Origin of the sequence: Sphaerisporangium melleum (assembly GCF_014646695.1) — a bacterium.
Classification (GTDB): domain Bacteria; phylum Actinomycetota; class Actinomycetes; order Streptosporangiales; family Streptosporangiaceae; genus Sphaerisporangium; species Sphaerisporangium melleum.
In genome coordinates, this window is sequence record NZ_BMNT01000037.1 from 42,324 (window position 1) to 98,513 (window position 56,190).

At 73.1% G+C, this 56,190-nt stretch carries 52 protein-coding genes (1 of these 52 cut by a window edge); 35 read left to right on the forward strand and 17 right to left on the reverse strand.

All coding sequences use genetic code 11. From position 1 onward, the window contains the following. Positions 1 to 105 precede the first annotated feature (105 nt). The gene (locus IEY93_RS28440; protein ID WP_189166209.1) at positions 106 to 861 is read left to right on the forward strand and encodes an SRPBCC family protein; all 756 of its coding nucleotides are present in this window, start codon (positions 106 to 108) and stop codon (positions 859 to 861) included. Positions 862 to 891: 30 nt separating this feature from the next. After that, complete coding sequence (locus IEY93_RS28445; protein WP_189166210.1) at positions 892 to 1,254, forward strand: YciI family protein; 363 nt, start codon at positions 892 to 894, stop codon at positions 1,252 to 1,254. 129 nt (positions 1,255 to 1,383) lie between these two features. On the opposite strand, the gene IEY93_RS28450 is transcribed toward IEY93_RS28445, so the two are convergent. Beyond that, positions 1,384 to 2,580, reverse strand: coding sequence for a carotenoid oxygenase family protein (locus IEY93_RS28450; protein WP_189166211.1), 1,197 nt, complete (start codon positions 2,578 to 2,580; stop codon positions 1,384 to 1,386). Positions 2,581 to 2,646: 66 nt separating this feature from the next. On the opposite strand from IEY93_RS28450, the gene IEY93_RS28455 reads away from it, so the two are divergent. Continuing rightward, positions 2,647 to 3,318 (forward strand): TetR/AcrR family transcriptional regulator, encoded by a 672-nt coding sequence (locus tag IEY93_RS28455; RefSeq protein WP_189166212.1) that lies wholly within the window; start codon positions 2,647 to 2,649, stop codon positions 3,316 to 3,318. Positions 3,319 to 3,474: 156 nt separating this feature from the next. Here IEY93_RS28455 and IEY93_RS28460 read toward each other — a convergent pair whose 3' ends face one another. After that, the gene (locus tag IEY93_RS28460; RefSeq protein WP_229691553.1) at positions 3,475 to 4,851 is read right to left on the reverse strand and encodes a sensor histidine kinase; all 1,377 of its coding nucleotides are present in this window, start codon (positions 4,849 to 4,851) and stop codon (positions 3,475 to 3,477) included. A 233-nt stretch (positions 4,852 to 5,084) separates the two neighbouring features. On the opposite strand from IEY93_RS28460, the gene IEY93_RS28465 reads away from it, so the two are divergent. From IEY93_RS28465 to IEY93_RS28500, 8 genes are all read left to right on the forward strand, one after another. Next, positions 5,085 to 5,633, forward strand: a complete 549-nt coding sequence (locus tag IEY93_RS28465; protein ID WP_189166213.1) for an NAD(P)H-dependent oxidoreductase — start codon at positions 5,085 to 5,087, stop codon at positions 5,631 to 5,633. Between the two features lie 121 nt (positions 5,634 to 5,754). Beyond that, positions 5,755 to 6,240 carry a CBS domain-containing protein gene (locus tag IEY93_RS28470; protein ID WP_189166214.1) on the forward strand — a complete coding sequence of 162 codons (486 nt, stop codon included), beginning with the start codon at positions 5,755 to 5,757 and terminating at the stop codon, positions 6,238 to 6,240. Positions 6,241 to 6,247: 7 nt separating this feature from the next. Beyond that, complete coding sequence (locus tag IEY93_RS28475; RefSeq protein WP_189166215.1) at positions 6,248 to 8,905, forward strand: bifunctional acetate--CoA ligase family protein/GNAT family N-acetyltransferase; 2,658 nt, start codon at positions 6,248 to 6,250, stop codon at positions 8,903 to 8,905. A gap of 27 nt (positions 8,906 to 8,932) precedes the next feature. Then, the gene (locus tag IEY93_RS28480) at positions 8,933 to 9,367 is read left to right on the forward strand and encodes a pyridoxamine 5'-phosphate oxidase family protein (RefSeq protein ID WP_189166216.1); all 435 of its coding nucleotides are present in this window, start codon (positions 8,933 to 8,935) and stop codon (positions 9,365 to 9,367) included. Positions 9,368 to 9,687: 320 nt separating this feature from the next. Beyond that, positions 9,688 to 11,949, forward strand: a complete 2,262-nt coding sequence (gene pflB, locus IEY93_RS28485) for a formate C-acetyltransferase (RefSeq protein WP_372444530.1) — start codon at positions 9,688 to 9,690, stop codon at positions 11,947 to 11,949. Then, complete coding sequence (gene pflA, locus IEY93_RS28490; RefSeq protein WP_189166217.1) at positions 11,915 to 12,673, forward strand: pyruvate formate-lyase-activating protein; 759 nt, start codon at positions 11,915 to 11,917, stop codon at positions 12,671 to 12,673. The genes pflB and pflA overlap by 35 nt, the downstream gene beginning before the upstream one ends. Positions 12,674 to 12,773: 100 nt before the next feature. Then, a complete protein-coding gene (locus tag IEY93_RS28495) occupies positions 12,774 to 13,430 on the forward strand; it encodes a response regulator (protein WP_189166218.1) in 657 nt (218 codons plus the stop codon). 107 nt (positions 13,431 to 13,537) lie between these two features. Further along, complete coding sequence (locus IEY93_RS28500; RefSeq protein WP_189166219.1) at positions 13,538 to 14,359, forward strand: universal stress protein; 822 nt, start codon at positions 13,538 to 13,540, stop codon at positions 14,357 to 14,359. A gap of 22 nt (positions 14,360 to 14,381) precedes the next feature. Here the strand turns inward: IEY93_RS28500 and IEY93_RS28505 are convergent, their stop codons facing one another. Continuing rightward, entirely contained in the window at positions 14,382 to 14,912 is a 531-nt protein-coding gene (locus IEY93_RS28505) for a universal stress protein (RefSeq protein ID WP_189166220.1), read from the reverse strand. A 228-nt stretch (positions 14,913 to 15,140) separates the two neighbouring features. Between IEY93_RS28505 and IEY93_RS28510 the strand changes: the two genes are divergently transcribed. Beyond that, complete coding sequence (locus IEY93_RS28510) at positions 15,141 to 16,850, forward strand: sensor histidine kinase (RefSeq protein WP_189166221.1); 1,710 nt, start codon at positions 15,141 to 15,143, stop codon at positions 16,848 to 16,850. An 87-nt stretch (positions 16,851 to 16,937) separates the two neighbouring features. On the opposite strand, the gene IEY93_RS28515 is transcribed toward IEY93_RS28510, so the two are convergent. The 3 genes from IEY93_RS28515 to IEY93_RS28525 form a co-directional block, all read right to left on the reverse strand. Then, positions 16,938 to 17,345: a pyridoxamine 5'-phosphate oxidase family protein gene (locus tag IEY93_RS28515; RefSeq protein WP_189166222.1), complete on the reverse strand. Its 408-nt coding sequence runs from the start codon at positions 17,343 to 17,345 to the stop codon at positions 16,938 to 16,940. Between the two features lie 178 nt (positions 17,346 to 17,523). Beyond that, complete coding sequence (locus IEY93_RS28520) at positions 17,524 to 18,132, reverse strand: hypothetical protein (protein ID WP_189166223.1); 609 nt, start codon at positions 18,130 to 18,132, stop codon at positions 17,524 to 17,526. Positions 18,133 to 18,144: 12 nt separating this feature from the next. Beyond that, positions 18,145 to 18,837, reverse strand: coding sequence for an NAD(P)-dependent oxidoreductase (locus IEY93_RS28525; protein WP_189166224.1), 693 nt, complete (start codon positions 18,835 to 18,837; stop codon positions 18,145 to 18,147). 92 nt (positions 18,838 to 18,929) lie between these two features. Here IEY93_RS28525 and IEY93_RS28530 point away from each other — a divergent pair, with 92 nt between their 5' ends. Together IEY93_RS28530 and IEY93_RS28535 are read left to right on the forward strand one after the other, a co-directional pair. After that, on the forward strand, positions 18,930 to 19,325 hold the full coding sequence (locus IEY93_RS28530; protein ID WP_189166225.1) for a winged helix-turn-helix transcriptional regulator: 396 nt from the start codon (positions 18,930 to 18,932) through the stop codon (positions 19,323 to 19,325). Positions 19,326 to 19,427: 102 nt separating this feature from the next. After that, positions 19,428 to 19,838, forward strand: a complete 411-nt coding sequence (locus tag IEY93_RS28535; protein ID WP_189166226.1) for a VOC family protein — start codon at positions 19,428 to 19,430, stop codon at positions 19,836 to 19,838. Positions 19,839 to 19,889: 51 nt separating this feature from the next. On the opposite strand, the gene IEY93_RS28540 is transcribed toward IEY93_RS28535, so the two are convergent. From IEY93_RS28540 to IEY93_RS28555, 4 genes are all read right to left on the reverse strand, one after another. Then, a complete protein-coding gene (locus tag IEY93_RS28540) occupies positions 19,890 to 21,098 on the reverse strand; it encodes an MFS transporter (protein ID WP_189166227.1) in 1,209 nt (402 codons plus the stop codon). 77 nt (positions 21,099 to 21,175) lie between these two features. Beyond that, positions 21,176 to 21,844 (reverse strand): CGNR zinc finger domain-containing protein, encoded by a 669-nt coding sequence (locus IEY93_RS28545; protein ID WP_189166228.1) that lies wholly within the window; start codon positions 21,842 to 21,844, stop codon positions 21,176 to 21,178. Between the two features lie 165 nt (positions 21,845 to 22,009). Further along, complete coding sequence (locus tag IEY93_RS28550; RefSeq protein WP_189166229.1) at positions 22,010 to 23,404, reverse strand: chitinase; 1,395 nt, start codon at positions 23,402 to 23,404, stop codon at positions 22,010 to 22,012. Between the two features lie 225 nt (positions 23,405 to 23,629). Beyond that, complete coding sequence (locus IEY93_RS28555) at positions 23,630 to 25,564, reverse strand: ricin-type beta-trefoil lectin domain protein (RefSeq protein ID WP_189166230.1); 1,935 nt, start codon at positions 25,562 to 25,564, stop codon at positions 23,630 to 23,632. A 222-nt stretch (positions 25,565 to 25,786) separates the two neighbouring features. Here IEY93_RS28555 and IEY93_RS28560 point away from each other — a divergent pair, with 222 nt between their 5' ends. Next, a complete protein-coding gene (locus IEY93_RS28560; RefSeq protein ID WP_189166231.1) occupies positions 25,787 to 26,524 on the forward strand; it encodes a lytic polysaccharide monooxygenase in 738 nt (245 codons plus the stop codon). Positions 26,525 to 26,587: 63 nt separating this feature from the next. On the opposite strand, the gene IEY93_RS28565 is transcribed toward IEY93_RS28560, so the two are convergent. Then, complete coding sequence (locus IEY93_RS28565) at positions 26,588 to 27,436, reverse strand: class I SAM-dependent methyltransferase (RefSeq protein WP_189166232.1); 849 nt, start codon at positions 27,434 to 27,436, stop codon at positions 26,588 to 26,590. Between the two features lie 70 nt (positions 27,437 to 27,506). On the opposite strand from IEY93_RS28565, the gene IEY93_RS28570 reads away from it, so the two are divergent. The 5 genes from IEY93_RS28570 to IEY93_RS28590 all read left to right on the forward strand — a co-directional run bounded on the left by IEY93_RS28570 (position 27,507) and on the right by IEY93_RS28590 (position 33,745). Further along, complete coding sequence (locus tag IEY93_RS28570) at positions 27,507 to 28,106, forward strand: TetR/AcrR family transcriptional regulator (RefSeq protein ID WP_189166233.1); 600 nt, start codon at positions 27,507 to 27,509, stop codon at positions 28,104 to 28,106. Positions 28,107 to 28,182: 76 nt separating this feature from the next. Next, positions 28,183 to 28,980 (forward strand): maleylpyruvate isomerase family mycothiol-dependent enzyme, encoded by a 798-nt coding sequence (locus IEY93_RS28575; protein WP_189166234.1) that lies wholly within the window; start codon positions 28,183 to 28,185, stop codon positions 28,978 to 28,980. 499 nt (positions 28,981 to 29,479) lie between these two features. Then, positions 29,480 to 31,021: a serine/threonine-protein kinase gene (locus IEY93_RS38710; protein ID WP_203968937.1), complete on the forward strand. Its 1,542-nt coding sequence runs from the start codon at positions 29,480 to 29,482 to the stop codon at positions 31,019 to 31,021. A gap of 382 nt (positions 31,022 to 31,403) precedes the next feature. After that, entirely contained in the window at positions 31,404 to 32,360 is a 957-nt protein-coding gene (locus tag IEY93_RS28585) for a D-alanine--D-alanine ligase family protein (protein ID WP_189166235.1), read from the forward strand. Positions 32,361 to 32,365: 5 nt separating this feature from the next. Then, positions 32,366 to 33,745, forward strand: coding sequence for a UDP-N-acetylmuramoyl-tripeptide--D-alanyl-D-alanine ligase (locus tag IEY93_RS28590; RefSeq protein ID WP_229691556.1), 1,380 nt, complete (start codon positions 32,366 to 32,368; stop codon positions 33,743 to 33,745). A 137-nt stretch (positions 33,746 to 33,882) separates the two neighbouring features. On the opposite strand, the gene IEY93_RS28595 is transcribed toward IEY93_RS28590, so the two are convergent. Further along, positions 33,883 to 35,445, reverse strand: coding sequence for an FAD-dependent monooxygenase (locus IEY93_RS28595; protein WP_189166237.1), 1,563 nt, complete (start codon positions 35,443 to 35,445; stop codon positions 33,883 to 33,885). Positions 35,446 to 35,584: 139 nt separating this feature from the next. Here IEY93_RS28595 and IEY93_RS28600 point away from each other — a divergent pair, with 139 nt between their 5' ends. Then, on the forward strand, positions 35,585 to 36,214 hold the full coding sequence (locus IEY93_RS28600; RefSeq protein ID WP_229691554.1) for a TetR/AcrR family transcriptional regulator: 630 nt from the start codon (positions 35,585 to 35,587) through the stop codon (positions 36,212 to 36,214). Between the two features lie 127 nt (positions 36,215 to 36,341). Further along, the gene (locus IEY93_RS28605; RefSeq protein ID WP_189166238.1) at positions 36,342 to 37,034 is read left to right on the forward strand and encodes an aspartate/glutamate racemase family protein; all 693 of its coding nucleotides are present in this window, start codon (positions 36,342 to 36,344) and stop codon (positions 37,032 to 37,034) included. Positions 37,035 to 37,092: 58 nt separating this feature from the next. Here IEY93_RS28605 and IEY93_RS28610 read toward each other — a convergent pair whose 3' ends face one another. Further along, entirely contained in the window at positions 37,093 to 39,111 is a 2,019-nt protein-coding gene (locus tag IEY93_RS28610) for a P-loop NTPase family protein (RefSeq protein ID WP_189166239.1), read from the reverse strand. 109 nt (positions 39,112 to 39,220) lie between these two features. After that, on the reverse strand, positions 39,221 to 39,793 hold the full coding sequence (gene vanY-N / locus IEY93_RS28615) for a D,D-peptidase/D,D-carboxypeptidase VanY-N (RefSeq protein WP_189166240.1): 573 nt from the start codon (positions 39,791 to 39,793) through the stop codon (positions 39,221 to 39,223). Positions 39,794 to 39,984: 191 nt separating this feature from the next. On the opposite strand from vanY-N, the gene IEY93_RS28620 reads away from it, so the two are divergent. From IEY93_RS28620 to IEY93_RS28630, 3 genes are read left to right on the forward strand one after another with little or no spacing between them, the layout of a single operon-like run. Next, entirely contained in the window at positions 39,985 to 40,659 is a 675-nt protein-coding gene (locus IEY93_RS28620) for a response regulator (protein WP_189166241.1), read from the forward strand. 8 nt (positions 40,660 to 40,667) lie between these two features. Next, complete coding sequence (locus tag IEY93_RS28625) at positions 40,668 to 42,149, forward strand: ATP-binding protein (RefSeq protein ID WP_189166242.1); 1,482 nt, start codon at positions 40,668 to 40,670, stop codon at positions 42,147 to 42,149. A gap of 20 nt (positions 42,150 to 42,169) precedes the next feature. Further along, a complete protein-coding gene (locus IEY93_RS28630) occupies positions 42,170 to 42,628 on the forward strand; it encodes a GerMN domain-containing protein (protein ID WP_203968939.1) in 459 nt (152 codons plus the stop codon). Between the two features lie 113 nt (positions 42,629 to 42,741). On the opposite strand, the gene IEY93_RS28635 is transcribed toward IEY93_RS28630, so the two are convergent. After that, complete coding sequence (locus tag IEY93_RS28635; RefSeq protein WP_189166244.1) at positions 42,742 to 43,500, reverse strand: DeoR/GlpR family DNA-binding transcription regulator; 759 nt, start codon at positions 43,498 to 43,500, stop codon at positions 42,742 to 42,744. Between the two features lie 72 nt (positions 43,501 to 43,572). Here IEY93_RS28635 and IEY93_RS28640 point away from each other — a divergent pair, with 72 nt between their 5' ends. From IEY93_RS28640 to IEY93_RS28670, 7 genes are all read left to right on the forward strand, one after another. Beyond that, on the forward strand, positions 43,573 to 44,784 hold the full coding sequence (locus IEY93_RS28640) for an MFS transporter (RefSeq protein WP_189166245.1): 1,212 nt from the start codon (positions 43,573 to 43,575) through the stop codon (positions 44,782 to 44,784). A 153-nt stretch (positions 44,785 to 44,937) separates the two neighbouring features. Further along, positions 44,938 to 45,396: an STAS domain-containing protein gene (locus tag IEY93_RS28645; protein ID WP_189166246.1), complete on the forward strand. Its 459-nt coding sequence runs from the start codon at positions 44,938 to 44,940 to the stop codon at positions 45,394 to 45,396. A 29-nt stretch (positions 45,397 to 45,425) separates the two neighbouring features. Further along, entirely contained in the window at positions 45,426 to 45,929 is a 504-nt protein-coding gene (locus IEY93_RS28650; RefSeq protein WP_203968941.1) for a cupin domain-containing protein, read from the forward strand. 202 nt (positions 45,930 to 46,131) lie between these two features. Then, positions 46,132 to 47,037 (forward strand): pentapeptide repeat-containing protein, encoded by a 906-nt coding sequence (locus IEY93_RS28655; RefSeq protein WP_189166248.1) that lies wholly within the window; start codon positions 46,132 to 46,134, stop codon positions 47,035 to 47,037. 81 nt (positions 47,038 to 47,118) lie between these two features. Beyond that, on the forward strand, positions 47,119 to 47,355 hold the full coding sequence (locus IEY93_RS28660) for a hypothetical protein (RefSeq protein WP_203968943.1): 237 nt from the start codon (positions 47,119 to 47,121) through the stop codon (positions 47,353 to 47,355). Between the two features lie 4 nt (positions 47,356 to 47,359). Then, positions 47,360 to 47,878 carry a GNAT family N-acetyltransferase gene (locus tag IEY93_RS28665; protein ID WP_189166249.1) on the forward strand — a complete coding sequence of 173 codons (519 nt, stop codon included), beginning with the start codon at positions 47,360 to 47,362 and terminating at the stop codon, positions 47,876 to 47,878. Between the two features lie 168 nt (positions 47,879 to 48,046). Continuing rightward, positions 48,047 to 48,970 (forward strand): helix-turn-helix domain-containing protein, encoded by a 924-nt coding sequence (locus tag IEY93_RS28670; RefSeq protein ID WP_189166250.1) that lies wholly within the window; start codon positions 48,047 to 48,049, stop codon positions 48,968 to 48,970. A 240-nt stretch (positions 48,971 to 49,210) separates the two neighbouring features. On the opposite strand, the gene IEY93_RS28675 is transcribed toward IEY93_RS28670, so the two are convergent. Further along, a complete protein-coding gene (locus tag IEY93_RS28675) occupies positions 49,211 to 50,089 on the reverse strand; it encodes an alpha/beta fold hydrolase (protein WP_189166251.1) in 879 nt (292 codons plus the stop codon). Positions 50,090 to 50,200: 111 nt separating this feature from the next. Here IEY93_RS28675 and IEY93_RS28680 point away from each other — a divergent pair, with 111 nt between their 5' ends. Next, entirely contained in the window at positions 50,201 to 52,138 is a 1,938-nt protein-coding gene (locus IEY93_RS28680; RefSeq protein WP_189166252.1) for an AfsR/SARP family transcriptional regulator, read from the forward strand. Positions 52,139 to 52,260: 122 nt separating this feature from the next. Here the strand turns inward: IEY93_RS28680 and IEY93_RS28685 are convergent, their stop codons facing one another. Continuing rightward, positions 52,261 to 54,132, reverse strand: coding sequence for a WD40 repeat domain-containing protein (locus IEY93_RS28685; protein WP_189166253.1), 1,872 nt, complete (start codon positions 54,130 to 54,132; stop codon positions 52,261 to 52,263). Positions 54,133 to 54,269: 137 nt separating this feature from the next. Here IEY93_RS28685 and IEY93_RS28690 point away from each other — a divergent pair, with 137 nt between their 5' ends. Both IEY93_RS28690 and IEY93_RS28695 read left to right on the forward strand, forming a co-directional pair. Then, a complete protein-coding gene (locus IEY93_RS28690; protein WP_189166254.1) occupies positions 54,270 to 54,839 on the forward strand; it encodes a TetR/AcrR family transcriptional regulator in 570 nt (189 codons plus the stop codon). Between the two features lie 133 nt (positions 54,840 to 54,972). Then, positions 54,973 to 56,190, forward strand: partial view of a GDSL-type esterase/lipase family protein gene (locus IEY93_RS28695; RefSeq protein WP_189166255.1) — the 5' portion only. The gene runs 6 nt beyond the window's last position; the window shows 1,218 of its 1,224 coding nt (coding positions 1-1,218); it begins with the start codon at positions 54,973 to 54,975; its stop codon lies off the right edge, out of view.

Genomic DNA, 56,190 nt, shown 5'->3' on the forward strand with positions numbered 1-56,190 from the left:
GGGCGGGCGGGCGCACCGCATCGTCGTCGCCGTCCACCCGAGCATCACCCGTGGCCCCGGCGAGACCGGCGCCACCCCGAAAGCGACCAAGGAGCAGTGAGCGGCATGCCACGCGAATTCGAGGTGCGCGAGGAGATCGCGCTCGACGCCACGCCCGAGGAGGTGTGGGAGGCGATCGCCACCGGGCCCGGCATCGACTCGTGGTTCATGGGACGCAACGAGGTCGAGCCCCGCGGGGGCGGCGCCCTGCGCCACACCCTGATGGGCCGCACGGAGACCGCGACGGTCACCGACTGGGAGCCCGGCAAGCGGTTCGGCTACGAGACCGGCAAGAACCCCGACGGCACGTTCATGGCCTTCGACTACCTCATCGAGGGCCGCGGGCAGGGCAGCACGGTGCTGCGCCTGGTGCACAGCGGCTTCCTCGGCGATGACTGGGAGGCGCAGTACGACGCCCTGAAGAAGGGCGACGGCATGTACCTGCACAAGCTGGCCGCCTACCTGAAGCACTTCCCCGGGCGTACCTCGGTGTTCAACACGCTGGTCCCCGGCCCGCAGGTGCCCGACCACGAGCGCGTGTGGCGCACGTTCAAGTCCGCGCTCGGGCTGAGCGCCGAGGCCGAGATCGCCAAGGGCACCCGGGTGCGGCTGAACGTCCCGGGCCTGCCGGCCGCCGAGGGGGTCGTGGAGCGCACCGACTACCCGAGCATCCCGAGCGTGTGCACCGCGGACGCGCTCTACATGTTCATGCACGGCTACCGCGACACCGTCGTGGTCGAGCAGCACGGTTTCGGCGGTGGCGTCGACCTGGCGACCGCCGAGGACGCGTGGAAGACCTGGCTGGCACAGGCGTTCGCCTGATCGCCCCGCGCGGGGTGCCAGGATGTCCGCATGAAGTACATGTTGATGATCTACAACAATCCCGCCGTCATCGCCTCCCTGCCGCAGGACGAGCAGGACGCGATGATGGGCGAGGTGGGCACGCTGATGGCCGAGCTGGTCAAGTCGGGTGAGTGCGTGGGCGGCGCGGCGCTGGCGGACGCCTCGCGGGCCACGACGGTGCGGGTCCGCGACGGCGTCCCGGTGACCACCGACGGCCCGTTCGCCGAGGCCAAGGAGCAGCTCGCCGGGTACCTCATCGTCGAGTGCGCGAGCGACGAGCGGGCGGCGGAGATCGCGGCGAGCTGGCCGGACGCCCGGCGCTGGGCCATGGAGGTACGCCCGATCGTCCACTCGGTGGACGCGCAGGTGTGACGGCCGCGGCTCGCGTCCCGGCCCGGGCGGCCCCTGAGCCGCCCCGCCGGTCGCCGCGGGCGAGGCCCGCCCACGTGGTGGCGTACGCCTGCCGGTCGGGCCACCGTCGTGCCGAGAGGATCGGCCGGCTCAGGCGTCCAGCCAGGCGGTGTGCGGCGTGTCGGGCGGAGCGTCGGGCAGGTGGACCACCGCCTGCGGCGCGCCGGCCAGGTTGAGCGCGTCGAGCACCAGCAGCTCGCCGCGCCTGCGGGCGCGGTCCCCGGTGAAGACCATGATCCAGCCGTCGCCCTCGAGGTCGCCGGGGCGCGGAACGAAGACGGGCCGGCCCGCCCGCACGCCCGGGCCGAAATCGCGCACCTGGGTGGTGCCGGCGGCCAGGTCCAGGCCGTTGATCGACCGGCCGTCCTCGCTCCGGCAGAAGACCAGGTGGTGCCGGCGGCCGGCGTGCCGCGGGTCGGCGCAGGCCTGCGAGACTCCGCCGGCCAGCCGCCGCCCGGTCGCCGTGCCGCTCCACGGGTCGAGGCTCCAGCGGTGCACACCCGCCGGGCCGGTGTCGCGCGCGCCCTCCCGCCACGGGCCCTCGAACGCCCGGTCGTGCCGCACCGCGTCCACGACCACCCGGCCGCGGTCCTCGTAGGCGTTCACCACCTCCGGCACGAAGCACGGGTCGACGGCGAACCACTGCGGGCCCGCCGGGTCCCAGGCGTTCCTGTTCAGCAGGCCGATGCGCGCCGTGCGACCGGGCCGCCACCGGTAGGGGGCCGCCGAGCCCATCATGGCCGCGGCCCGGTGATGGGTCACCGGCAGGTCGAAGACCACCAGGAACCGCTCGGTGAGCCCGAGGGCCCGCACCAGCGGCGCGCCGGGCAGCGCGAACGGGCGCACGTCGCAGGCGGAGCCGTCCGGGCCGAGGACCAGGTGCTCGGCGATGCCGGACCCGGGCCGCACCGCCACCGTGTGCCACCCGCCCCGGGGGTCGCGCACCGGCGGGGTGAGGCACGCGCCGGCGAACGAGCCCTCGCCGGGGAAGCCGGACAGGCCGGGCGCGCCGCCGGGACCCACGGAGAACACGGCGCCGGGGAGGCCGGGCGCCCCGTCCTGCGTGTCCCCGGTCCAGGAGGGCCGGGCGCCGGAGCGGGCGGTGAGGGTGAGCCGTCGCGCGGTGCCGCCGCAGAAGCGCACCCCGGACACGCCGGCCGGGTGGGCGCCCATGCGCACCAGGGCGCCGTCCAGACCGGCCGGGACGGCGCCGTCGACGGGGAGCGGCGCGTCGAGCGGCCCGCGACCGGGCGCCGTGCGAGGGGCGGCGGGGTCGGTGACGGTCATGGGGGGCACCTCCGGTGACATAACAGCGTTATGAAAAAAATAACGGCGTTATGCCATACTGTCAAGATGAGTCCACGCCGAACCGACCCCCGGACCCGCTCCACCCTCGTCGACATCGCGGCGGGCCTGCTCGCCGGCGAAGGGCCCCAGGCCCTGTCCGCCCGGCGCGTCGCCGCCGAGGCGGGCAGCTCGACGATGGCCGTCTACACCAACTTCGGCGGCATGAGCGGTCTGGTCCGTGAGATGGTGCACGAGGGCTTCGCCCGCCTGGAGGCGTACTTCTCCCAGGTGGCGGCCACCGGCGACCCGGTCGCGGACATGGCGTTGCTCGGGCGGGCCTACCGGCGCAACGCCCTGACCAACCCCCATCTGTACGCGGTGATGTTCGGTGGCGCGAACCCCGCGGGCTTCTCGCTCAACGCCGAGGACCGCCAGTACGGCCGCTACACGCTGGGCACCGTGGTGGAGTGCGCCACCCGCTGCATCGAGGCGGGCCGGTTCGACTCGGGCGACGCCGAGCTGGTCGCCCACCAGTTGTGGACCGCCGTCCATGGGCTGGTCACGCTGGAGCTCGGGGAGTACCTCATCGAGCCCTGTAACGCCGGGGTGGTGTTCGAGGCGCAGCTCATCGGCCTGATGGTCGGCGCCGGCGACGACGTGGAGTCCGCCGTCCGCTCCGTCCGCTCCTCCCGCACCCGTCTCGCGACCGAACTGGGCGACCCCGACCCGGACGAGTGAACCCCGGCCGGACCGTGTCACCCCGGTGCCCCTGCCGGGCCAGGGGGCATGGCGGGCGCGACGGGGCCCGCGTGCCGCCGCACGCCGGGTCCGCCCGGGCGGGGCACGGTGGCCCGCGCCCTCGTGCGGCGGCCCCGGCGAGGGGACGCGCCGTGGTCAGGAGGCGGGGGCGCGGGACGTCCCCTCGGGTGGCGCCTGAGGGAGGCACAGGACGAAACGGGCACCGTGCGGGCTGTCCTTGATGGCCAGCGTGCCGCCGGCCATCTCGGCGATCTGGCGGGCGATGGGCAGGCCGAGCCCGGTGCCCCCGGTGTCCCGGTTGCGCGCGGCGTCCAGCCGGGTGAAGCGCTGGAAGACCACCTCGCGCTTGTCGGGCGCGATGCCCGCCCCGTCGTCCAGGACCTCCAGTACGGCGGCGCCCTCCGGGTGGGCGTCGCGGCCGTCCGCCACGCGGTACACCTTGATGGTGATCGTGCTCTCGGCGTGCCGCTCGGCGTTGTCGACCAGGTTGGTGACCAGCCGGGCGAGCCGCACCCGGTCGGCCACCACCTCGGCGCCCGGGTCCAGGAGCAGCACGACCCGTTTGGCGCGGGCGCGCTGGTCCATCTCCGTCTTGACCAGCTCGGCCAGGTCCACCCGGTCGCTGGCGCCCGGCGTCCCCGCGTCCAGGCGGGCCAGGGTCAGCAGGTCGCTCACGATCGCCTGCAACCGGTCCAGGCCGCTGAGGATCGCCTGGCCGGTCGCCTTCCAGTCGTGCTCGCCGGGGTCCATGAGCGCGTCCTCCACCTCGGCGCGGATCGCCGCGATGGGGCTGCGCAGGTCGTGCGAGGCGTCGGAGGCGAGCCGGCGCTGCTGCTCCATCGCCGCCTGCAGCCGCCCGAGGGTGAGGTTGACGCTCTCGGCCAGGTCATGGATCTCGTCATCGGTGTCCGGGGTCGGCACCCGCCGCCCCGGGCAGCACGCGTTGATCTCGTCCAGCTCGGTCCTGATGGCCTCCACCGAGGCCAGCGACGCGGACACCGCGCGGTGGGTGCCATAGGTGATGCACCCGGTCAGCAGCAGCGCGCCGCCGATCACCGCGATGGCGAGGATGGGGTGGACCAGCGGCGGGACGACCGGCGCGGCGGCGTAGACCGTCCAGACGCGCCCGCCGAGGAAGACCTGCTGGCCCGCGACGATGGAACAGCGCCCGGCGGGGAAGGCCGGGCCGCCGCAGACGGTCGAGGTGCTCGTGCTGCGCCCGTCGGCGAGATGCAGGTCGGCCATCGGTGGCCGGTCCTTGATCTCGGACGACGCCGCCACGATCTTCCCGTACGGGTCGATCACCTGGATGTCGTAGATCAGACCGTGCGGGATGGGATCCAGGATGTTGCCGCGATCCACCTCGGTGGCGACCCGCCCGGCCGTTCCCATGATCTCCTTGGTGAGGTAGGCGGTCGCCGTCCGCTGCGTCGCGAAGAGCACGACACCGGCCACCAGGGCGCACAGGACCGCCGCCACCACGCCGGCGTACAGCGTCAGGCGGCGTTTCACCGGCCAGCGATACCCCGAAGCTACCCGCAAAGCGCACAAAACCCCCGAAACCCCCAAACAGAAGTGGACCACATGGCATGAGCGGTCCCGACGCGGGGGGCGGCATCACGCGTACACGATGTTCGGCGCCCGATTTCCCGGGCAGCGGCCCCGCTGTGGACAGTGGGGCGTCCCTGCGGTGGCGATGCCCCTCCCTTGCGAGCGTCGCGGCGTCGCGGCAGAGATGGGAGAGCATGAGAATCGTCGGCATCGCGGGAAGCCTCCTGCCCAACGCCTACGTCGGCAGGCTGCTGCGGGCGGCCACGCACGAGCTTCCCGCGCCGGTGGATCTTTCGGTCTTCGACGGGCTGGCACAGGTGCCGCGAGCGCAGGACGGGCCACCGCCCGCCCCGGTCGCGGCACTGTACGACGAGCTGGCCCGCTCGGCCGGCCTGCTGGTCGTCGCGCCCGCGCACAGCGTCCTGCCCTCGCAACTGGTGCACGCCCTCGACTGGGCGGCGTCCCGGCACGGCGGCACCGTCCTGGTCGGCAAGCCGGCCGTCGTGATCACCGCCTGCCTGCCCGGGCACGAGGCGATGTGGACGCAGGTCCGGCTGCAGCGCGCCCTGGCCGCGGCCGGGGCGGAGGTCCACGGGGCCGACCTGGGCGTCGCCTCCACCTTCCGGCACTTCGACGCGCAGGGCCGTGCCGGCGATCCGGCCGTCCGGACGCGGCTGCGCGCCGCCATGCGGCACCTGCACCGGCCCGCGGCCGTCCTGGCCTCCGGCGGCGCGGCCGCCTGAGCCGGAGGTCCTGCCCGGCCGGGACGTTCGGCCCCTGCGCCGGTCCGGCGCCGCGTTGTTCGATGAGATGACGAGGCGGGCGGCCCCCTCCGCGCCGCCGATCTTCCCGGGAGGAGGCGCCATGGACATCCAGACCCTGACCGCGGCCGACGTGATGAGCCGGGTGGTGGTCACGGTGCGGCCCGACGAGTCGCCCCTGATGGCCTGGGAGCTGATGCGGCGCGGCGGCGTCCACCACCTGCCCGTGGTGGACGGCCGCTCCCACGTTCTCGGCGTGCTCAGGCGCGAGGACATCGCCGCTCACTGGTCCGGCGGGCCCGCGGAGCAGTCCAGCGAGCACGTGCGCCAGTTGCTCGGCGGACGCAGGTGCCCGCAGGCCGCCCCGGAGACGCTCCTGTCCGCGATCGCGGCGACCATGGTGGACTCCTGCGTGGACGTGGTCCCCGTGGTCGGGACCGCCGGCACGCTGGAGGGCATCGTGACCGCCACCGACGTGCTGCGGGCGGTCGCCGGCCGGGAGTCCGCGGCGACCGGCCCCAGCGAGGTGGTCGCCGGGCTGTTCCGCCTGGAGCCGGTGCTGCCGCCCGGCCACCCGCGCGGCGCGTGACATCGGCATGATCCCGGCCCTGCCCGAGGAGTGCGACGTCCTGCTGCGCGACGGCGGCATCGCCCACCTGCGCCCGCTGCGTCCCACCGACGCCGCCGCGCTGCACGCGCTGGTCGACCGGGCCTCCGAACGTTCGACGTACCTGCGCTTCTGTACCGGTGGCACCGGCACGGCCCACGCCTACATGGACCGGATGACCGGCCCCGGATACCAGGGACTGGCGCTGGTCGCGCTGCTGCGCGGCCGGCTGGCCGGCGTCGCCGAATGCGTCGGCGGCGGGCCCGGCGGACGCGGCGACCTCGGCATCCTGCTCGACGACCAGTGCCACGGTCTCGGCCTCGGCACCGTGATGCTGGAGCATCTGGCCCAGGAGGCCGCCGAGAACGGGGTCAAGGAGATCGCCGCCGACGTGCTCCCGGAGAACCGGACGATGCTGCGGGTGCTCGCCGACAGCGGCCTGCCGTCCACCAGCACCCATGCGGACGGGATGGTGCGGGTGCTGCTGTCCACCGGCCCGTCGGAGGAGCTGCTGGCCCGCATCGAGGCACGCGAACACGAGGCCGACCGCAACTCGCTCGCCGCCGTGTTCGCCGCGCGGTCCGTCGCGGTCATCGGCGCCGGCCGCGCGCCGGGCGGTGCCGGCCACCGGGTGCTGGCCAACCTGGTCGAGGGCGGCTTCGCCGGCGCCGTCCACCCGGTCAACCCGCACGCGGCCGAGGTGTGCGGACTGCCCGCGCTCCCCGCCATCGGCGCCGTGCCCGGCGGGGCCGAACTGGCCGTGATCGCCACCCCGGCCGCCGCGGTGCTCGACGTCGCCCGTGACTGCGCCCGCCACGGCGTGCGCGGCCTGGTCGTGCTCAGCGCCGGCTTCGCCGAGGCCGGCGACATCGCGGCGGAGACCGAGCTGCTGAGGATCTGCCGCGCGGCGGGCATGCGGCTCATCGGCCCGAACTGCCTGGGGATCGTCAACACCGCCACCGGGCTCAACGCGAGCTTCCTGCCGCGCCGCCCCCGCGCGGGCGGCCTCGGCCTGATGTCCCAGTCGGGAGCGGTGGCCGCGGCGCTGGTCGAACGCGCCGCCGCGGTCGGGCTGGGCATCTCCTCCTTCGCCTCGGTCGGCAACAAGGCCGACGTGAGCGGCAACGACCTGCTGGAGTACTGGGAGGACGACCCGGCCACCGAGGTCATCGCGCTCTATCTGGAGTCGTTCGGCAATCCGCGCCGCTTCGGGCGGATCGCCCGCCGGGTCGGCGCGGTCAAGCCGATCATCGTGGTGAAGAGCGGCCGCGGCGCGGCGGGCGGGCGGGCGGTGCGCTCGCACACGGCCGCGGCCGCCACCCCGGACGCCGCCGTCGACGCGCTGCTGCGCGCCGCGGGCGTGATCCGCGAGGACGGCGTGCGGGACATGCTCGACACCGCCCGGCTGCTCGCCCTCCAGCCCCTCCCAGCCGGCGGGCGGGTGGCGATCATCGGCAACTCCGGCGGCCCGCAGGCCATGACGGCCGACGCCTGCGAGCGGCTCGGCCTGACCGTGCCCGAGCCGTCCCCGCCGACCCGCGAGGCGCTGCGTGCCCGGCTGCGCCCGGCGGCGGCGATCGGCAACCCGGTCGACGTGACCGCCGACGGCACCGCCGGCGAGCTGGCGGACGCCGTCCGGGCCGCGCTGGCCGACCCCGGCTTCGACGCCGTACTGGTCGTCTACACCCCGCCGTTCGGCTCGGGCCTTGCACCGACGTGCGAGGCCGTCGCGGCCGCGGCCCACGGCTCGGCCAAGACCGTGCTGGCCTGTGTCGCGGGGTACGACGGGCTGATCGGCGACAGGACGCCGAGCTACGCCTTCCCCGAACAGGCGGTGCACGCGCTGGCCAGAGCGGCCGGGTACGCCGCCTGGCGGTCGCGCCCGGCGGACCCGCCCGTGGAGGTCCCGCCGGTCGACGGCGCCGCCGCGCGCCGCATGGTGGAGCAGGACCTGGCCGCCCACCCCGGCGGGCGATGGCTGGATCACGCGGCCGCGGCCCGGCTGGTCGCCTGCTATGGCGTGCGGGTGACCGAGACCGTGGTGGCAGGCGACGAGGAGGAGGCCGCGGCGGCGGCCACCCGGCTCGGCCCGCCCGTCGTGCTGAAGGCCACCGGCCCCGGCCTGGTGCACAAGAGCGACGTCGGCGGGGTCGAGGTCGGCCTGCGCGACGCGGGCGAGGTCCGCGCCTCCTACCGGAAGATGGCCGGGCGTATCGGCCCGGCGATGACCGGCGCGCTGGTGCAGCGCGTGGCCGCGCACGGGGTGGAGATGATCGTCGGCGGTGTCGCGTACGAGGCGTTCGGGCCGCTGGTCATGGCCGGGCCGGGCGGGGTCACCGCGGAGCTGCTGGCCGACCACGCCTTCCGTGCCCCGCCGATCAGCCACGCCGAGGCGGCCCGTATGCTCGGCGAGCTGCGGTGCGCTCCTCTCCTGCACGGATACCGCGGTCGTCCCGCGGTGGACGTGGAAGAGTTGGAGGCGCACATCATCGGGGTAGGGCGGCTGATGGATGACATTCCCGAGATCGCCGAGCTCGACCTGAATCCGGTGATCGTCACGCCCTCCGGGGCGGTCGCCGTGGACGTACGGGTGCGGCTGGCTCCCGCCCCGCCGCGTCCTTCCCCGTACCGCCGCCGTCTGCGCTGAGTGCCACCACCTAGGAAAGAGGAACAGATGAACGACCGCGTCGCCCCTCCGTCGCTGGAAGAACTCGACCTCGGGGAGTGCCTGCGGCTCATCGCGCCCGGCGGCATCGGCCGGGTCGGCTTCACCACCGCGTCCGGCCCGGTGATCCTGCCGGTCACCTACACCATGTACGACAAGTCGGTGCTGTTTCGCACGGCCCTCGGCGGACCGCTGGACGAGGACCTGAGCACCGGAGTGCAGGGTGTCGAGCTGAAGGTCGCGTTCGAGGTGGACGACTTCGACAGCGAGCGCCGCACCGGGTGGAGCGTGCTGATCCAGGGGGCCGCCCACCGCGTGAGCTCCGAGGAGGAGCTGGCGGCCGTGCAGGCGTCCGGGGTCGAGCCATGGGCGGGCGGCGAGCGCCGGCTCTACGTCCGGATCACTCCGGTGCAGGTCACCGGCCGCCGCGTCACCCGCTCCTAGCGGCACCGCCCGGCCCGTCTCTTCGCCGCGGGCCGGCCGCGCGGGCCGATGGCCGAGACCCCGGCCGGCCCGCGGCGTGACAATGCAAAACGCACCTGGACCTGGCACGGGGACCGGCGCGAGCGGATCCGTACTCCGCCCGCACCGGTCCCCGTCGCCGATCTTCGCCATGCCCTGAACGGCTCACCGGAGCGTCCTCGGCACCGGGGGAGCGACGGCCGGACCAAGGTCACTCCGCCCTAGGACGTTCGCCCGTACGCGCCCCGCGCCGGTGCCGACACAGTGGAGGCGACGGAAACTCTGCCAAGGACGGTGCGATCGTGAGCGTGACAGCGGGGAACGGACGGACGGCCACTGACAACGCGTGGCGCGGCTTCTCCGGGAGCGCATGGCGTCCGGCCATCGACGTGCGCGACTTCATCCAGGCCAACTACACCCCCTACGAGGGCGACGAGCGGTTCCTGGCAGGCGCGACCGAGCGGACGCGGCGCGTCTGGGAAGAGATCGCCGCGATGTTCCCCGAGGAGCGGCGGCGGGGCGTCTACGACGTGGACGCCGCCACGCCTTCGAGCATCACCTCGCACGCCCCCGGCTACATCGACCGGGACCACGAGCTGATCGTCGGCCTGCAGACCGACGCCCCGCTGAAGAGGGCGATCATGCCGAACGGCGGGCTGCGCATGGTGGAGTCCGGCCTGGCGGCGTACGGGTACAAGCTGGACCCGGCGATCAAGGAGATCTTCACCAAGTACCGCAAGACACACAACGCCGGCGTGTTCGACGCCTACACCCCCGCGATCCGCCGGGCGCGGCGCTCGCACATCATCACCGGGCTGCCCGACGCCTACGGCCGCGGCCGGATCATCGGCGACTACCGCCGGGTCGCGCTGTACGGGGTGGACCGGCTGGTGGCGGCCAAGACCGCCGAGCTGCGGAGCCTGGACGACCGGCCCTCCCTGGAGGAGGTCATCCGCGACCGCGAGGAGCTGGCCGAGCAGATCAGGGCGCTGGGCGAGCTGAAGGAGATGGCCGCCTCCTACGGCCACGACATCTCCGGACCGGCCCGCACCGCCCGTGAGGCCGTGCAGTGGCTCTACTTCGCCTACCTGGCGGCGGTCAAGGAGCAGAACGGCGCCGCCATGTCCCTCGGCCGCGTCTCGACCTTCCTCGACGTCTACCTCCAGCGCGACCTCGACGAGGGGACGATCACCGAGACCGGGGCGCAGGAACTCGTCGACGACCTGGTGATCAAGCTGCGGATCGTCCGCTTCCTGCGCACCCCCGAGTACGACCAGCTGTTCTCCGGCGACCCGACCTGGGTCACCGAGTCGCTCGGCGGCATCGGCGACGACGGACGCCCACTGGTCACCAGGACGAGCTACCGCTTCCTGCAGACCCTGCGCAACCTCGGCCCGGCCCCCGAGCCCAACCTGACCGTGCTGTGGTCGCCCGCCCTGCCCGAGACGTTCAAGCGGTTCTGCGCGCGCATCTCGGTGGAGACCAGCTCCATCCAGTACGAGAGCGACGAGCTGCTGCGCCCGCGCTTCGGCGACGACACCGCCATCGCCTGCTGCGTGTCCGCCATGGAGGTGGGCAGGAAGATGCAGTTCTTCGGCGCCCGGGTGAACCTCGCCAAGACGCTGCTGTACGCCGTCAACGGCGGACGCGACGAGATGACCGGCGAGCAGGTCGGCCCGGCCAACCCGCCGGTCACCGGGGAGTACCTCGACTACGACGAGGTGCGCGCCGCGCTGGACGCCATGATGGACTGGCTCGCCGAGACCTACGTCGACGCGCTCAACGTCATCCACTACATGCACGACAAGTACGCTTACGAGCGCGTCGAGATGGCGCTGCACGACCACCCCGTGCGGCGCACCCTGGCCTGCGGCATCGCCGGCCTGTCGGTCGCCGCCGACAGCCTGTCGGCCATCAAGCACGCCCGCGTGCGGACGATCAGGGACGAGACCGGCCTGGTGGTGGACTACGAGATCGAGGGCGACTACCCGGCCTTCGGCAACAACGACGACCGGGCCGACGCCCTGGCGGTCGAGCTGGTCGGCGCGTTCATGGACAAGATCAGGCGCCGCCCGTCCTACCGGGGCGCCGAGCACACCCAGTCGGTGCTCACCATCACCTCCAACGTCGTGTACGGCAAGCACACCGGCAACACCCCCGACGGCCGCCGTGCCGGCGAGCCGTTCGCGCCGGGCGCCAACCCGATGAACGGCCGCGACCGGCACGGCATGGTCGCCGCCGCTCTCTCGGTGGCCAAGCTGCCCTACGAGCAGGCCCAGGACGGCATCTCGCTCACCAACACCGTCACCCCCGGCGGCCTGGGGCACACGGCCGATGAGCGGGCCGCCAATCTGGCCGGGGTGCTGGACGGCTACTTCGACGCCGGCGGCTTCCACATGAACGTCAACGTCCTGGACCGGGCCACACTGCTCGACGCGATGGAGCACCCGGAGCGCTACCCGCAGCTCACCGTCCGGGTCTCCGGGTACGCCGTGAACTTCGTCCGACTGACTCCGGAGCAGCAGCGCGATGTCGTCGACCGCACCTTCCACGGCGCCCTGTGACCGGGGGTCCGTCCACTCCTTCGACATCTCGACAGGAGTGGACGGACCGGGCACCCGGTTCGTGCTCTTCACCGCCGGGTGCCCGCTCCGGTGCCTGTACTGCCACAATCCCGACACCTGGCGGATGCGCGACGGCCACCGCGAGAGCGTCGAGGCGGTCATGGCCGAGATCGGCAAGTACCGCAGGTTCATCCAGGTCGCCGGCGGCGGGGTCACCATCAGCGGGGGAGAGCCGCTGCTGCAGCCCGCCTTCACCGGCGAGCTGCTGCGCCGCTGCCACGAAAGCGGCCTGCACACCGCCCTGGACACCTCCGGCTACCTGGGCGAGCGCGCCACCGACGCCATGCTCGCCGACACCGACCTGGTGCTGCTGGACGTCAAGTCGTGGGACCCGCCGGTCTACCGGCGGCTGACCGGCGCGCCGCTCGCCCCTACGCTGCGCTTCGCCCGACGCCTGGCCGATCTCGGCCGGCCCACCTGGATCCGCTACGTGCTCGTCCCCGGCCTGACCGACGTGGAGGAGCACATCGACGGGCTGGCGGCGTTCGTGGCCACCCTGCCCAACGTCGAGCACGTCGACGTGCTGCCCTTCCACCGCATGGCCGCCCACAAGTACGCCGAACTCGGCCTGCGCTTCCCTCTGGCCGAGGTGGAGCCGCCGTCGGCGGGTCTGCTGGAGCGCGTCCACGACCTGTTCCGCGCCCACGGTGTCCGCAGCCGCTGACCCCGCGCCGCCCATCTGCGGCACACCGGGACGCGGCGCGCCGGAGGATCATGAGCGCCGTCGCTACCGCCGGGGCGTCCGAGGGGTTAGCGTCCCCCGTATGATTCGGGTGTTCCTAGTAGATGATCATGAAGTGGTCCGGCGCGGCGTCGCGGCCCTGCTGGAGGCCGAGGACGACATCGAGGTCGTCGGCGAGGCGGGCACCGCCGAGTCCGCGGTGGCGCGCATTCCCGCGCTCAAGCCCGACGTCGCCGTCCTCGACGTCCGTCTCCCCGACGGAAGCGGCGTCGACGTCTGCCGTGAGGTCCGTTCCCGCATGCCCGAGCTGGCGTGCCTGATGCTGACCTCCTACGCCGACGAGGAGGCGCTGTTCAACGCGGTCATGGCGGGCGCGGCCGGCTACGTGCTCAAGCAGATCCACGGCTCCGACCTGGTCGGGGCGGTGCGCACGGTCGCGGCCGGCCAGTCGCTGCTCGACCCGCGCACCACCGCCACCATGCTCCAGCGGCTGCGGGACCAGGCCGCCCACAAGGACCCGCTGGCCGCGCTCACCGACCAGGAGCGGCACATCCTGGAGCTGATCGGCGAGGGCATGACCAACCGGCAGATCGGCGAGCGGCTGTTCCTGGCCGAGAAGACCGTCAAGAACTACGTCTCCAACCTGCTGGCCAAGCTGAACATGCAGCGCCGCACCCAGGTGGCGGCCCTGGCGGCGCGCCTGAAGGCCGACCAGCCCGGCGGCCGCGACGCGGGGTAGCCGGTCGGGGGAAGGCGGTGGCGGGCGGCCGGGGTAGGAGCCTTCTGGGGCGGTGGTCCCGCCGGGCGGCAAGGCCCGTCGCGGGACGCCGCGGGGGGAGGAACATCGTGATCGTGGCAGGAGTCGACGGGTCCCCGGCCGGCCTGGTCGCGGTGCGCTGGGCCGCCCGGGAAGCGGCACTGCGCGAGGTCTCGCTGCGGCTGGTCAACGCCATGCCGGCCTGGGCCTGCGAGCCGGGTCCCGGACCGTACGCCGAGGTCGCCCGCTGGATGCGCGACGGCGCGGACGCGGCCCTGCGCGAGGCGGCGGAGCAGGCCCGTGAGGAGGTCCCCCGGGCCGAGGTCGCCCTGGCGCGTCTGGCCGGTGACCCCCGGCCGGCGCTCATCGAGGCGGCGCGGGAGGCCGAGCTGCTCGTCGTGGGCAACCACGGCATCGGCGGCTTCCGCGGCCTGCTGGTCGGCTCGGTCGCGCTGGGGGTCGCCGGGCGGGCCCGCTGCCCGGTGGCCGTCGTGCGCGCCCTGCCCCGGCAGGCGCGGCCGCTCGTCGTGGCCGGCGTCGACGGCGGCGGCCGCGACGCCGAGACCGTGCGGTTCGCCTTCGCCGAGGCCTGGCTGCGCCGGGCCGAGCTGCTCGTCGTACGGGCCAGCGGCGGTCCACCCGGACCGGACGACGAGCAGGAGGGTGAGGGACCGCTTGTGGCGCTGCGCGAGTCGCGTGAACGCCACCCGGAGGTCAAGGTGGGCGCCATCACCCGCGAGGGTCACCCGGTGGAGGTGCTGTCGCGCGAGTCCGCCCGGGCCGAGGTGCTGGTGGTCGGCTCGCGCGGGCGGGGCGGCTTCGCCGGGCTGGTGCTCGGCTCGGTCGGTCACGCGCTGCTGCACCACGCCCCGTGCCCGGTGATCGTGCTGCCCAGGCCGTCAGAGGACTGACCGCGCCGGACGCACGCGTCTCTCACACGGTCACGCGGTGGTTCTCCCCGTCGCCGGCGGGCGCCGCGGGCCGCTGCGCCGGCCCGGTGAGCGGCGCGGGCCCGGCCGGTCGGCGCGTCTGCAGGTCGGGGATGACGACGACCGGGCAGCGGGCGTGCCGCAGGCAGGCCAGCAGCACCGGGCCGAGCGTCCCTTCGCCGGTGCCGGCCGTCGCCGACCCGAGCACCAGCAGATCGGCGCCCTCGCTGTGCCGCAGCAGCTCCTTGACGGCGCCGCCCGGGCTCGGGCAGCGCCGGACCGTGATCTCCGGGTGGTGGGAGGCGACCGCCGCGATGACCCGCTCGGCCGCGGTCTCCTCGGAGAGGCGCCGCAGCTCGGCCTCCACCCGGCGCAGGGCGGGCGCGTACGGCGCGGGCCGCGCGAGCGGTGCCTCTTCGGCGTGCACGGCGACCAGTTCGGCGCCGCGCCGGGACGCCTCGGCCGCCGCCCACCACAGTGCCCGCCGCGACGCCGGTGTGTGATCCACCCCGGCCACGATCCGTCCCTCGCTCATGGCAACCACCTCCACCGGCCAGCGTGCCGCCCCACGACCGGCCGTCGTAGAGCCACAGGGCCGCGGCTCGGGGTGACCAAGGTCCCACCAGCGGCCCCGATCTCGCGTGGCGGGCGCGCGCACCGAGCGATCACCTAGCGGCGGAGATCACGCGAAAACGCGGGCGCGACGCGGCACAGGACACGCCCGGCTGGGACACGGCGACTGATCGGTGCGAGACTTCGTCGTATGACGGAGAACGAGCCGCGTTCGGTCATCCCGAACATGCGGTTGGACGACCTGCTGTCCGAGCTGCAGGTGCGCCTGGAGGCCGTGCTGGCCACCCGTGACCGCGTGCACGCTCTGCTGGACGCGGTGGTCTCTGTGGGCAGCGACCTGGCGCTGGAGACGGTGCTGCACCGCATCGTCGAGACCGCCACCCACCTGGTCGACGCCACCTACGGCGCCATGGGAGTGATCGGCGAGGAGAACACGCTGGTGCAGTTCGTGCCGGTGGGGCTGAGCGAGGAGGAGATCGCCCGCATCGAGCACTGGCCGCACGGGCTGGGCCTGCTCGGTCTGCTGATCAAGGAGCCGCAGACCCTGCGCCTGTCGCACATCTCCCGGCATCCCGAGTCCTACGGCTTTCCGCCCGGCCATCCGCCCATGGGCAGCTTCCTCGGCGTGCCGATCAGGGTGCGCGAGGAGGTCTTCGGCAACCTCTACCTCACCGAGAAGCGCGGGGGAGGGGAGTTCGACGAGGACGACGAGGCCATCGTCGTCGCCCTGGCCACGGCGGCCGGCGTGGCCATCGAGAACGCCCGCCTGTACGAGGACACCCGCCGCCGCGAGAGCTGGCTCGAGGCCTCCTCGGAGATCACCACCCGCCTGCTGTCGGGAGCCGAGCCGCAGGAGGTGCTGACGCTGATGGCGCGCCGGGCCCGCGAGATGGCGGGCGCCGACACCGCGGCGATCCTGCTGCCCGGCCGGGACGGCGACGCCGGCAGGACGCTGCGCGTGGTCATCCAGGACGGCGAGCGGTACGGCACCTGGCGGCCCGGTGACGAGATCGCCGTCGGCGACTCCCCGGAGGGCAGGGCGTTCGTCCGGGGCGAGCCGCTGATGCTGAACACCCCCGGCGAGAACGACGCCGCCGGCGCGACCGGCCATCCGATGCCCGGCCCGGTCGTGGCGGTGCCGCTCGGCGCGGCGGGCGCCGTGCGCGGGGTGCTGTCACTGGGCAAGCGGCACGGGCGCATCCCGTTCAGCCACTCCGAGCTGCGCACTCTGTACGCCTTCGCCGGCCAGGCCGCCGTCGCGCTGGAGCTGGCCGAGACCCGCAAGGACGCCGAGCGGCTCGGCCTGCTGGAGGACCGCGACCGCATCGCCAAGGACCTGCACGACGTGGTCATCCAGCGGCTGTTCGCGGTGGCCATGACGCTGATGAGCGCGGTGCGCCTGGTGGAGCGGCCCGAGGCGTCCTCCCGGCTGCAGAGCGCCATCGACGAGCTGGACAACACCATCCGGCAGATCCGCTCCACCATCTTCGCCCTGCAGACCCCCCGTGAGAGCAACGCGCCCGGCCTGCGCGCCCAGATCGTGGAAGTGGTGGAGAACGCGCGCGGCCACCTGGGCTTCATGCCGGCGCTCAGCATGGAGGGGCAGCTGGACAACCAGGTGTCGCCGGACCTCGCCGAGCAGTTGCTGGCGGTGCTCAGCGAGTCGCTGTCCAACCTGGTGCGGCACGCCAAGGCCTCGCGCGCGGAGGTGGTCGCCCGCGCCGGGGACGGCCTGCTCACCATGGTCGTGACGGACAACGGGGTGGGCATCCCCGAAGGTGGACGGCGTAGCGGCCTGCGCAACCTGGAGGAGCGCGCAGCCCGGCTCGGCGGCACGTTCGAGATGAGCAGGCCCGAGGGCGGGGGCACCCGCCTGTGCTGGAGCGTCCCGCTCGGCTGACACCGCCGGGACGACGCCGGCGGAGGAGGGCCGGCGGCCGAACGGGATGCATGCGGCCACGGGCGGACGACGGTGGCCGGCCGGCGGTCAGTGGTGGAGGCGGCGGCCGGAGATCTGCTCGGTGGACACGACGATGAAGTGCTCCCGCCCGCCCGGCGCCCACGGCCGCAGCGGCAGCGCGGACAGGCGGGCGATCTCCCCCGGGTCGTCCACGGCGCGCGCGTGCCCCACGGCGGTCACCGACCACCCGGTACGGGTCTCGGCGTCGAACTCGTCGGCCTCGAAGGCGACGATCGCGTTGCCGGCCGCCGCGGAGAGCTTGGAGCCGACCCCTGTGCGGATCACGATGCTCGTGCCGTCCAGGTGGAAGTTGACGGGCTGGACGGCCGGGAGAGCTCGGTCGGTGTACACGATCCGCCCGATCGGGGTCGAGCCGAGCAGTTCCATGCACTCCTCCCGGGAGAGCACCTGCAGGCCGGCAGCATCGATCTTCACGCGTCACAGCCTGCCGGAACGGCGGTCTGCGGGTTAGGGGCTAAGGTCCCGTCTTCGGACGGCCGGTCGCGCGGCCCAAGGTCCCTCCGGGGGCCGTCACGCACCTTACTTTGTAAAGGGCATGGCGAGGTGTACCTATCCCGCCACGCACAAGAATAAGAACCGAAGCGGCAAGACCTCAGACACGTTGCCAGTCGTGGCGCGCGAGGAACGAACGGTCACCGGCGGCGTACTCGGCGAACGCCTCCCGGACGTCCTCGATGCCGGCGGCATGGCTGCGCAGGAGCAGGTTCTCGGCGCTGTCCTTGTACTCCAGCTCGTAGCCTCCCGGCTCGGGGGAGACCTGGACGAAGTGCCGGCCGAAGACGACCAGCGCCGCGAAGGAGTTACCCGGGGACAGCGTGTCCAGGACGTCCACCACCAGGCCGAGATCGGGATCCTCGATGATCATGCCGTCGCCGGTGTGGAGTTGCATCTCGCGGTAGGCGCCGGTCGGTGCCAGGTTGTGCACCAGGTCGCGCTGCGGGTCGTAGCAGACCAGCCCGCACTCCCTGGCCAGGGCGAAGGCGGTCCGCGCGACCTCGTCGGAGGAGTCGAGATCGACGGTGACGAGGGCATGGGCGGGAGAGAGCGCCTCGGCCTCGGGCAGCCGTGCGGCGAACGCCGCGACGCCCGGATGCGGGTGCGGGCCGCCGCTCTCGCCGCGGGCGAGCGCGGCGTAGACCTCGTGGGCGCGTTCTCTGCTGATCGGCTCGGGCTCGTGCCAGGCGGCCAGGACGAAGTTCACCCGCCCATCGTCCTACACCTCGGCGGGCGCGCCGGCCGGGCCACCGGTGATCGAGACGCGGGTGCGGTGGTGCCGCGGAGTCTCGATCTCGTCGAGCACGGCGACCGCCAGGTCGGCGTAGGAGAGGCGAGCGGCCACCGGTGCCCGCTCGCCGCCGGTCATGTAGCGGCCGGTGCGAGCGGTGTCCAGGGTGAGCATGGCGGGGGGAGTGAGCATGACCCAGTCGACCGCCGTGTGGCCCGCCGCACGCAGCCGGTCGAGTCCGGCGGTGTGCGCGAGGGCGAACGGACGGATCTCCGGCGGGAAGGCGGCGGGGTCGTCCATGATGGGCCGGCCGTGGTCGTCGAGGAGGTTGGCGAACAGCCCGATCGCCACCAGGCGGGGTACGCCGGCGGTGGCGAGGCCGGTGAGCAGGGCGTCGGCCGCTTTGGTGAAGAACTCCGGGTCAAGGTCGGCGAAGCCCTGGGCAGGGCCGCTGAAAGGGCTGACCACGTGGACGGCGGCGGCGTGGCCGGGGGCGAGGGTGCTGATCGCGTGCACGTCGGTGACGTCGCCCCGCGTGAGGGTCAGGCCGTCGGTGGTGAGGCCGGGGTGCCGGGCGGGGTCGCGTACGACGGCGGTGACCTGGTGTCCCCGCGCCCGTGCCTCGGCGGTGACGGCGCGCCCGGCCCTGCCACCCGCGCCGAAGATGATGATGCCGCTCATGTCCGTCCCATCTGCCGGTGAATCATTGCCGGTACGGGACGGTATCTGCGAGATACTGGTTACCTCAACGATACCGGCGGTAGCCTCATGGCATGTCAGAGCCGCTGGATCCGGAGATGTTCGATCCGGTCTGCCCGTCCAGTGCGATGCCGATCCAGATCGGTGACAAGTGGACGGCGATGGTGGTGCTGTGCCTCGCGGGCGGGCCGCGGCGCTTCACCGAGATCAGGGTTCCGCTGCGCGGGGTCACGCCGAAGGTCCTGACCCAGACGCTGCGGGCGATGGAGCGCGACGGTCTGGTGACGCGGACGGCGTACGCGGAGAACCCGCCCCGGGTGGAGTACGAGCTGACGCCGCTGGGCCGCAGCCTGCTGGATCTGGTCGCCGCCGCGCGGGCGTGGAGCAGGGAGCACCTGCCCGCCCTGCTGGCCGCTCGCGCCGCGCATGAGGACGGTGCGCCGGTCGGCGCCGGCCGCCCGGAGGCGTGAAGCGGCCGGCCCTGTTCCGGGTCGGCCGGCGCGACGGTGCAGGGGGGCTGATGTGGGCGGACCGGAGCCCGGGGAACACGGGTCGCGGCTAGCCTGACGTGCATGGACATCAGTATTCATACGACTTTCCTGCCGCACGATGACCCGGAGGCCTCGCTGGCCTTCTACCGGGACGTCCTCGGTTTCGAGGTCCGCGGTGACGTGGGCGGCGGCAGGATGCGCTGGATCACGGTCGGTCCCGCCGGGCAGCCGGGTACGTCGATCCTGCTGGCGCCGCCGGCCGCCGACCCCGGCGTCACCGACGCCGAGCGCCGTACCATCGCCGAGATGATGGCCAAGGGCACCTATGGCTGGATCATGCTGGCCACTGCCGACCTCGACGCCACCTTCGACAAGGTGCGCGCCGGCGGTGCCGAGGTCGTCCAGGAGCCGACCGAGCAGCCGTACGGAGTGCGTGACTGCGCGTTCCGTGATCCCGCGGGCAACATGGTCCGCATTCAGCAGGTGCGCTGAGCCTGCCCGGCCACCGGCCTGGGCTTTCTTCTACGAAAGGAAGGGCGGGCGTCAGACCCGCGCCTGCGTGACGGGTTCGGGGAGCGGGGCGGAGGCCGGTTCGGGGGCCGGGGGCCGGGCGGGGTTTCTGATCACCAGGATGAGGGCGGCCAGGCTCAGCAGCCCGCCCACGAGCAGGGTGCTCCGGATGCCTGAGGTGCCGAGCAGGATCCCGCCGATGAAGGCGCCGGCGGTGATGCCGATGTTCACCGTGGTGGACGCGCCCGCCGCGGCGAGGTCGACGCTGCGCGGGGCGATCTGCAGCACTCGGGTGGACAGGGCGGTGGTCAGGGCGGAGAACGCCAGCCCGGACAGCGCGATCAGGCCGGCGGCGGCGACGGGTGTGTCGCCGGCGGCGTACAGGCCGAGCAGACAGGCCGCTTGCACCGCGACCGGGACGACCAGAGCCGCACGCGGGGTGCGGTCGGCGAGTTCGCCGCCGATGGCGACCCCGGCGATGCCGGCGATGCCGCGGATCAGTAGCAGTGGTCCGATGGCCGCGGCGGTGAATCCGCCGACCTCGGTGAGGAACGGGGTGACGTAGGTGAAGGCGGTGAAGGTCCCGGTGGTCGCCAGGGTCGTCATCGCCATCAGCAGCCAGTACTGGCGGGCGTCGGGGGTGGCGCCGCGGGCGGCGGCGCCCTGGGCGGGCCTGATGGCCGGCACCAGCGAGGCGACGACGATCAGTGTGAGCAGGCCGACCGCGCTGAGCGCCAGGAACGAGGACCGCCAGCCGGCCTGCTGGCCGAGCCAGATTCCGGCCGGGACGCCGAGCACCGCGGCGAGTGAGCTTCCCGCGAACACCACGGAGATCACCCGGCCGTGCACGCGCGGGGGGAACATGCTGGTGGCGGTGGGGACGACCACGGCCCAGAACAGAGCCTGGCTCAGCGCGGTGGCGATCCGGGCACAGAGGAGCACCGTGTAGTCGGTGGCGGCCGCCGACAGCAGGCCGGCCAGGACGAACACGGCGAGCAGGCCCGACATCAGCAGGCGGCGGGGCACGCGGCGGGTGAGCTGGGTCAGGGGGATGGTGGCGAGGACGACCATCAGGCCGTAGCCGGTGACGAGCATGCCGACGGCCGACGGTGAGGCGGACAGGTCGTCCGAGATCAGCGTGAGCAGGCCGATGGGTAACATCTCGGTGGTGACGTACAGGAAGGTCGACGCCGACAGCGCTATCAGCGCGGCGACCGCCCTCGCGGTGCTCCGTCCGTCCATGTCGCTTCTCCCATAGCGGTTGACACTGGTAGCAGTTCGTTTCGGCCTGGCTTTGCCGGACGTCCAGGCCGCGGGCTCTAGTCGTCGGCCGGCTCCTGGGGTGGCCCTGCCCGTACGGCGCGGCGGCGTTCGGTGAGGCGGCGTGACTTGACCTGCGTCCCGCAGTCGGCCATGCGGCACCATCGGCGCGAGCCGTTGCGGCTGCGGTCCAGGAAGACCCAGCCGCAGCCGCCGGTCTCGGTGGGGCAGCGCCGCACGCGGGTGATGTCGGCGGCGCGCAGCAGGTCGAGGGCGGCGTCCACGGCGCGGTCGGGCACCAGGGAAGCGGGCGCGATGCCGACGACGAGCCGGACGGCGTGGGCGCCATCGGGGTCCGGGACCAGGGTGGATCGGCCGGCCGCGGCGACCCAGCGGCTGTGCAGCCGGTCGAGCGCGGCGCCGCGGGCCGCGGTGTCGTCCGGCCCCGGGGTGATGGCGCGGAGTGCGGTGTACAGGGCCTCGCGTACTTCGCGGGTCGCCTCCAGGGCCGCCGCGGCCGCGCCGGGGTCGCGTTCCCAGGCCTCGGCGACCGTGCGGGCCTCCGCCTCGCCGGTCAGCCCCGCGCGGCCCGCCCACAGCAGCAGGGACGGCGGGTCGGACAGATAGTCGCGCGGCTGGGTGCCGGGGAGGGGTGTTCCCCGTTCCAGGGTGTTCACCAGGTCGAGGGCCGGATGGCCGCCCACCAACGGCAACTCGGACACGTCCATGCATTCATGCTACCCACGAAAAAGCTTTTGATGGTAGCTATTTGTGGGCATGGAAACGCCCCGTGGCCGCCGGGTGGTGCCGGTGGGCAGCGGGGCGCGGATGTCGCCGGGGTGGGGCGGCCGCCGCCATCGCTGTCGTGACGGCGGCCGCGGCAGAGGGCCGGGTCAGAAACCCGCGGTGATGCGGGTGAAGTCCCAGTTGTTCTGCGAGACGCCGCTGCAGGTCTCCTGTACGCCGCCGCCGGGGCACGGGCGGTCGCGGTTGACCGACCAGAAGGCCAGCCGGGTGAGGCCCTTGGAGTTGGCCCAGTCGCGGATCTGGGTCCAGGTGCCGGTCGAGGTGACCTCCTGCTGGTCGGACAGGCCGTTCATGCCCGAGATGCCCATGTGGGCGTAGGCCTGGGCGTCGGTCCAGCCCCAGGCGTTCTTCAGCGCGGTCTTCAGCCCCTCGGCGGCGTTGACCGTGCTCTGGTACATGTTGGCGCCGCCGCCGAAGTCGAACGGCATGATGGTGTAGTTGTCGATCGGCACGCCCAGCGCCTTGGACTGGTTGATCAGCCGCAGGCCGTCACCCGTCGGACCGGTGGTGCTGGTGCCGAAGGTGACGACGGCCTTGACGTTCGGGTTGTTCTGCTTGACGATCTTGATGCCGGACAGGATGCGGTCCTGCACGGTGTAGTTGGAGAACTCGTCGGTGTTCTCGATGTCGAAGTCGACCACCGCCGGGCCGACGGCGTTGATGACCTGCTGGACGGCGCCGGCGAAGGCGCTGGCCGAGGAGCAGTTCGGGCCGAGCTTGTTGCCCGACCAGCCGCCGAAGGAGACCTGGACGCTGCCGCCGGCGGCCTTGATCGCCGAGATGGTCTGGGCGTCGACGCCGCCGGAGAGCTGCCGCTGGCCGTCCCACATCGGCGTGCAGCCGCCACCGGAGAGGATGAAGGCCATGGTGAAGGACTTCACCCCGGTGGCGCTCATGACCGAGGTGGCGCTGGGCGGGCTGCCCCAGCCCATGTACAGGTAGGGCGCGCCGGCCATCTTGCCGGTGGGGGGCGGCGGGGTGGTGCCGCCGGGCAGGGTCCACTTCTGGTTGGCGCCGCCGGTGCAGTCCCAGATCTGCAGCGGTGTGCCGTCCGCGGAACTCGGCCCGGTGGCGTCCAGGCACTTGCCGAGGGCGCGCAGGCTGCCGTCGGAGGCGGCCGTCCACTGCTGGGCCGTGGTGCCGTTGCAGTCGTAGATCTGCACCTTGGTCCCGTTGGCGCTGCTGGCGGCGGCCACGTCCAGGCATTTGCCGAGAGCCCGGATGGTCCCGTCGGTGCCGGTGGTCCACTGCTGGGCGGCGGTGCCGTTGCAGGTGTAGAGCTGCACCTGGGTGCCGTTGGCGCTGCTGGCGGCGGCCACGTCCACGCACTTGCCGCCGTAGCCGGTGATCTGCCCGGTGGCGGCCCAGGCGGGGGACAGGCCGCTCGCCAGCAGGGGCAGGGCGCCGGCGAGGGCGACGGCGGCCAGCCTGATGCCGAGCCGGGGATGGGTGCGGTCAGGGCCGGAGCTTTCCCGATTCATGGGGGGTGTCGCTTTCTTGGTACGAGGTGGGGGGTGAGGTGCGCGTACTGCCGGGGGGTGGGCGGGACGGACCCGCTCCTGGCGGTCGCCTTCCGCCGAGCCGGGTGGGCAGCCCCATAACTCTTAGGAAGGTTTCTTGTTAAATAGGGATTCAACGCCTTGCGGCCACCACTAGTCAATAGCGGCGTGATGGTCGAAGGAGCCGGGGGAGCGGCCGTGGCCGGCCTACAGGGTCCACTTCTGGTTGGCGCCGCCGGTGCAGTCCCAGATCTGCAGCGGTGTGCCGTCCGCGGAGCTCGGCCCGGTGGCGTCCAGGCACTTGCCGAGGGCGCGCAGGCTGCCGTCGGAGGCGGCCGTCCACTGCTGGGCTGCGGTGCCGTTGCAGTCGTAGATCTGCACCTTGGTCCCGTTGGCACTGCTCGCGCCCGCCACGTCCAGGCACTTGCCCAGCGACCGCAGGCTGCCTGCCGCACCGGTGGTCCACTGCTGGGCGGCGGTGCCGTTGCAGGTGTACAGCTGCACCTGGGTGCCGTTGGCACTGCTCGCGGCGGCCACGTCCACGCACTTGCCGCCATAGCCGGTGATGGCCCGCCCGGGAGCGGGAGCGGCACCGGACCAGGTGAAGGTGGCCGAGGTGCGCGTAGGGAGGGTGTAGGTGAACGACTGGCCGCCCCAGACGACCTTGACCGACTGGGAGGAGCCGGTGGTGTTGTAGGCGATCAGCGCCTTGGAGCCGTCCGGGTTACGCCAGGCGACGTTCTTCACCGCCGAGCCCGCCGTGGAGGCGATGCGGTAGGCGCCCGGCTTCACGAACTTGGTCAGGTGTCCCATCGTGTAGTACTCGACCGTGTAGTCGACCTGCCCGTGCCGGGCGTCGCCGTTGTGCACCGTGATCAGGCCGGTGCAGACGTCGCAGCCGCCGTTGTGCGGGTTGTGCGCCTGGTCGGTGGCCAGGCTCCACTTGATCCAGCTGCGGTCCCAGTTGCGGGTGTAGTCGATCAGGTTGTTCATGTCCTCGCGATGTTGGTCGGCGATCCAGGTGCCGCCCGAGTGCTCGGTCATGTACGCGTTGACGCCCGGGTACTGGTCGTGCACCGCGCTCTGGGTGGAGACGTCGCCGCCGTAGCCGTGCCAGGCGATGCCGCCGAACAGCAGGTCGTCGCGGATGGCGGAGTCGGCGAGCAGCGGGGCGCCCCAGGTGTTCCAGCCGTCCCAGTTCCAGTCGTGCACGAGGGTCTTGGTGGTGATTCCCGCGTTGCGGAAGGCCGGCCACAGGGCGTTCTTGACGAAGTACTGCAGACCGGAGGCGTTCCAGTTCATGGAGGGGTAGCCGGCGCAGCAGGTCGGCTCGTTCTGCGGCGTGACGTAGTCGATGCGCAGGCCCTGGGCCTGGTAGGCCTGGATGTACCTGGCGAAGTACTCGCCGTACATCCCGTAGTACTGCGACTCCAGCCAGCCCTGGCTCCAGGAGTCGTTGTCCTTCATCCACGCGGGCGCGCTCCACGGCGAAGCCATGATCTTCAGTGCGGGGTTGAGCGCCTTGGCCTGCTTGGTGAGCGGCACGACATCGGCCAGGTCGTGGGCGATGGAGAACCCGGACAGATCGCAGCAGGTGTCGTCGTAGGAGTAGCTGAAGCGGGCCAGGTCGCTGGAGCCCATGGGGTTGCGCAGGAAGCTCAGCCCGATGCCCTCGGTGGGATCGAACAGTTTGCGCATGACCGTGTCGCGCGTGCTCTGGCCGAGGATGCCGCTGCTGTTCATCAGCCAGGCGGCCGAGTCGGTGAACGACGCACCGGCGCCTTCGAACTGCTGGTAGGTCGTGTTCTCGTCCACCGTGATCGTGGTGGCCGCCGCGGGGCTGGTCGCGGCGAAGGTCACCGGCGTCTGCCGCTGCAGGCCGCGGGTGACCGTGCGCCCGGCGGCGTCGGAGGTGGTGGTCAGCCAGATGTCGACGGTCTCGCCGGCCGCCTGAGCCGGCGCGGCGGCGGCGACGTCGATCCCGGCGCAGGCCAGCAGGAGCAGCGCGGCCGGCAGTGCGAGCCGCGCCCGGGCCGGGCGTGATCGGCGGGCGCGCCGCTCTGGCGTGGGCGCGCGCCTCAGAAGGGAGCGCAGAAGGGTGGCGGGTCTGGACGCGAGGCGCCCGAGTCGCAGGCAGGACATGAGCCGTTCTCTCTCGTCGCAGGAGCGAGGGAAGCCGCCCGTACGGCCCTGCCCGGCGGCACATGGCGTGGTCAGCCAGAGGTAGCACGCGGGAAACCGGAAATCAACGGGCCCGCCGCCGCGCGGGGGGCTTGACAGAGGGCGTTACGGGCTCCGGCCAGGGGCTTTACTCTTAAGAAAGTTTCTTTTATGTTTGCCGCACCCCCAGCGAAGGAGTCCGGCATGCGAAAAACGATCATGGTGGTGAGCACGGCGTTGCTGACGGCGGCGGTCACGGTGCTCGCGGCCTCGCCCGCCCTGGCCCACGGGTACGTGAACTCGCCGCCGAGCCGCCAGGCGATGTGCGCCCAGGGCCGGGTCAGCGGCTGCGGCGACATCGTCTACGAGCCGCAGAGCGTGGAAGGACCCAAGGGCCAGCGCAACTGCCACGGTGGCGTCGCGCGCTTCGCCCAGCTCAGCGATGAGAGCAAGCCCTGGCCCGCCACCTCGGTCGGCACCAGCGTCACCTTCAACTGGGTGCTCACCGCGCGGCACGCCACGAGCACCTGGGAGTACTACATCGGCACCACCCGGGTGGCGGTGTTCGACGACGGCGGGCGCCAGCCCGGCGCGACGGTGTCGCACACGGTCAACCTGTCGGGGTGGAGCGGCCGGCAGAAGGTGCTGGCCGTCTGGAACATCGCCGACACGGTCAACGCGTTCTACTCCTGCGTGGACCTGCAGATCGGCGGGGGAGGGGGCACCCCCTCGCCCGGCCCGTCCCCGAGCCCGACGCCCACCCGGACCCCCACGCCGACTCCCACCCCCACGGTGCCGGGCGGCACCTGGTCCGCGGGCACCTACTACGCCGTGGGCGCCCAGGTGACCTACAACGGCGTCCGTTACCGCTGCGTCCAGGCGCACACGGCCCTGGTGGGCTGGGAGCCCCCGAAGGTGCCGGCGCTCTGGCAGGCGATCTGACCCCGATCCGATGCCGTCCGCCCTCGCTCGCGACACCCGGCGGCCGAGGGCGGACGGGACGGATCAGGGGGCGTGCGTCCGCGCCGCGATGCACACCAGCGTGGCGCATTTCATGGTGAAGCCGCCTCCCGCCGCGTCGATGGCGGCCCCGATGCCCTCCAGCAATCGCGCCAGGGTGTCGGGCGGGAGCCTGGTGTGCAGGCCGGTGGTGGGCACCTGGTCCAGCCACTCGTCGCGGGTGTAGGACCACTCCCAGTCGAACCGCCACTGCTCGGGGTCGCCGAAGGCGTCCCCTGCCTGCCGCATGCCCTCGGCCGCCTTGGCGCACATCGCCGAGTACCCTTCCGCCGCGGACCCGGCGGCGGTGACGGCGGCGATCATGCGCTGATAGACGGGCGAGTCGGGCATCACCTGGCGGTAGACGGCGGCGAAGGCCTCGCCGAGTGCGGGGGGTGGATCCATGGCGTTCCAGAACACCGCCAGCCGGCCTCCTGGCCGCAGCACGCGTGCGGCCTTGGCCGCTCCGGCGATCGGATCGACCCAGTGCCACGCCTGCCCGGCGATCACCTGATCGAACGTCCGGCCCGCGGGGTCCCAGGCCTCGAAGGTCGCCACCTCGACGTCGAGCCCGTCGCGGCGGGCGAAGCCGGCCATCCGGGCGTCCGGTTCGACACCCAGCACCGTGCAGCCGGCCGCGCGGAACTGCCGGGCCGCGATCCCGGTGCCGATGCCGACGTCGAGGACCTCGGGCCCGGGGCCGGCCGCGAGGATCGCGTCCACCATGGCGGCGGGGTAGCGTGGCCGGGCCCGGTCGTAGCGTTCGGCGTCGGAGCCGAACGATTCGGCCACCTGCCGGTGCCGATGCGGCTCCGGCACCGAAGCGGGAGAGCGTTCCGAAGGTAGAGTGGGCATGCGCCCACTATGAATGGGCGCGTGCCCACTCGTCAACCGGGTAGACCCCGGAAAGGAAGAGGAGGCGCCGGTGCCGACAGGAGTGGCCATCCGAGACGTGCGCGAGCAGTTGTTCGACGCCGCCGAGCGCGTCCTGTTGCGGGACGGGCCGAGCGCGCTGACCAGCCGGGCGGTCACCGCCGAGGCGGGCTGCGCCAAGGGGGTCCTGCACCGGCACTTCGCCGACTTCGACGACTTCCTCGCCGAGTTCGTGCTCGACCGCGTCGACCGGCTCGACCCGCAGGCCGCCGCGCTGCGCGAGCGCGCCGGCGCCGGCACGGTGACCGGCAACCTCGCCGACGCGCTGACGGCCCTTTTCGGGTCGGTCGCCGTGGCGATCGTTCCCTTGGTGACCTTCCGCGACGAGCTTCGCGCCCGGCTGCGACGGACCTGGCCGGCCGGTGTTCCGGTGCTCACGGAGGCCTGCACCATGATCGCCTCATATCTCGAGGCGGAGCGCGCTCTCGGCCGTATCAAGCCGGAGGCCGACATCGACGCGCTCGCTCCCACGCTGATCGGGGCCGCGCACCTGCTCTTCGCCGATCGCGACAGCACCCCGCCGCAGGACGGAGCCGTCCGCAGGACGGTGGACACCGTGGTCGCCGGTGTCGTACGGGAACCTCCGCGCTGAGCCGCCCGCCGGGGCCGCCTGCGGCGGCGGTGAAAACCGCTGTCCGATTGCCGGGAGGCGGTGATAGAGAAGCCGAGTGACATCGACTCTTGAGTTCCCCGCTCTGCTGCGACTGATCGACGAACGGTCGACCGCCTTCCGCGCCGCGGTCGCCTCCGCGCCCAGCCTCGACGTGCAGGTGCCGACCTGCCCCGAGTGGACGCTGTTCGATCTGGCGCAGCACATCGGCGAGGGGCGCCGCGACTGGGCAGCCACCGTCGCCGCCGGTCCTGCTCCGGCCAAGTCCACAGCGGACGGCGCTCCGGCTGTGCCTCGGGAGCGCGAGGCCCTGCTGGCCTGGCTGGCGGAGTCGACGGAGCAACTGGTGGACGCCTTGCGGAAGGCCGGCCCGGATCGCGGTTGCTGGACGTGGTGGGAGACGTCGCAGTCGCCGCAGACCTCTGGTGCCGTGGCCCGGCACCAGCTCCAGCAGATGGCGGTGCACACCTACGACGCCCAGATCACCGTGGGTGCACCGCAGCCGCTGCCGGCCGAGGTGGCACTCGACGGTGTCGACGAGTTCCTGTCCACCTGCGTCGCAACGACGAGTGCCTGGCCGCACAAGCCCGCTGTCATCGACTTCCACGCCTCCGAGGGCCGCTCCTGGCGCCTCTCGCTCTCCGCCGACGGCGCACGGACCGCCCGTCTTCCCGGGCCCGGCGCCATGTCGGCCACCGCTACCGGCCAGGACCCGGACGCGGCCAACGCCTCCGTCTGGGGCACGGCCGACGAGCTGGTCCTCATCCTGCACGACCGTATCCCGATCGACTCCCTGAAGCTCGACGGCGACCGACGTCTCTTCGACCAGCTCAGCGCCTGGGACCCGGATGAGTAGGACGTGACGCTGCGCCCCTTTGCGGCCGAGGAGGGCCGCAAAGGGGCGGAGTACCGCGGACCGGGCCATCTCGGCGGGTGGGTCGATGTGTGCGCCGGGCGGTGTTCCCGGTGCCGACCCCGCAGATGATCCGGCCGGGGGCCAGGGCGTTGAGGCCGGCGAACCCGAGCGCAGCGCGGTGAGGTCACCCATTATTGATCTACATTGTAAAGGCCGCCGGTTTCGGCAAAACCCCAGCAAAACAACAATCCCAAAAACCTCACCCAGCAGAACATCCCACCACTGATTCGCCGAAGACCCCCTTTCCGCTCCGCCCGCAGGACGGGAAAGTGAAGTATCTGCAGGTCCTATGGCTCCAGAGGCGGGCGCCGGCGCGGAAGTCGGGAGAGGCGCTCTGGCATGGAGGGGAGACGGCCTCACCCGGTTGATCGCTAGTGTTGCGAGGCTGTTGTGACGAATGTGTTGAATGCTGGAGGCCGCTCGGGGTAGCGATGGAGCCATGGCGGATTCAGGCACCCCCGGACTTATCGTCGCCGGACGCTATCGACTGGTGGAGCCGCTCGGACAGGGCGGCATGGGAGTCGTATGGCGGGCCGTGGACGAGTTGCTCCGGCGGGAGGTGGCCGTCAAGGAGCTGCTCGGCGCGGCGGAGCTGACCCGGCCCCAGCGGGAGTTGTTCACCACGCGTATCTTCCGCGAGGCCAGGGCGGCCGGACGGCTGAGCCATCCGGGGGTCGCCACCGTCTACGACGTCTTCGAAGAGGGCGGGTGTCCGTGGATCGTCATGCGGCTGGTGCCCTCGCGGACGCTGGGCGCGATCGTGCGCGAGGACGGTCCGCTGCCGCCGCGCCGGGTGGCCGAGATCGGCCTGCAGATTCTGGCGGCGCTGGAGGCGGCGCACGGGGCGGGAGTGCTCCATCGGGACGTCAAGCCGGACAACGTGCTGATCGGCGCGGACGGCAACGCGGTGCTGACGGATTTCGGGATCGCGACCTTGGAGGAGGACGCGCCGGTGACGCGGACCGGCGCGCTGGTGGGGACGCCGGCGTTCGTCGCTCCTGAGCGGGCGCTGGGCGGGCGTGCGGAGCGGGCGTCCGATCTGTGGTCGCTGGGGGTGACGCTGTACTTCGCGGTGCAGGGGGAGTCGCCGTTCGAGCGGGGGCACATGCTGGCGACGCTGGGTGCGGTGGTGTACCAGGAGCCGGAGCCGTGCCGGGCGGCCGGTGCGCTGGCGCAGGTGATCGAGGGTCTGCTGGTGAAGGATCCTGCGGGGCGGATGGCGGCTGCGGAGGTGGGGCGGCTGCTGGCGGATGTGGCGGTGGGCGCGGAGAGGTCCGGGCCGGCTGCGTGGTTCTGGACGCAAGGCCGGGAGCCGGCGGTGGGGGGTGTGGTGTCACCGGCCGGGGACGCCGACACACGGGCGGTGCGGGATGTCGCGGTGGCGGATGGGCGTGTCGTACGGGAGAAGGGCGCGGGCGTGCGGGGGGCGGAGACGACGTGGTCGTGGTCGTTGCCGCTCGCGCCGCGGCGTCTGTTCGTCGCGGCGGGTGCGACGTTGCTGATGGGCGGGCTTGCGGTGGGCGGTCTGGCCGTTTCGTGGCCGGGGAGCGATCGGGTGGCGGAGGGACCGGCTCGGGTGCTGGTGACGGTGCTGCAGACCCAGGGGGGTGGCGAGCCGGAGGACGGGCCGGTCACCGCTGATCCGGTGGAGCGGCGGGTCACGGAGGCGGTCGGGGCTTCTGGTTCGGGTCGGGGGAGTGCGGGTGAGGCGAAGCTCAAGGCCGGTGACGGGTCGCGAAGCTCGGGGAACTCGCGAAGCTCGGGGAAGGGGAAGGGCGCGGAGGGCGGGGCGTCCGGGAAGGGCAAGGGGCCCGGGGCCAAGGGGAACGGCAAGGGGAACGGTCAGGGGAAGGGCATCGATAACGGGAAGGGGCAGGGGAACGCTGCGAAGGGCAAGGGGGCGGCGCGTAAGGCGGCGCACCCGGCGGGCCCTGCCGGCGGGGGGGCGCTGGAACACCCCGGCAAAGGGCCTCGGGGCTGAGGGGGCAGCCGGAGATCGAGGTCACCCCCCACCTCCAGAACCGGCGCCGATCACCCTGACGATCAGCCGTCAGGACGTGATCCCTTTCTGGCGTGTTCCGGCGGCCCTTGCTGAGGGGCGATTCGCAAGTTGGCGGCGTCGTGCCGGCCACCTCTGCGGGGCTTGGCCGTGATCTTGGCCGATCGGACGGCATGGGCACGGGTTCGGCCGTGCGTCGCCGCGGGCCGAGCGGTACCCCGCGGGTGGGCTTCGGCCGGGAAGTGGACAGCGAATGGCCTGGTGATCGGTCAGGGGAAGAGCCGACGCTCGGCAGGCCGGTGCCGCGGCGGTGAAGGCCGTGCCGCGGGCCGTGCCGTCCTGGTGTCGCTGAGGAAGGCTGATCGTGACCGAACGCGTGCGCGTCGCCGTGCTGGCGGGTGGGCCGTCCCCCGAGCATGAGGTGTCGCTGCAGTCGTCGCAGGCTGTGCTGGATGCTCTGCCGAAGGATCTGTACGAGCCCGTCACCGTCATCATCGACCGGCAGGGCAGGTGGCCGGTGGAGCTGCGGCGCGGCTTGGTGGATGTGGTGTTTCCCGTGCTGCACGGGCCGTTCGGCGAGGACGGCGTGGTTCAGGGTCACCTGGAGACGCTGGGCATCCCGTACGTGGGGTGCGGCGTGCTGGCCTCGGCTGTGGCCATGAACAAGGTCGCGATGCGGCGGATGTTCCTGGCGGAGGACGTTCCGGTCACCCCGTATGTGTGGTTCACCGGACATGATTGGCGCGGCACCGTCGACCACTGGGGTCTGGTGAAGTCGCTCGACTGGCCGATGTACGTCAAGCCGGCCGGCATGGGGTCCTCGATCGGTATCTCACGGGTCACCTCCATGGAGGAGTTGCGTGCGGGTGTCGATCTGGCGCTGTCCTACGACCGGGTGGTCGTGGTCGAGCAGGAGGTGAGGGCGCGCGAGGTCATTTGTGGGGTGCTCGGGGGCTTTGACACTCCGGATGTGTCGGTGCCCGGTGAGCTCATCGTGCCGGGGGACTGGCTGGACTATGAGGCCAAGTACCTCAGCCGGGTGGAGATCGCCATGATCCCTGCGGCGTTGCCGGAACGGGTGGCCGAGGAGGTGCGCGAGCTGGCGTTGCGCGCGTTCCGGGCGATCGGCGGCTATGGCCTGTCCCGTGTCGACTTCCTCTATGAGGAGGACGCGGGGCGTCTGTACGTGCTGGAGATCAACACCATGCCGGGGTTCACCTCTCGTTCGGTCTATGCCAGGGCGTGGGGTGCGAGTGGTGTCCCGTACCCGGAGCTGCTGCGCCGTCTGATCGATCTCGCGTTCGCCAGGAGTGGCTCGTGATTCCCATGACGTTGGCCGAGATCGCGCGGGTGGTGGGTGCGAGGCTGTGTGATGTGCCCGATCCGCGGGTGCTGGTGACGGCGCCTTCGGCGGTCGATTCCCGTGAGGTGGTGCCTGGTGGGCTGTTCGCCGCGACGGCGGGGGCGCGGGTCGACGGGCATGACTACGCGGCGGCTGCCGTCGCGGGCGGCGCCGTGGCCGTGCTGGCCGCGCGGCCGGTCGGTGTGCCCGCGCTGGTGGTGGAGGACGTCGAGGTCGCGATCGGGGTGCTGGCCCGGCATCTACTCGGGCGCGTCAGCCCGACCGTGGTCGGTCTGACCGGTTCGGTGGGCAAGACCACGACCAAGGATCTGCTGGCCCAGGTGCTGGAACGGCATGCCGCGACGGTGGCCACCGACAGGTCGTTCAACAACGAGCTCGGGCTGCCGCTCACCGTGCTGCGTGCCGATGCCGCCACCCGTTATCTGGTGCTGGAGATGGGGGCGGGCCGGAAGGGTGATCTGAGGTATCTGACGGGGCTGGCGCCGCCGCGGGTGGGGCTGGTGCTCAATGTCGGCACCGCGCATGTGGAGCGGATGGGGGGTGGGCCGGCCGATGTGGCGGAGGCGAAGGGGGAGTTGGTCGAGGCGCTGCCGGTGGACGGGTTCGCGCTGCTCAATGCCGACGATCGGTATGTCAGGGGCATGGCGGGGCGTACCAGGGCTCAGGTGGTGTGGTACGGCAGGTCGGCGGGGGATGCGCAGGTGCGGGCCGAGGATGTGCGGATGGTCGAGGGGGCGCGGGCGGCGTTCGCGTTGGTGACGCCGGGTGGGCGGGCTCCGGTGGAGCTTGGCCTGGTGGGTGAGCATCAGGTGGGCAATGCCGTGGCCGCCGCCGCGGTGGCGACCGTGCTGGGTCTGGGGGTCGCCGAGATCGCCGAGGGGTTGTCCGCCGCGCGGCGGCGGTCCGGCGGGCGGTTGGAGGTGGTTGATCGGGTTGACGGGGTGACGGTCGTCAACGACGCCTACAACGCCAGTCCGGAGTCGATGCGGGCCGGGCTGCGGGCGGTGAAGGCTCTGGCGGGTGTTCGTCGTACGGTCGCGGTGCTCGGTGCGATGGGGCAGCAGGCGGACGCTTCGCGTGCCCGGCATGTGGAGGTGGGGCGGCTGGTGGCCGAGTTGGGGTTCGATGTGCTGATCGCGGTGGGGGAGGGGGATCCGGTGGCGATGGCGCGGGCTGCGGAGTCGTCGGGGGCGGGGGTGGCCGTCCATGCCGTGGAGGATGTGGCGGGGGCGCTCGGTTTGGCCGCCGCGCTGCTGGAGGCGGGGGATGTGGTGTTCGTCAAGGCGTCCAGCGAGGTCGGGCTGGGTGCCGTGGCCCGTGCGCTGGCCGCGCCGCCGGGGTGAGCGAGGCGGGCGGTGTCGTGGAGGCGGTGCCGGAAGGGTGGGTGGTGGTTCACGCTCGGCGCGGACCACCACCGGGTGCACGGCTGGGTCTGTGCGGGGACCGCCTGCGTACATAGGGGGAGTCGGCGGTCGCGGCTTCAGATGTGGGCGGGTTCGATGGCTCCGAACCACCGCTGCAGGGCTGCGCGGAGTGTTTCGATCTCTGTGGGGGTGGGCCGGGGTGATGCGGACGCCCAGGCCACGTAGCCGTCCGGTCGCAGGAGCAGGGCGGTGGGTGCGGGGGTGTGGGAGCGCGCCGTGACGATGTCGACCTGGTCGTGCCGCAGGGCGAGGGTCTCGGCCAGTGATGCCTCTTCGGTCAGGTCGAGCAGCAGGGGGCGTGCGTTTCTGGTCAGCTCGGCCGTCCGGACCGGTCCGGACGGGGTGTGCAGGTCCATGTCGGGGGCGAATCGGCCGGTCAGCGGGTGGGTGTCGTGTTCGCCCATGTCGTAGCGGACGTCGGTGCCGGCGATGAGGTCGGCGAGGCGTTGTACGGTGCTGTGGTCGTGGAGCAGTTCGGTGAACACCTGGCGTAGTCCGGTGACGTCGCTGCCGGGGGCGATGAGGGCCGCTTGAGCCTGCGCGTTCAGCACCATGCGCTGGGCGGCCGATCGTCGTTCTGTCTCGTAGCTGTCCAGCAGCCCGGGTGGGGCGCTTCCCCGGATCTCGGCGGCGAGTTTCCAGCCGAGGTTGACCGCGTCCTGCAGGCCGAGGTTGAGCCCTGGGCCGCCTCCGGTGGCGGCGTAGACGTGGGCGGCGTCGCCGATCAGGAACACCCGGCGGTCGGTGAACCGTTCGGCGATGCGGGTGTTGCCGCCGGTGAGCCGGCGCAGCACGTGTGGTCCGGTGCCGTTGGGCGGATCGAGGGGCACCTCGACGCCGAGTACGCGGTGGATGCTTCCGCGCAGCTCTTCCAGGGTCATGGGGGCGTCGGTCGCGGGTCTGTCCCATTCGGTGGTGCTGATCAGGGGTGGGTGGCCGGGCATCGGCGCGTAGGAGAAGCCGCCGTGTTCGGTGCGGTGGGGCAGGAAGGGGAGAACGGCGCCGTGGCCGGGCACGTTGAGTGCGCCGGTCGTGGGGTCGATCCATTGGGCCGGGACCGTCGCGTGGGCTGAGCAGACGGTCATCCGGTCGTAGGTGATGCCGGGGAATGCGATGCCGGACAGCTTGCGTGTGGTGCTGTGGGCTCCGTCCGCGCCGATGAGGTAGCGGGCTCGCAAGCGGTAGGTCTGGTCTGGGCTCGCGATGTCGATGGTCACCGCGTCGTCGTCTTGTGACAGGCCGATGAGTTTGTGTCCCCGGCGGATCTCCACGCCCAGTTCGATGGCGCGCTCCTGCAGGACCTGCACGATGTGTCGCTGTGGCACCGGCAGGGTGTGGACGGGGCTTTCGTGCAGCAGGCTCAGGTCCAGGCCCATCGCGCCGAACATGAAGTATCGGGTGTTCGGCTGGGGAGGGTGCGGGTTGCCGGTGAGCCGTTCGTGCAGTCCGCGGTGGTCGAGGATTTTCACGACTTGGCCGAGCAGTCCGTTGGCTTTGGGTTCTTCGCTGGGCTCGGTGAGCCGTTCGAGCACGATCGGCCGGGCTCCTGCCAGGCTCAGTTCGCAGGCCAGCATGAGCCCGTTGGGGCCGCCGCCGGCGATGACGACGTCTGTGATCACGTGTTCTCCTCGGCTCCTACGGAAATGGGGTGGGACCGGTGGGTCGTGTGGTTCTTCTTGCCAACCGGTGTGGGTAAGGCTAAGCAGAAATCTGCGTGCGCGCAAACTTGCGTGCACGCAGTTGGACTATGCTGAGACCGTGACGACGAGACGGACGGGGCTGCGCGAGCAGAAGAAGCAGGCCACCCGGGAGGCATTGCGCGCGGCGGCCCTGCGGCTGGCTCTGGAACGTGGACCGGACAACGTGCGCGTCGATGACATCGCCGAGGCCGCCGGCGTCTCACCGAGGACGTACAACAACTACTTCTCCAGCCGCGAGCAGGCGATCGTCGCCGCCGTCGCCGGGGAGCGAGAGGCTCGGGTCGCGGCGGCGGTGGCCGACCGGCCCGACGGCGTGGGCCTCGCCGACGCCGTCATCGAGGCCATCGTGGATCAGTACACCGCCTCGGACGCCCCGGGCGCGGACGCGCTGCTGCTGATCACCACCCGCCCCGCGCTGCGTGAGGCGTTCGTCGGCACCACCACCGCCATCGAGCATCCCCTCACCGAGGCCATCGCCGGGCGTCTCGGCGATGGCGACCCGCACACCGCACGGGTGCTCGCGGCGAGCGTGGCCGCCGCGGTCCGCGTGGCGCTCGAGCAGTGGCTGCAGACGACCGTCTCGACCTGCACGGCCGGCGGGCTGGTCGTGCCGTCCGGCTCGCTACCGGACCTCCTGCGCGCCACGCTCGCGCCCCTGAGACCCGCGCTCGACGCCGCGGAGCAGTGAGACTCCGCCACCGGCCTCCAGGCCGGTGAAGCCGCACCGCGCGGGCGGCGGATGGACGGCTTTTGGTCTGCTGAATGGGCAGGCACTCCGTCTAGCCTGCCGGCACAGGTCGGCGAAACGGGGTTTCATGCGCACTATCGGGCTCATCGGCGGGTTGAGCTGGGAGTCGACGGTGATCTACTACCAGATCATCAACCAGCGGGTACGCGAGCGGCTCGGCGGTAGCCATTCCGCCAACAGCCTCATCTGGTCGGTGGACTACACGACCGTCGAGGAGCTGATCTTCGCCGATCGCTGGGCGGAGGTGGGCGCGCTGCTGGCCGCCGCGGGCGGCAAGCTCGAGCGGCTCGGCGCCGAGCTGCTGCTGATCTGCAGCAACACCTTCAGCCGGGTGAACGAGGAGGTGGAGCGGGCTGTGGGCGTGCCCGTGCTGCACATCGCCGACGCCGTGGGCGCCGAGGTCCGGGCGCGGGGGATGCGCAAGGTGGGCCTGGTGGGCACCGCGTTCACCATGGAGCAGCCTTTCTACCGTGATCGGCTGGCCGCCCAGGGCCTGGAGGTCGTCGTTCCCCGGCGTGGGCAGCGGGAGCTGGTGCATCGGGTGATCTTCGAGGAGCTGGTGCGCGGGGTGTTGCGGGAGTCGTCCAGGGACGCCTACGCCGAGATCATCGGTGATCTGGCGGGTGAGGGTGCCGAGGGTGTCATCCTGGGCTGTACGGAGATCGAGTTGCTGATCGGTGCGAAGGACGCCGTCATCCCGGTGCTGCCGAGTGCTCGGCTGCACGCGGAGGCGGCGGCCGGTCTCGCGCTCGGCGGCTGACCCCTGCGTCCGGTCACGCGGATCCCGTGCGGTGGCCGGGGTCGCGCTGAGCGTCCGCCTACCGTGCCGGTGCGCCGGTGCCGTACAGCTCCCGGTGCCACAGGCCGGCGCAGAGGCGTTCGATGCCGGTGGCCAGATGGCGGCGGTAGGTGGTGAAGGGCAGGCCGAGTCGTTCGGCGGCCAGTTCCTGGGTCGGCGTGCCGCGCAGGAAGGTGATCGTCAGCGCCCGGTGGAACTTGGCCGCTCGCGGATCTTCACCCAGGTCGTCGATCGCCCGGCGGAGCAGGTCGCCCAGTGCGGCGGCCGGGTCGTGCCCGGTGTGCTCGGCGATCAGCCTGGTGCGGGTCAGCGGGGAGGCGGCCAGTGCGTCCGGCCGCGGCAGCAGGCGCAGTGCCTTGCGGACCGCGTCGGTGAACTCCGCCTCGGACAGTACCGCCAGTTCCACCGCCGGGGCCTGCGGGGCGGGGCGGGGGTGGCCGGTCCGCTGCAGCCATGCCTGTGCCGGGACCGCGCGCCAGTCGTGGGCGAGCAGCCGCGGCTCGGCGGAGACCTCGTACATCCCGTAGTGCCGCAGGCGCCGTGCCCACGGGTGGTCCGGATCGGGCATCTGCAGGTAGGACCAGGCGATCCGCTCCGATCGCAGGCAGTGGCCGATCACCCGGTGCTGGATCGCGTCCATCACCCGCGGGTTCGCCTGGTGGGCGGGCGGCACCCACAGCCGGTTGACCGCCACGTGTTCGCCGGCGCGCAGCGGCGTGGTGGCACGCGCGTGCGCCCACGCCGCGGCCACGACGGGGTCGCCGGCCGGCTCCTGCTCCTTGGGCCGCGTCAGGCGCAACCACGCCGACAGGGCGACGGGTTCGCCGGTCGCGGTCCGTCGATACAGCCGCAGGGCCTGCGGCCGGTGCCGCGCCCAGAAGGCGGCGCGGCTCGCGGACTCCGCGCCCTCGGCGGCGGTCGCCACCCGGAGCAACGTGCCGATGTCGTGCTCCCGTATCGGCTCTTCGTGGAACTCCTCCTCGCCGGGGCGGCCGTGCGGACTCTGCGGTTCCTGGTCGCGGTGGTGCAGGTAGAGCAGTGCGGCGACCGCGCCGGGGAGGTCGGCGTCGCTCGCCGTGCGCACCTTGTGCGCCAGATGCGCGTGCAGGCGGTCGTGCATCGCCGCGTACTGTTCGGGATCGCGCCAGCGCAGGTCCGCTTCCAGCAGCCGGCGCACCAGGGTGTGCGGGAACAGCCCGCGGCCGCCGGACTCCATCAGGGGCGAGCGCCGCAGCCAGCGGAACACGGTCGTGGCGTCTTGGGGCAGGGCCGCCCGCAGCAGGTCTTCGGTGGTCGTGTGCGCGTGGGCGCAGATCTCCAGAGCGCGCCGGTGCGCGGCCGAGGGCGGCTCGCCCACCAGGTGGTCCAGCAGGGTGGCGACCAGGTCCTGATCGGGCGCCCACCGCCGGCCGGTCCCGTCGCTCTTGACCGCTGTGGCCGCGCCCAGTAGCAGCGCCAGTGGATGGCCGCCGGCGAAGGCCAGCAGCGGCTCGCGGGTGTCGGCCGGTACTGCGCGGGAGTCGATCAGGGCGTGTGCGTCCCGGGGGCGCAGGTCGCGCAGCGGCAGTACCCGCAGGGCGCCCGACCAGGCCGGGTCGGCCCGCCATCGCGGGTCCGGCGGGTTGCGTCCCGTGATCACCACCAGTGCTGCCAGGGGGACCCGTGGCAGGAACCGCTCGCGCAGCCATGCTTCCAGGCTCTGGATGCGGTCGAAGTCGTCGACCAGCAGCACAGCGTCCGCGTCGCGCAGGACGGGTGCGGCCTCGGCCTCGAACGCCGCCGGCGTCGGTGCGATCATGCGCCCGTCCACCGTGCGCACCGGCCGCCGCGCCGCCGCGGCCTGGTGGGCGAATCTGCGCGTCAGGGCCGATTTGCCGATGCCGCCGGGACCGTGCACGTACAGGACGCTGCAGCCGCCGCCGTGCAGCGCCGTGGTGAACACCGCGAGTTCTTCCTCCCGGCCGGTGAACGCCGTCTCGCGCGCCGCTCGCAGGTGTGCTTCCAGTGATCGCGGTGTGTCGTCTGTTTCCGATGTCATGTCGTTCGGCCTCTCGTGGAACGCCTGATCGATGTCGCCGCCGGTCGCCAGGTGCGAACCGGTCGTTGTCCCGGGAATCGCACGGGTGAGCGGGCCTGGACCCGGCGGGCTATGTGCGGTCCTTGTGCTGGACGGCGTGCTCGGCGCCGGGGTGGGGGCGTCGTCGCGGGGGAACGCCGGCGCGGTCCGGGTGGTACTCGAAGTGCCACCACTCGTTGTCGTACATGCGGTAGAGGTCGTAGCGGGCGCCGTTCTCCTGCAGCCAGCGGGCGCCTTCGTGGGGGCGCACGTCCAGTGCGATGCCTTTGACGTGGGAGGATTCCGAGGGGGGGAGCACGAGCATGCGTGCCTGGGCGACCGAGCCGCAGCGGCGTACCTCCGCCTCGAACATGCGTTGCTGGACGAGAGGGTCGCGGTATCCCGAGGTGAGGCCGAGGAGCAGGCCGTGACGCCACAGCGCCTCGGTGCGGGCCGCGGTGAAGGCCGAAAGGGCGCCGTCGGTGAGTCCGGTGAGGTCCTCAGCGGGGAATCGCAGCCGCAACGCCCAGCGGCAGGCCAGTTCGCGGGCCCGGCCGGGCCGGCGGGCGAACGCCGCCGGCAGCAGGAGTACGGCGAGCACCAGGGTGACCGCGGCGTACAGCCGGTCGCGGGGCCGAGGGGGGATGGTGCGTGGTTCGCTCATGCCGAGCCACGATCGGCGCCGAATGTGCGCGCGTTGTGCGCCGCATGTCATGGTTCGTCGACGGCTGCCGCCGTGGATGATCGTGACACGACCATGACATGGTGCGGACGGGGCGGGGACACGGCCGGTCCATAGTGGACGGGGTCGGCCGTACGGGCGAGTTGACGGAGTGTGCGGTGATGGTCGGCGGCGTGTCGCGAGTGTTGTTGATCGAGGATGACCCGGCCGTGCGGGAGGGCCTGGAGCTGGCCCTGACCATGCACGGGCACCGGGTGAGCGCGGTGGAGTCCGGCGAGCAGGGCCTGGAGCGGCTGCGTGCCGACCTGCCCGACGTCGTCGTGCTCGACCTGATGTTGCCCGGCATGGACGGGTTCGAGGTCTGCCGCCGCATCCGGGCCGCCCGGGAGGTGCCGATCATCATGCTGACCGCGCGCGGCGATGACATGGACGTGGTGGCGGGGTTGGAGGCGGGCGCCGACGACTACGTGGTCAAGCCGGTGCAGCCCAGGGTGCTGGAGGCACGCATTCGCGCGGTGCTGCGGCGGATCGGCCGGGACCAGGCGGAGCTGGAGCGGTACGGGGAGCTGACCATCGACCGGGCCGGGCTGGTGGTGGCCAAGGGCGGTGTGCCGGTCGGCCTGGCCCCGACCGAGTTGCGCCTGCTGCTGGAGCTGTCCGCCGCGCCGGGCCGGGTGCACAGCCGCCAGCAGTTGCTGGAGTCGGTGTGGGAGCACGGGTATTTCGGTGACTCGCGCCTGGTGGACGCGTGCGTGCAGCGGTTGCGCGCGAAGATCGAGGACGACTCGGCGGCGCCGGTGTACGTGCAGACGGTGCGGGGGTTCGGCTACCGGTTCGGGCCGGTGTGAGGCCGCCGGTGGCATCTCGGCCGAGCCTGGGGCTGCGGGCCCGGTTGCTGCTCGCCTTCGCGTCGCTGTGCGTGGTCACCGCGGCGGCGGTGGCCGGCCCGATCTATCTCGCGGCCCGCATCGCCATCCTGCAGCGGGCGCAGGATGCCGCGGTGGAGTCGATGAGAAGCCGCCTGGAGGCGGTTTTCCCGTTGCGGAGTGCGGTGCCGGGCCCCGACGAGCTCGGCCGGATCGCCACCGCCGTGACCGACGGGAACGGCCACGCGATCGCCGTCTACCACCAGACGTACTCGCCGTCCGTCCCGCCGCCACCCCCCATGGGCGGCCGGCTGCCGGGCCGGATCGCGCCGGCCCTGCAGCCCGGGGCGGTTCCCGCGCAGTTGCGGCGGATGGTCGCGGGCGGCGAGATGGGGTGGCAGCGCGTGGTGTGGCACGGCGCGCCTTTCCTGGTGATCGGCGCGCCGTTGCTGATCGTCGAGCCGGACGGGACGACACGGGTGTCCGGCATCGAGGTCTATGTCGCGCACATCCTGCTTTCCGAGCAACGCAGCATCGACGAGCTGGCGGGACTCGCCTGGCTGGCGGGCGGGGCGGCCCTGGCGTTCGCGGTCGTCCTGGCATTGCTGGCCACCCGTGGCGTGCTGGGCCCGGTGCGCGAGCTGGGCCGGGCGGCGCGCCTGCTGGGCGAGGGCGAGATGCGGACCAGGGTCGCGGTGCGCGGCTCCGATGAGCTGGCCGAGGTGGCGCGCACGTTCAACACCACCGCCGCGGAGCTGGAACGGCACGTCGAGCAGTTGCGCGAGATGGAGGCCGACGCCCGCCGGTTCGTGGCCGATGTGTCGCATGAGCTGCGCACCCCGCTGGCCGCGCTCGCCGCGGTCGCCGACGTGTTGGACGAGGAGGCGGCTCAGATGCCCGAACCCGCCGGCCGGGCCGCCCGGCTGGTCAGCCAGGAGACGCTCAATCTCACCGCTCTGGTGAACGACCTCATCGAGATCAGCAGGTTCGACTCCGGCGTCGCGGCCCTGGCGCTGAACGAGATCGACGTGGCCGAGCTGGTGGGCGCGACCTTGCGTACGCGGGGCTGGTCGGAGCAGGTGCGCACCGAGCTCCCACCCGGAGTGACGGCGCGGCTGGACCCGCGCCGGGTGGACGTCGTGCTGGCCAACCTGGTCGGCAACGCGCTGCGGCACGGCGAGCCACCGGTGTCGGTACGGCTTTCCGCCGACGCCAACTGGATCTCGCTCGAGGTCCGCGATCATGGGCCAGGGCTGGAGGAGGCGGTGCTACCGCACGTTTTCGACCGGTTCTACAAGGCCAGCGCGGCCAGGGCCAGGTCCGAGGGCAGCGGCCTGGGCCTGGCCATCGCGCGGGAGAACGCGCGCCTGCACCGAGGCGACCTCACCGTCACCAACGCCCCGGACGGCGGCGCGATCTTCACGCTGCGCCTGCCCCGCCGGGCGGCCGACCCCGGCGCAGGCCCCCAGTGAGGGCCGGGATCGTCCGCGGCGTGCTCGCCGCCGGCCTCGTATCGATCGCCGCCCTGACCGGCTGCGGCGTGCAGCCCAGCGACGCCATCAGCGTCGGCGACCCGCCTCGCGGGCGCGTCGCTCCGACGATGAAGATGACCCTCTATCTGGTGAAGAACGGCCGGGTCAGTGCGGTGACCCGGCCCGGTCACCGGGCGTCCCCAGCCGACTTGCTCGCGCTGCTGGCCGCCGGCCCTTCCACGGCGGAACGGGCGGCCGGACTGTCCAGCGACGTCCCCGCCGAAGCCGCTCCGTTCTCGGTGGCCGCCGAACCGGCCGGCCGGTTCGTGGTGACCCTGTCCACTCCGGCCGGTGAACTGTCCACCCTGGCCGTCGCGCAGATCGTGTGCACGGCCGCCGCCATGGTGCCGGAGAGCCCTGCCCGGATCACGGTGGTCGGTGCCGGGCAGAGCGTCGGCCCCCACGGCTGTCCGGAGTAGCGGTAGCGGCCTGTCCGCTGATGCGGCGCGCCGGCCGCGGCGCCCGCCGGGCGGGGGCGCAGTGAGGACGCGCCGCCGGCGCCGGAGGAATCGGCGGGTGGCCGGCTCGCGGGTCAGACTTTGCGCACGGTGACGCCGGCGGCGGCCAGGGCGCGGGTCTCCTCGTCGGGGGCGTCGCGGTCGGTGATGACGGCGTGCAGGGCGGCGGCGGGGGCGACGTGGGCCAGGGCGGTGCGGGACAGTTTGGCGGCGTCGGCGACGGCGATGACGCGGCGGGCCGAGGCGATGGCGGCGCGTTTGACGGCGGCGTCGGCCAGGTCGTAGGCGGTCAGGCCGTCACCGGCGGTCAGGCCGCAGCAGCCGATGACGGCGGTGTCGAAGCGCAGCGCGGCGAGGGAGGCCTCGGTGAGCGGGCCGGTGAGGGTGAGCTCGGCCGGGCGGGGCTCGCCGCCGGGCACCAGCAGCGTCAGGTGGGGGGCGCCGGTCAGGGCGTTGACGGCGTGCAGCGACAGCGGCATGACGGTCAGGCGGCGCTCGCGCAGGGCGTGGGCGACCTCCAGGCAGGTGGTTCCGCTGTCCAGGACGACGGACTCGCCGTCGGCGATGAGTGCGGCGGTCTCGGCCGCGATGCGCCGTTTGCTGTGCTGGGCCTCCTGGCGGCGCAGCGGGAACGGAGGGCCCTCGCCGCGCAGGAGCAGGCTTCTGGCGCCGCCCCGGTAGCGTTCGAGCACGCCCTGCTCGGCCAGGACCTCCAGGTCGCGGCGGATGGTCATCTCCGAGGCGCCGGTGAGCGCGGCCAGTTCGGCGACGCCGATGGTGCCGGCGGCGCGTACCGCGTCGGTGATCCGTCTGAGTCGGTCGGTGGTCGCCATTCCCCTATTGAACACCGAACTAGTTCGTTTCGCTAGTTTACGAACATCGAAGCTGTTCGTTATGTTCGATATATGGACAGATCGCTGAGGCTCGCCCGTGCGGCCACCTTCGGCTACTTCGCGGTCAACGGCTTTGTGATGGGGATGTGGGTGGTGCACATCCCGGTCGTGGAGCACCGCGCCGGGGTGAGCCATGCCGTGCTCGGGACGCTGCTGCTGGTGCTGGGCGGCGGGGCGTTCGCCGGCATGCAGGCGGTGGGGCCGCTGGCCGACCGGTTCGGCGCGCGGGTGGTGCTGCCGGTGTCGGCGGCCGCGTGCAGCCTGGCGCTGGTGCTCCCGGGGCTGGCCACCGGCCCGTGGTCGCTGGGGGCGGCGCTGCTGGCGCTCGGGCTCGGCAACGGCGGGGTGGACGTGGCGATGAACGCCCATGCGGTGCGGGTGGAGCGCGGGTACGGGCGGCCGGTCATGTCGGCCTTCCACGCGGTGTTCTCGGTCGGCGGCGTGCTGGCGGCGCTGGTGGGCGCGCGCACCCTGAGCTGGGGATGGGCGCCGGCGGTGACGTTCGGCGTGGTGGCGCTTGCGGGTGTGGCGGTCGCGGTGGCGGCCGCCTTCGCGCTGCTGCCCGGCGGGGACGCCGCCGCGCGGCAGGCGCCGGCCGGGCGCGGCGGCAGGAGCCGGGCGGTCTCCTCGCGCATCTGGGTGCTGGCGGTGCTGGCGCTGATGCTGATGATGTGCGAGGGAGTGGCCAACGATTGGAGCGTGCTGCACCTGCGTGATGTGCTGGGGGCGCCGGTGGCGGTGGCGGCGTTCGCCTATGGCGCGTTCGCCGCGGCCATGACGGCCGGGCGCCTGCTCGCCGACCGGGTGGCCGGGCGGTTCGGGCCGGTGGTGGTGGTGCGGTACGGCGCGTGCGCCGCCGGGGCCGGGCTCGCAGTGGCGGCGCTGTCGCCGTGGGCGCCGCTCGCCCTGGCCGGGTGGGGGGTGTTCGGCCTGGGGCTGTCGGGCTGCGTGCCGCAGCTGTTCAGCGCGGCGGGGCACGCCGATCCGGCCGCGGCGGCGACCAACGTCTCGCGGGTCGCGGGCCTTGGGTATCTGGGCATGCTGGCCGGGCCCATGGTGATCGGGCCGCTGACCCGGCTCGTCCCGCTCAACATCGCCTTCTTCCTGCCCGTGGCCTGCTGCGTGGCCGCCGCGGCGGCGGCGGGTGTGCTGCGGGCGCCGCGGGCGATGCCGGCGCAGACGGGTGAGGGCGCCCACCCCGCCCCGCAACCTGACATGTCGTGATCACATGGGGTTTTACCGACTTGGCGGGAGACGGGGGTTCGTTGTCGTTTCTCGACCATTTCGGGATACCGGACGGCCGGCGGCCTTACCCGCGGGTTGAGATCGGCCGGGTAGCGTTCGTACCTGCATCCCGAATCGGATGAAAGGCCACAGATGTCCGCACAGTTGCAGGTCTCGATCGCCTACCGGCCGCCCGTCGCCGTCCTGGCGCTCATGGGCGAGCTCGATCTGGCCACGGCCGACGTCCTGGCCGCCAGTGCGGCGGATCTGATCGGCCGCGGGCATGTGAACCTCGTGGTGGACACCTCCGGCCTGCGGTTCTGCGACTCCAGCGGGCTGGAGGCGATCTGCGAGGCGGGTGAGCGCGCGACGCGGGCCGGTGGCTCGATGAGGCTGCTCGCGGTGCGCGGGACGCTGGAGCGGGTGCTGGAGATCACCCGCCCGGAGCACCGGTTCCGCCCCGAAGGCGGCGAGGGCACATGGGCGGCGACCGCGGCCGACCCCGCGCAGCGGTGGCGGCCGGCGGGGACGCCGCGCGCCCACGGCCGCACGGCCGCCGGGCGCTTCACCGGGCGGGGTCCGTTGACCGCGCGGGTGACCGCGGGCAGGTGATGGGCACCGCCGGCGCACCAGAGGTGCGCGTGGTACCGCCCGGGGGCGGGGAGCAGGTGACCATCCCCGGGTTCGGCGCGGTTCTGAAGATCCGTGGCAGCGACGTGGGCGGCGAGGTGGCCATCGTGGAACACCCGTTCGCCGTCGGCGCGATCACCGCGCCCCACCTGCACACCCGCGAGGACGAGCACTCCATCGTGCTGGAAGGCCGCATCGGCTTCCGGTCCGACGAGCAGGAGGTCGTCCTCGGGCCCGGCGGGTACATCACCAAGCCACGGGGGCAGATGCACGCGATGTGGAACGCCGGGACGACGCCGGGCCGCATCATCGAGGTGATCACGCCGGGCGGTTTCGAGGACTATTTCCGGGAACTCGGCGAGCTGCTCGCCGCCGCCGGGCCGTCCGGCGGGCGAAGCCCGCAGCAGGCGCCGGGATTCGCCGCCCTCGCCGCCCGATACGGCCTGACCTACGGTCGGCCGGGCTGGCTGGACGACGTCGTGGCACGGTACGGGCTGACCCTGCCCACCCACTGACCCGGCAGGGCGGACGCCGCTTCGCCGCACGGCGAGGATCCATCGGACCTCGCCAGGCCCGCAGAACACGCGCAAGAGCCGGCCCGGGCGGGATGCGGCCGGCGCACGCACCCCCGCGCGGCGCCGGGGACGCCGGGCGGGCCCTAGCCTTGGAAGGCCGCGCCGGCGGGCGGCGCCGGCGGGCGCGAGGAGATGCGACAGGGTGTCCGACACGCACGGCCACGGGCCGGTTCCGGAGGGGCCGGCCGCGCTGCACGGCCGGTGCGGCGACTGCTTCGGGTTGTGCTGCGTCGCCCTGCCGTTCTCGGCCTCGGCGGACTTCGCCGCCGACAAGCCGGCCGGGCGGCCGTGCGCGAACCTGCGCGCGGACTTCGGCTGCGGCATCCACGGCGAGCTGCGCGAGCGCGGCTACCCCGGATGCGTCGCCTACGACTGCTTCGGCGCCGGGCAGAAGGTCTCGCAGGTGACCTTCGCCGGGCGCGACTGGCGCGGCTCGCCGCAGGTGGCCGGGCCGATGTTCGCGGTGTTCCCGGTCATGCGGCAGCTGCACGAGCTGCTGTGGTACCTCACCGAGGCGCTGGCCCGCCCGGCGGCCGGCCCGCTGCACGGCGAGCTGCGCCGGGCACTGGCCGAGGTCGAGCAGGTCACCCGCCGGGAGGCGGCGGAGCTGGCGCGCACGGACGTTGAGCAGTGGCGCAACCGGATCAACCCGCTGCTGCTCGGGGTGAGCGAGCTGGTGCGCGCCGGCGCGCCGCGCCCCGGCAAGAACCGGCGGGGCGCCGACCTGATCGGGGCGTCGCTTCGCGGGGCCGATCTGCACGGCGCCGACCTGCGCGGCGCGTACCTGATCGGGGCGGACCTGCGCGGCGCCGATCTGCGGCTGGCCGACCTGATCGGCGCCGACCTGCGGGGCGCCGATCTTTCCGGGGCCGACCTCACCGGCGCGGTCTTCCTGACCCGGTCGCAGGTCGGCGCCGCACGCGGTGACACCGCGACCCGGCTGCCGTCCCTGCTGTCGCCTCCGGCGCACTGGCCGCCCGCGGGCGTGGCACCGGCCGCCTCCGTCCGCCGCGCCGGGCGGCGCTCCCCCCGCCGCCGCGGAGCCTGACATGCGCCGTCATCGTCCCACGCGTGGTGATGAGGGGCCGGGCGTGTCCGTCCCGGCGCGGCCGGTTTCGCGGTGCTCATCGTGGCGTTGATCACCTCCGAGGCCGGGGTCGGCACCATCACCGCCGAGGAGTACGAACAGGGCATGGAGCTGTTCGGCGTCGCGGTGCTCGGCGCCGACCCCGGACGTTTCCCCGCGCTGGCCCACTTCGCCCGCGAGGTCCGCCCTCTCGGGGCGGACCGCCGCGCCGCGTTCGAGGAGATCCTCGCCGCACAGCTCGCCCAGATCGAGGCCGCGGTCCACCGGGCCGGTGCGTGAGCTCATGAGCATCCTCGCGGCCGCCGCCGTGAGCACCGGGCGTCTGGACCTGCTGCCGCTGCGGGTCTCCCATGCCGGGGAGATGGCCCTGGTGCTGTCCGACCCGGCCCTGCACGCCTTCACCGGCGGCACTCCCGACACCCCGCAGGCCCTGCGCTCGCGCTACCGGCGCATGACCGCGGGCTCGCCCGATCCGCAGGTGTCCTGGCTGAACTGGGTGATCCGGCTGCGTGAGGAGTCCTGCCTGACGGGCACCGTCCAGGCGACGGTCGGCCCCTCCCGGCACGGCCCCGTCGCCGAGATCGCCTGGGTGGTGGGAACCCCGTGGCAGAAACGAGGCATCGCCACCGAGGCGGCGAAAGGTCTGCTCGCCTGGCTCTGCGGGCAAGGCGTGCACAGCGTGATCGCCCACATCCATCCAGACCACCGGGCGTCGGCCGCCGTCGCCACCGCCGCCGGTCTCACCCCCACCGGCGAATGGCATGACGGCGAGATCCGGTGGCACCGCGGCATCGGAGGGTGACCCCGGCCGCCGGCACGGCGAACGGCGCCTGCCTGCCTCAGGCTCCGGCCGGCGCACCGCCCGGCCGCCCGATCGACCGAGTGTGATCCACATCGCCATGGCTGGCTCCCCCGGCAGGGCCGTCACCTGGTCGTTCGGTGCACTCCCCTGCGAGCCGTACCGTGGGTTATGGACCGTGACAGGCCTTTGGGAGACTTCCTGCGGGCCAGGCGGGAGCTCACCACGCCAGAGCAGGTGGGCATCGTGCCCGGCGGCACCCGCCGCAGGACGCCGGGGTTGCGGCGCGAGGAGGTGGCGCTGCTGGCCGGGGTGAGCATCGACTACTACATCCGGCTGGAGCAGGGCAGGGAGCGCCGGCCCTCCGATCAGGTGCTGCAGGCCATCGCCCGCGCGCTCCGCCTGGACGCCGAGGCCACCGAGCACCTGTACGAGCTGGCGCGACCGCGCTGCCACCGGCGCGAGGAGTACGAGCGGTCCGAGCCCGATGCCCGCGTCGACGCCAACCTCGTCCGGCTGATGGAGGCCTGGGACGCCGTGGCGGCCTACGTGGTGAACCCCCGGCTGGACGTGCTGGTGCGTAACGCGGTGGCCCGCGGCCTGTACGAGGGCCTGGAGCACAGCGACAACCTGCTGCGGCTGGCCGTGCTCAACCCCAGGGCCCGGGAGTTCTACCTGGACTGGGAGACCGACACCCGCCGGAAGATCGCCCACCTGCGCGCCGCGGCCGGTCCGGAGGGCGCCGACCCGGCGCTGGATGAGCTGGTGTCGGAGCTGTCGCAGGCCAGCGAGCAGTTCCGCCGCGCCTGGGAGCGCCACGACGTGCGCAGCAGGACCCGCGCCCCGGTGCGCTTCCATCACCCGGTGATGGGAGATCTGTTCACCACCATGCAGGTGCTGAGCATCGACGGCAGCCCGGGGCTGAAGCTCGTCACCTTCCAGGCCGAGAGGGGCAGCCCTTCGGAGTGCGCGCTGGCGTTCCTGGGCCGCTCGGCCCTCCATGCTCCCGGCGCCTGCCGCGGCGGCGGCAGGGCAGGGAACGGGGCGAGCGCGGCGGGCCGGCTCCCCAGATGGCCGGGCCTCGGTCTCGGCTGAACCCCCGGCGGTGGCCGCCCGGCAGGACGCCGCGGCCCCGGGTGACCGGCCGCGCAGCCAGACCGCCGAACCGAAATCCGGGGGCGCCGGTCACGTCCTCGATGCGCGCTTCGATGATCTGCAGCGATTCCTCTGGTCGCGCGGCCGTGCCCGGGCAGGGGTGGCCGGTGGCCGCCAGGAAACCGGCGGGCGAAGACGCGCGGGCCCATCAGCTCGGCGGCCGGAGGCGGTTCGCCGAGGTCAGCGGGCCAGCAGGCCCTGGATCACCATCGTGATCTCCTCAGGTGCCTCCTCCGCCATGAAGTGCCCCGCCCGGGTCAGCCGGTGGTCCAGGTCCGGCGCCCACGCCTTCCACACCCCGGCGGCGTCGTAGCCCAGCCGCGCGCCCCAGTCCTGCTGGACGACCGTCACGGGCATGGCCAGCTGCGACCCGGCGTCCAGGTCCGCCTGGTCGTGCATGACGTCGATGCCCGCTGAGGCCCGGTAGTCCGCGACGATCGAGGTCACCGCCGCGGCGCTCGCCCGCAGGTACTCGGCGCGCACGTCCTGCGGCAGGGCGGCCGGGTCGCCCGCCCAGGCGTCCAGGAACGAGCCGAAGAACGCCTCCGCGCTGCCTGCGATCATCACCTCCGGCAGGCCCGGCGGCTGCGCCATCAAAAAGAGGTGGTAGCCGACCGCCGCCGAGACGCCATGCAGGACGTTCCACATGTCGAGCGTCGGCACGATGTCGAGGATGCCCAGGTGCGTGATGGTGTCAGGGTGGTCCAGCCCCGCCCGGAAGGCGACCAGGGCGCCCCGGTCGTGGCCGACGAGGGCGAAGCGCTCGTGACCGAGCGCCGCCGCCAGGCTCACGACGTCGGCGGCCATGGTGCGCTTGGCGTACACCTCAGGGCCGGTGGCCGGCGGTTTGCCGCTGGCGCCGTAGCCCCGCAGGTCAGGACAGATCACCGTGTGCTCGGCGGCCAGGCGCCCGGCGACGTGCCGCCACATCAGGTGGGTCTGCGGGAAGCCGTGCAACAGCACGACCGGGCTGCCACTGCCGCCGACGGCGGCGGCCAGCTCCACACCGTCCGCCCCGGGCAGGCGAACGTGGTCGAAGCCGGGAATGGTGGGCGTCATGAAAGGCCTTCCTTATCTGGTGGGGGACCGACCGGACCAGCCTGGGGGACGGCGATCAGCAGCCGATGAGTACGGTTCGGCGCGGCCGGCCCTGGCAGGAAGGATGGGGGCATGCGAATCGACGCGCTCGGTGCCGTGCGGGCCTTCCGCGACGATGGCAGCGCGGTCGATCTGGGCGGACCCCGCCATCGTGAGGTACTGGCCCGGCTCGTCGCCGCCGAGGGACGGATGGTCACCACCGACACCCTGGTCGAGGACCTGTGGACCGATCCGCCGGCCCGCGCGGTGGGCGCTTTGCGGACGTTCGTCGCCGCGCTGCGCCGTGCCCTCGAACCCGCCCGGCCGCCCCGTGATCCACCGCGCGTGATCGTCACCGAAGGTCCCGGCTACGCGCTGCGCCTGCCGCGTGCGGACGTGGACGTCCATCGGTTCCAGGACACCCTGGCCCGTGCCCGCCGCGACCGCGGCGCGGTGACCGACCTCGGCGAGGCTCTGGCGGCCTGGCGCGGGCCCGCCTACGCCGATGTGCCCGAGTCCCCATGGGCGCAGCGCGAGCGGGCCCGGCTTTTGGAGTTGCGGTTGGAGGGGGTGGAACTGCGCGCCCGTATCCTTCTCGACGCAGGCGAGGGGGCCGATCTGGTCGCCGAGCTGGGTGCTCACGTCGCCGAGCATCCGTGGCGCGAGCCGGCCTGGGGGCTGCTCGCCCGCGCGCTGCACCGGGCGGGCCGCCGGGCCGACGCGCTGGCCGCCCTCCGCCGCGCCCGTACGATGCTCGTCGATCAGCTCGGTCTGGATCCCGGTGCCGATCTTCAGCGCCTGGAGATGGACATCCTCAGCGGATCGGTCCCTCTGGAAGGCGCGCCTCCCGCGTGGACCGGCTCCGGTGCCCGGTTCGGCCCGCGTACCACCGTGGATCTGGCCCGCACCCTGGCACTGGCGGGTGGCGACGCCCTCGTCCACTCGCGGCGTGACCGCCTGGCCGCCATCCAGGCGGCCGAACGCACAGGAGACCTGTCGCTGACCGCGCGGATCATCGGCGCCTACGACGTGCCCGCCATCTGGAGCCGGGCCGACGACCCCGAGCAGTCCCGCGCCGTCGTCGCGGCCGCCGAGCGCACGCTCACCGCGCTCGGCGCGGGCGGCCCCGCCGACCTGTCCTGCCGCCTGCTGGCCACGATCGCCGTCGAGAGCCGCAGCGCCGATCTGTCCGGGACCGAGCCGAGGCGCGCACGGCAGGCGGCGCTGCGCGCCGAGGCGCTGGCACGGGACCTGGCCGATCCCGCGCTGCTGGTCTTCGCCCTCAACGGGGTGTTCCTGCAGTCCTTCACCCGCCCCGGGCTCGCGGCGGTGCGGGACGGGATCGGCGCCGAGATCCTTGAGCTGGCCACCCGGTACGCGCTGCCGAACTTCGCCGTACTCGGCCGGCTCGTCCGCCTGCAATCCGCCTCGGCCCTCGGCGACCTGGACGCCGCGGCCGCGCACGCCGCGGCCGCCGAACAGCTCGCCGCCACCACCGAGTCGCCCCTGGTCTCCGTCCTCACCGGGTGGGCGCAGGCCCGGATCACGGCCGCCCGCAGCACCGAACCCGGTGGACCGGCCGCCGCCACGGCCGCGGCGCACTACCGGGCCTGCGAGGACGCCCTGCGCCCGGCCGGAATGCCGGGGCTGCACCGGGGCCTGTTCCCGCTCGCCCTGCTGGGGTTGCGCCTGCTGCACGACCGGCCCGCGCCCACCGCCCCGCATCTGGACTGGGGTCCGTACCGGCCTTGGGCACGGCCCCTGGTGCTGCTCGCCCAGGACCGGGGCGAGCAGGCCCGTACCGCCCTGGCCGCGGTGCCCGAACCACCGCGCGACCACATGCAGGAGGCCATGTGGTGCCTGATGGCGCGCGCCGCCGTACGCCTGGGCGAGCGCGAGATCGCCGCACGCGCCGCGGCCGCCCTGAGCGAGGCCCGGGCGGAGGACGCCGGCGCGGCGAGCGGAATGCTGACATTGGGCCCGGTGGCGCGGTACCTGGCAGAGGCGCGGGCATGCGCCGGAGTGGAGTGAGCGGCAGCGATCCGGGAGCTCCGGGCCCGGCCGCGCTCGCCGGGATCAGGTCGCCATGACCGTCAACGCGATCTCAGCAAGATCGGCCTCGCCGGGCTCCAGTGGCCGATCACACCCGGTGATCAGCTCGTCCGCCGCGGGGTGGCCGTCGCGGGGCCGTCGTCGCGCCGGCCGCCCAGGTCCCACAGTCTGAGGCGTTCGTCGCGCCCGCCGCGGATCAGCAGGGTGCGGCCGTCCACCTGTACCAGGTGAACGGTGCCGTAGCGGGGGCCCACCTGGATCGGGGAGGCGATCAGGGTGCCGTCGGTCAGGTCCCAGACCTTCACGGTGTCCCCGCCCGTGGTGACCGCGATCGGGCGGTCGCCGATGACGCCGGTCTCGATCTGGCCGACCAGCGCGCCGTGGACGAGCGGGGCGGATTCGCCTCCGGTGCGCAGGTCCCAGACCCGGACCGTTTTCTCCGCGCCGCTGAGCAGGAGTGTCGTGCAGCGCGCCTGTGCGGCGGCGGCCGGGGCGTCCCGGCTGGGGAAGGACCGCACGCCGGGGATCACACCGATGCGGCGGCCGGTGGCCAGATCCCAGATCCTGATCCGGCTGCGCACATCGGCCACCACGTCGCGGCCGGCCAGCCGGGTGACGACCGCACGGGCGGCGGGCTGATCGCGGCCGACCGGGACGGGTGCGCCGATGGGGGTGCGGGTGGCCAGGTCGCGCAGGCGCAGCCGGCCGGACTCCTCGCCCAGGTAGGCGAGCCGGCCGTGGAAGGAGATGATCAAGGCCGCGCCGGCTCCCGGCAGTGCGGGGGTGAAACGCCCCGCCGCGTCCAGCCGCCAGTGGCGTACTCCGCCGTCCAGGGTCATGATGAGCGGCTCGCCCTGGGAGGCGCCGGTGAAGACCGGATATTCCACCCCGGCGGGGCCGGGCAGCGGGGGACCGATCCGCCGCCGGGTCGCCAGGTCCCACACCATGACCGCGCCGTCCGCGCCGGCGGAGACCACGACCTTGCGGTCGTCGGGGCCGGCGACGGTGAACGCCACGATCTCCTGAACGTGCCCGGCCGGGGTCGTGGCGGCGATCGGGCGCGCGGTGGTGAGGTCCCACAGGCGGACGGTGTTGTCGGCGCCCCCGGTGAGCGCGACCGGCCTGCCGGCCAGCCGGCCGACGGCCAGACGGACCTCCTCGCGCACCGAGCGGGAAGAAGGGTCATGCAGGCTCCTCGGCGGAGGGTTGCCGGGCAGCCGGGCGATCTCCTTCAGGGTCGCCGCGTCCCACACCGACACCGTGCCGGCGGGCGGGAAGGCCGCGCCCCCCGCGGGTGCGTACCCGCCGAGGTTGGGGGTGAGCAGGACGGTCCTGCCGCCGATCGTCGCCTTGCGCACGGTCGCGAAGTCGCCCTCGATCACCCCGGCCCTGGTGCCCGCGGCCAGGTCCCACAGCGTGAGGTGGTCCGGGCCCGGCTCGTTCTCGTCGCCGCCGTCGTCGTTCACCGCCGCGATGAGCCGGCCGTCGCGGGGGAACACCACCAGGCCGCGCACGGTGTTGTCCTCACCCAGGTAGATCGCCCGCCCCACCCGGCGGCCGGTCGCGGGGTCGACGGCGCGCAACTCGTCGCCGGCGGTGACCCGCACCGTCCGGCCGTTCATCCGCCCGGCCGGCGCCGCCTCGGGGGCGAGCGGCCGGGCGGGCCCGCGGCCGCCGATCGGGGTCAGGCCGGGCAGCGCCCAGGTCCAGGTGCCCCCGGGGCTCGCGGCGACCGCGACCGTGTGCCCGCCGCGCCGCTCGAAGGCGACGCCGGTGATGTCGGTGGGCTCCTGGCCGCCGAAGGTCTCCTCCGCGCCGAACCGGCCGGGGGCCGGCGTACGGGGCTGCTGCGCGCACGGCCGCTCCGGGTAGGGCCACAGCGGACGGGCGGGGCGCGGCAGGCCGGCCGGCGCTGAGGCGGCGGGCACGACACCGGCCAGTGCCAGCACCACCACCAGCGGCAATCTCCTCATACAGGTGAGACGACCGGTGATCGCCCGAGGTTCGCCCGCCGCGATGGCGCCGGTCGGCCGCTTCCTCAAGGACAGGCCCATTTGCCTAAAGCTATTAGGCAAATGCATAATGGCTGTAGTCGGAAGGGAGGAAGGTCATGGTCAGAGCAGGGCTGACCCCGGAGCGGCTGACCCGGGAAGGAGCGGAACTGGCCGACGAGATCGGCTTCGACCAGGTGACGGTCTCCGGGCTCGCCCGGCGGGTCGGCGTCAAGGTCGCCAGTCTGTACTCCCACCTGAACGACGCCCGGGACCTCAAGACCAGGATCGCCCTGTTCGCCCTGGAGGAACTCGCCGACCGGGTGGCCGCCGCCCTGGCCGGGCGGGCCGGCAAGGACGCCCTGGCCGCATTCGCGGACGCCTACCGCGACTACGCCCGGGAGCACCCCGGCCGCTACGCCGCCGCCCGGCTCCGGCTCGACCCCGAGACGGCGGCCGCCAGTGCCGGCGTCCGGCACGCGCAGATGACGCGCGCGATCCTGCGCGGCTACGACCTGACCGAGCCGGAGCAGACGCACGCCGTACGGATGCTGGGCAGCGTCTTCCACGGCTATGTCAGCCTGGAGCAGGCCGGGGGCTTCGGTCACACTCCCGTCGACCCGCGGGAATCCTGGGCCTGGATCGTGGATCGCCTCGACGCCCTGCTACGGAACCCGGCCACCCCCTGACCGGCGGCGGGCCGCCGTGCAGACGGTCCGCCGCGCCCGCGCACACCGGCGCGCACGAACCACGAACACCTGTGCCCCCGCAGGGGCCCGATCCTCCTCCGCCGGACGGCGGCGGTTTCCCCGGAGATCTCAGATGACCGAGCAAGACCGGATCACCACACCTGTCACCGCGGGCATGTTGCGCGGCCTCCTCGATGCGGAGGCGACCGCCCACGGCCTGCTGCCGCACCGGCTGCCCGCCCGGGCACGCCGGCAGATCCCCGACGGACAACTGGCCATGGCCGAGGCGCAGCCCTCGGGCGTGCGGCTGGCGTTCCGCACCCGGGCCACCACCATCGAACTGGACACGTTGCCCACCAAGCGGGTCTACCGGGGTTTTCCCGCCCCACCGGACGGCGTGTACGACCTGCTGGTCGATGGCCGTCTCACCGCCCAGGCCACGGTGCCCGGCGGCAGAGTCCGCACGATCACCGACATGGTCTCCCAGACCGCCGAAGTGCACGAGGGACCGGCCGGCACCGCCCGCTTCACCGGCCTGCCGGCGGGTGACAAGGAGGTCGAGATCTGGCTTCCGCACAACGAGATCACCGAACTGATCGCCCTGCGCACCGATGCCCCGGTCGAGCCGGCGCGCGAGTGCGGGCGCAGGGTGTGGCTGCACCACGGCAGTTCCATCAGCCAGGGCTCGAACGCCGCCCATCCGACCGCCATCTGGCCGGCCCTGGCAGCCGCCCAGGGCAGAGTGGAACTGGTCAACCTGGGGTTCGGTGGCAGCGCGCTGCTGGATCCGTTCACCGCCCGTGCGATGCGGGACACTCCCGCGGACCTGATCAGCGTCAAGGTCGGCATCAATATCGTCAACAGCGACGCGATGCGCCTGCGCGCCTTCAGCCCCGCGGTCCACGGCTTCCTGGACACCATCCGCGAGGGGCATCCGGCCACTCCGCTGCTGGTCGTTTCGCCCATCCTGTGCCCGGTCCAGGAGGACACCCCCGGCCCGCTCGCGCCCGTCTTCGACGGCGGGACCCTGCGGTTCCGGGCCACGGGCGATCCGGCCGAGCGCGCCGCCGGCCGCCTGACGCTCAACGTCATCCGCGCCGAACTCGCGCGGATCGTCGATCAGCGCAGGGCTGAGGACCCGAACCTGCACCACCTCGATGGCCGTGACCTCTACGGCGCGAGCGACTACGCGGAACTCCCGTTGCCCGACGAGGTTCACCCCGACGCCGCGGGCCACCGCCGCATCGGCGAGAACTTCGCCCGGTTGGTGTTCGGCACCGGCGGTCCCTTCGCCGCCACGGCCGGCGGGCCGTCCCGGGCCGAGCGTCGCGTGCCCGGCCGACCCGCCTCC

Excerpts from the sequence above, each read along its gene's own strand:
- IEY93_RS28610 (WP_189166239.1), bottom strand. The coding sequence starts at position 39,111 with ATGACATCGGAAACAGACGACACACCGCGATCACTGGAAGCACACCTG.
- IEY93_RS28470 (WP_189166214.1), top strand. The coding sequence starts at position 5,755 with ATGGACATCCAGACCCTGACCGCGGCCGACGTGATGAGCCGGGTGGTG.
- IEY93_RS28635 (WP_189166244.1), bottom strand. The coding sequence starts at position 43,500 with ATGGCGACCACCGACCGACTCAGACGGATCACCGACGCGGTACGCGCC.
- IEY93_RS28455 (WP_189166212.1), top strand. The coding sequence starts at position 2,647 with ATGAGTCCACGCCGAACCGACCCCCGGACCCGCTCCACCCTCGTCGAC.
- IEY93_RS28465 (WP_189166213.1), top strand. The coding sequence starts at position 5,085 with ATGAGAATCGTCGGCATCGCGGGAAGCCTCCTGCCCAACGCCTACGTC.
- IEY93_RS28550 (WP_189166229.1), bottom strand. The coding sequence starts at position 23,404 with ATGAATCGGGAAAGCTCCGGCCCTGACCGCACCCATCCCCGGCTCGGC.
- IEY93_RS28510 (WP_189166221.1), top strand. The coding sequence starts at position 15,141 with ATGACGGAGAACGAGCCGCGTTCGGTCATCCCGAACATGCGGTTGGAC.
- IEY93_RS28670 (WP_189166250.1), top strand. The coding sequence starts at position 48,047 with ATGGACCGTGACAGGCCTTTGGGAGACTTCCTGCGGGCCAGGCGGGAG.
- IEY93_RS28605 (WP_189166238.1), top strand. The coding sequence starts at position 36,342 with ATGCGCACTATCGGGCTCATCGGCGGGTTGAGCTGGGAGTCGACGGTG.
- IEY93_RS38710 (WP_203968937.1), top strand. The coding sequence starts at position 29,480 with ATGGCGGATTCAGGCACCCCCGGACTTATCGTCGCCGGACGCTATCGA.
- IEY93_RS28665 (WP_189166249.1), top strand. The coding sequence starts at position 47,360 with ATGAGCATCCTCGCGGCCGCCGCCGTGAGCACCGGGCGTCTGGACCTG.
- IEY93_RS28475 (WP_189166215.1), top strand. The coding sequence starts at position 6,248 with ATGATCCCGGCCCTGCCCGAGGAGTGCGACGTCCTGCTGCGCGACGGC.
- IEY93_RS28545 (WP_189166228.1), bottom strand. The coding sequence starts at position 21,844 with ATGGACGTGTCCGAGTTGCCGTTGGTGGGCGGCCATCCGGCCCTCGAC.
- IEY93_RS28640 (WP_189166245.1), top strand. The coding sequence starts at position 43,573 with ATGGACAGATCGCTGAGGCTCGCCCGTGCGGCCACCTTCGGCTACTTC.
- IEY93_RS28685 (WP_189166253.1), bottom strand. The coding sequence starts at position 54,132 with ATGAGGAGATTGCCGCTGGTGGTGGTGCTGGCACTGGCCGGTGTCGTG.
- IEY93_RS28450 (WP_189166211.1), bottom strand. The coding sequence starts at position 2,580 with ATGACCGTCACCGACCCCGCCGCCCCTCGCACGGCGCCCGGTCGCGGG.
- IEY93_RS28690 (WP_189166254.1), top strand. The coding sequence starts at position 54,270 with ATGGTCAGAGCAGGGCTGACCCCGGAGCGGCTGACCCGGGAAGGAGCG.
- IEY93_RS28445 (WP_189166210.1), top strand. The coding sequence starts at position 892 with ATGAAGTACATGTTGATGATCTACAACAATCCCGCCGTCATCGCCTCC.
- vanY-N (WP_189166240.1), bottom strand. The coding sequence starts at position 39,793 with ATGAGCGAACCACGCACCATCCCCCCTCGGCCCCGCGACCGGCTGTAC.
- IEY93_RS28530 (WP_189166225.1), top strand. The coding sequence starts at position 18,930 with ATGTCAGAGCCGCTGGATCCGGAGATGTTCGATCCGGTCTGCCCGTCC.
- IEY93_RS28505 (WP_189166220.1), bottom strand. The coding sequence starts at position 14,912 with ATGAGCGAGGGACGGATCGTGGCCGGGGTGGATCACACACCGGCGTCG.
- IEY93_RS28560 (WP_189166231.1), top strand. The coding sequence starts at position 25,787 with ATGCGAAAAACGATCATGGTGGTGAGCACGGCGTTGCTGACGGCGGCG.
- IEY93_RS28645 (WP_189166246.1), top strand. The coding sequence starts at position 44,938 with ATGTCCGCACAGTTGCAGGTCTCGATCGCCTACCGGCCGCCCGTCGCC.
- IEY93_RS28495 (WP_189166218.1), top strand. The coding sequence starts at position 12,774 with ATGATTCGGGTGTTCCTAGTAGATGATCATGAAGTGGTCCGGCGCGGC.
- IEY93_RS28590 (WP_229691556.1), top strand. The coding sequence starts at position 32,366 with ATGACGTTGGCCGAGATCGCGCGGGTGGTGGGTGCGAGGCTGTGTGAT.
- IEY93_RS28480 (WP_189166216.1), top strand. The coding sequence starts at position 8,933 with ATGAACGACCGCGTCGCCCCTCCGTCGCTGGAAGAACTCGACCTCGGG.
- IEY93_RS28675 (WP_189166251.1), bottom strand. The coding sequence starts at position 50,089 with ATGACGCCCACCATTCCCGGCTTCGACCACGTTCGCCTGCCCGGGGCG.
- IEY93_RS28680 (WP_189166252.1), top strand. The coding sequence starts at position 50,201 with ATGCGAATCGACGCGCTCGGTGCCGTGCGGGCCTTCCGCGACGATGGC.
- IEY93_RS28535 (WP_189166226.1), top strand. The coding sequence starts at position 19,428 with ATGGACATCAGTATTCATACGACTTTCCTGCCGCACGATGACCCGGAG.
- IEY93_RS28525 (WP_189166224.1), bottom strand. The coding sequence starts at position 18,837 with ATGAGCGGCATCATCATCTTCGGCGCGGGTGGCAGGGCCGGGCGCGCC.
- IEY93_RS28565 (WP_189166232.1), bottom strand. The coding sequence starts at position 27,436 with ATGCCCACTCTACCTTCGGAACGCTCTCCCGCTTCGGTGCCGGAGCCG.
- IEY93_RS28555 (WP_189166230.1), bottom strand. The coding sequence starts at position 25,564 with ATGTCCTGCCTGCGACTCGGGCGCCTCGCGTCCAGACCCGCCACCCTT.
- IEY93_RS28540 (WP_189166227.1), bottom strand. The coding sequence starts at position 21,098 with ATGGACGGACGGAGCACCGCGAGGGCGGTCGCCGCGCTGATAGCGCTG.
- IEY93_RS28440 (WP_189166209.1), top strand. The coding sequence starts at position 106 with ATGCCACGCGAATTCGAGGTGCGCGAGGAGATCGCGCTCGACGCCACG.
- pflA (WP_189166217.1), top strand. The coding sequence starts at position 11,915 with ATGTCGTCGACCGCACCTTCCACGGCGCCCTGTGACCGGGGGTCCGTC.